Origin of the sequence: Actinomadura rifamycini DSM 43936, from assembly GCF_000425065.1 — a bacterium.
GTDB lineage: Bacteria > Actinomycetota > Actinomycetes > Streptosporangiales > Streptosporangiaceae > Spirillospora > Spirillospora rifamycini.
On the sequence record NZ_AULB01000027.1, the window covers coordinates 1 to 56,692 of the forward strand.

Annotated in this window: 52 protein-coding genes (1 of these 52 cut by a window edge); 31 read left to right on the forward strand and 21 right to left on the reverse strand. The window is 74.8% G+C overall.

The genetic code is table 11. The features are described 5' to 3' along the window. The first annotated feature begins 407 nt into the window (after positions 1–407). A complete protein-coding gene (locus H505_RS0124670) occupies positions 408–1,229 on the forward strand; it encodes an SAM-dependent methyltransferase (protein WP_245592623.1) in 822 nt (273 codons plus the stop codon). A gap of 4 nt (positions 1,230–1,233) precedes the next feature. On the opposite strand, the gene H505_RS0124675 is transcribed toward H505_RS0124670, so the two are convergent. Continuing rightward, the gene (locus tag H505_RS0124675; protein ID WP_026404118.1) at positions 1,234–2,409 is read right to left on the reverse strand and encodes a cytochrome P450; all 1,176 of its coding nucleotides are present in this window, start codon (positions 2,407–2,409) and stop codon (positions 1,234–1,236) included. A gap of 166 nt (positions 2,410–2,575) precedes the next feature. Here H505_RS0124675 and murA point away from each other — a divergent pair, with 166 nt between their 5' ends. Then, complete coding sequence (gene murA / locus H505_RS0124680; protein WP_026404119.1) at positions 2,576–3,883, forward strand: UDP-N-acetylglucosamine 1-carboxyvinyltransferase; 1,308 nt, start codon at positions 2,576–2,578, stop codon at positions 3,881–3,883. 1 nt (position 3,884) lies between these two features. Here the strand turns inward: murA and H505_RS44135 are convergent, their stop codons facing one another. Beyond that, positions 3,885–4,436 carry a hypothetical protein gene (locus H505_RS44135; protein ID WP_051301118.1) on the reverse strand — a complete coding sequence of 184 codons (552 nt, stop codon included), beginning with the start codon at positions 4,434–4,436 and terminating at the stop codon, positions 3,885–3,887. A 141-nt stretch (positions 4,437–4,577) separates the two neighbouring features. Between H505_RS44135 and H505_RS0124690 the strand changes: the two genes are divergently transcribed. The 3 genes from H505_RS0124690 (at position 4,578) to H505_RS0124700 (ending at position 9,032) form a co-directional block, all read left to right on the forward strand. Beyond that, entirely contained in the window at positions 4,578–5,468 is an 891-nt protein-coding gene (locus H505_RS0124690) for a hypothetical protein (RefSeq protein WP_026404120.1), read from the forward strand. A gap of 82 nt (positions 5,469–5,550) precedes the next feature. Then, the gene (locus tag H505_RS44140) at positions 5,551–7,092 is read left to right on the forward strand and encodes an FAD-dependent monooxygenase (RefSeq protein ID WP_051301119.1); all 1,542 of its coding nucleotides are present in this window, start codon (positions 5,551–5,553) and stop codon (positions 7,090–7,092) included. Between the two features lie 2 nt (positions 7,093–7,094). Next, positions 7,095–9,032, forward strand: coding sequence for an aconitate hydratase (locus tag H505_RS0124700; RefSeq protein ID WP_026404121.1), 1,938 nt, complete (start codon positions 7,095–7,097; stop codon positions 9,030–9,032). A gap of 45 nt (positions 9,033–9,077) precedes the next feature. Here the strand turns inward: H505_RS0124700 and H505_RS0124705 are convergent, their stop codons facing one another. Then, positions 9,078–9,482 carry a DUF2795 domain-containing protein gene (locus H505_RS0124705; RefSeq protein WP_026404122.1) on the reverse strand — a complete coding sequence of 135 codons (405 nt, stop codon included), beginning with the start codon at positions 9,480–9,482 and terminating at the stop codon, positions 9,078–9,080. A 146-nt stretch (positions 9,483–9,628) separates the two neighbouring features. Here H505_RS0124705 and H505_RS0124710 point away from each other — a divergent pair, with 146 nt between their 5' ends. Next, positions 9,629–11,077: an aminotransferase class I/II-fold pyridoxal phosphate-dependent enzyme gene (locus H505_RS0124710; protein WP_245592624.1), complete on the forward strand. Its 1,449-nt coding sequence runs from the start codon at positions 9,629–9,631 to the stop codon at positions 11,075–11,077. A gap of 18 nt (positions 11,078–11,095) precedes the next feature. Here H505_RS0124710 and H505_RS0124715 read toward each other — a convergent pair whose 3' ends face one another. Next, positions 11,096–12,526, reverse strand: a complete 1,431-nt coding sequence (locus tag H505_RS0124715) for a cytochrome P450 family protein (protein ID WP_125619087.1) — start codon at positions 12,524–12,526, stop codon at positions 11,096–11,098. Positions 12,527–12,624: 98 nt separating this feature from the next. Beyond that, entirely contained in the window at positions 12,625–13,314 is a 690-nt protein-coding gene (locus H505_RS0124720) for a pyridoxamine 5'-phosphate oxidase family protein (protein ID WP_084550759.1), read from the reverse strand. A 216-nt stretch (positions 13,315–13,530) separates the two neighbouring features. Here H505_RS0124720 and H505_RS44145 point away from each other — a divergent pair, with 216 nt between their 5' ends. Beyond that, positions 13,531–14,133 carry a TIGR03086 family metal-binding protein gene (locus tag H505_RS44145; RefSeq protein ID WP_051301120.1) on the forward strand — a complete coding sequence of 201 codons (603 nt, stop codon included), beginning with the start codon at positions 13,531–13,533 and terminating at the stop codon, positions 14,131–14,133. A 12-nt stretch (positions 14,134–14,145) separates the two neighbouring features. On the opposite strand, the gene H505_RS0124730 is transcribed toward H505_RS44145, so the two are convergent. The 3 genes from H505_RS0124730 to H505_RS0124740 form a co-directional block, all read right to left on the reverse strand. Then, positions 14,146–15,183 (reverse strand): MBL fold metallo-hydrolase, encoded by a 1,038-nt coding sequence (locus H505_RS0124730; protein WP_026404126.1) that lies wholly within the window; start codon positions 15,181–15,183, stop codon positions 14,146–14,148. An 81-nt stretch (positions 15,184–15,264) separates the two neighbouring features. After that, positions 15,265–16,203, reverse strand: coding sequence for a hypothetical protein (locus H505_RS0124735; RefSeq protein ID WP_026404127.1), 939 nt, complete (start codon positions 16,201–16,203; stop codon positions 15,265–15,267). A gap of 23 nt (positions 16,204–16,226) precedes the next feature. Continuing rightward, complete coding sequence (locus H505_RS0124740; RefSeq protein WP_157433114.1) at positions 16,227–17,543, reverse strand: M20/M25/M40 family metallo-hydrolase; 1,317 nt, start codon at positions 17,541–17,543, stop codon at positions 16,227–16,229. 185 nt (positions 17,544–17,728) lie between these two features. Between H505_RS0124740 and H505_RS44150 the strand changes: the two genes are divergently transcribed. The 7 genes from H505_RS44150 (at position 17,729) to H505_RS0124775 (ending at position 26,618) form a co-directional block, all read left to right on the forward strand. After that, on the forward strand, positions 17,729–19,336 hold the full coding sequence (locus H505_RS44150) for a peptide ABC transporter substrate-binding protein (protein ID WP_051301122.1): 1,608 nt from the start codon (positions 17,729–17,731) through the stop codon (positions 19,334–19,336). A gap of 4 nt (positions 19,337–19,340) precedes the next feature. After that, positions 19,341–20,267 carry an ABC transporter permease gene (locus H505_RS0124750; protein ID WP_026404129.1) on the forward strand — a complete coding sequence of 309 codons (927 nt, stop codon included), beginning with the start codon at positions 19,341–19,343 and terminating at the stop codon, positions 20,265–20,267. 19 nt (positions 20,268–20,286) lie between these two features. Continuing rightward, on the forward strand, positions 20,287–21,315 hold the full coding sequence (locus H505_RS44155) for an ABC transporter permease (protein WP_233617878.1): 1,029 nt from the start codon (positions 20,287–20,289) through the stop codon (positions 21,313–21,315). Between the two features lie 21 nt (positions 21,316–21,336). Further along, entirely contained in the window at positions 21,337–22,401 is a 1,065-nt protein-coding gene (locus H505_RS44160) for an ABC transporter ATP-binding protein (protein WP_084550765.1), read from the forward strand. Then, positions 22,373–23,491, forward strand: a complete 1,119-nt coding sequence (locus tag H505_RS44165) for an ABC transporter ATP-binding protein (protein WP_482146151.1) — start codon at positions 22,373–22,375, stop codon at positions 23,489–23,491. The genes H505_RS44160 and H505_RS44165 overlap by 29 nt, the downstream gene beginning before the upstream one ends. 49 nt (positions 23,492–23,540) lie before the next feature. Beyond that, positions 23,541–24,398: a spermidine synthase gene (locus H505_RS0124770; protein WP_026404130.1), complete on the forward strand. Its 858-nt coding sequence runs from the start codon at positions 23,541–23,543 to the stop codon at positions 24,396–24,398. Positions 24,399–24,569: 171 nt separating this feature from the next. Next, positions 24,570–26,618 (forward strand): SpoIIE family protein phosphatase, encoded by a 2,049-nt coding sequence (locus H505_RS0124775; RefSeq protein ID WP_026404131.1) that lies wholly within the window; start codon positions 24,570–24,572, stop codon positions 26,616–26,618. Between the two features lie 36 nt (positions 26,619–26,654). Here the strand turns inward: H505_RS0124775 and H505_RS0124780 are convergent, their stop codons facing one another. Both H505_RS0124780 and H505_RS0124785 read right to left on the reverse strand, forming a co-directional pair. Then, positions 26,655–27,803: a VldE C-terminal domain-containing protein gene (locus H505_RS0124780; protein WP_084550768.1), complete on the reverse strand. Its 1,149-nt coding sequence runs from the start codon at positions 27,801–27,803 to the stop codon at positions 26,655–26,657. Between the two features lie 142 nt (positions 27,804–27,945). Next, the gene (locus H505_RS0124785; protein WP_026404133.1) at positions 27,946–29,091 is read right to left on the reverse strand and encodes an acyl-CoA dehydrogenase family protein; all 1,146 of its coding nucleotides are present in this window, start codon (positions 29,089–29,091) and stop codon (positions 27,946–27,948) included. Between the two features lie 76 nt (positions 29,092–29,167). Between H505_RS0124785 and H505_RS0124790 the strand changes: the two genes are divergently transcribed. Further along, positions 29,168–29,779 carry a TetR/AcrR family transcriptional regulator gene (locus H505_RS0124790; RefSeq protein ID WP_026404134.1) on the forward strand — a complete coding sequence of 204 codons (612 nt, stop codon included), beginning with the start codon at positions 29,168–29,170 and terminating at the stop codon, positions 29,777–29,779. 7 nt (positions 29,780–29,786) lie between these two features. On the opposite strand, the gene H505_RS0124795 is transcribed toward H505_RS0124790, so the two are convergent. From H505_RS0124795 to H505_RS0124815, 5 genes are all read right to left on the reverse strand, one after another. Then, complete coding sequence (locus H505_RS0124795; protein ID WP_026404135.1) at positions 29,787–30,635, reverse strand: DUF4253 domain-containing protein; 849 nt, start codon at positions 30,633–30,635, stop codon at positions 29,787–29,789. Positions 30,636–30,762: 127 nt separating this feature from the next. After that, positions 30,763–30,936 carry a hypothetical protein gene (locus tag H505_RS50045; protein ID WP_157433115.1) on the reverse strand — a complete coding sequence of 58 codons (174 nt, stop codon included), beginning with the start codon at positions 30,934–30,936 and terminating at the stop codon, positions 30,763–30,765. A gap of 32 nt (positions 30,937–30,968) precedes the next feature. Beyond that, positions 30,969–31,142: a hypothetical protein gene (locus tag H505_RS50050; protein ID WP_157433116.1), complete on the reverse strand. Its 174-nt coding sequence runs from the start codon at positions 31,140–31,142 to the stop codon at positions 30,969–30,971. A gap of 57 nt (positions 31,143–31,199) precedes the next feature. Next, entirely contained in the window at positions 31,200–33,647 is a 2,448-nt protein-coding gene (locus H505_RS0124810; RefSeq protein ID WP_026404136.1) for an FtsX-like permease family protein, read from the reverse strand. Next, a complete protein-coding gene (locus H505_RS0124815) occupies positions 33,644–34,378 on the reverse strand; it encodes an ABC transporter ATP-binding protein (RefSeq protein ID WP_026404137.1) in 735 nt (244 codons plus the stop codon). The genes H505_RS0124810 and H505_RS0124815 overlap by 4 nt, the downstream gene beginning before the upstream one ends. A gap of 181 nt (positions 34,379–34,559) precedes the next feature. Between H505_RS0124815 and H505_RS0124820 the strand changes: the two genes are divergently transcribed. From H505_RS0124820 to H505_RS0124845, 6 genes are all read left to right on the forward strand, one after another. Then, complete coding sequence (locus H505_RS0124820) at positions 34,560–35,786, forward strand: sensor histidine kinase (protein ID WP_034519666.1); 1,227 nt, start codon at positions 34,560–34,562, stop codon at positions 35,784–35,786. Beyond that, a complete protein-coding gene (locus tag H505_RS0124825) occupies positions 35,774–36,412 on the forward strand; it encodes a LuxR C-terminal-related transcriptional regulator (RefSeq protein WP_026404139.1) in 639 nt (212 codons plus the stop codon). The genes H505_RS0124820 and H505_RS0124825 overlap by 13 nt, the downstream gene beginning before the upstream one ends. Positions 36,413–36,416: 4 nt before the next feature. Continuing rightward, on the forward strand, positions 36,417–36,896 hold the full coding sequence (locus H505_RS44170; protein WP_051301123.1) for an NUDIX domain-containing protein: 480 nt from the start codon (positions 36,417–36,419) through the stop codon (positions 36,894–36,896). A gap of 74 nt (positions 36,897–36,970) precedes the next feature. Continuing rightward, positions 36,971–39,307: a penicillin acylase family protein gene (locus H505_RS0124835; protein ID WP_026404140.1), complete on the forward strand. Its 2,337-nt coding sequence runs from the start codon at positions 36,971–36,973 to the stop codon at positions 39,305–39,307. Positions 39,308–39,571: 264 nt separating this feature from the next. Further along, positions 39,572–40,849: a CE1 family esterase gene (locus H505_RS48060; RefSeq protein ID WP_051301124.1), complete on the forward strand. Its 1,278-nt coding sequence runs from the start codon at positions 39,572–39,574 to the stop codon at positions 40,847–40,849. 112 nt (positions 40,850–40,961) lie between these two features. Next, positions 40,962–41,834 carry an alpha/beta hydrolase gene (locus tag H505_RS0124845; protein ID WP_233617846.1) on the forward strand — a complete coding sequence of 291 codons (873 nt, stop codon included), beginning with the start codon at positions 40,962–40,964 and terminating at the stop codon, positions 41,832–41,834. Here H505_RS0124845 and H505_RS0124850 read toward each other — a convergent pair. Continuing rightward, positions 41,824–42,750, reverse strand: a complete 927-nt coding sequence (locus H505_RS0124850; RefSeq protein ID WP_026404142.1) for a LysR substrate-binding domain-containing protein — start codon at positions 42,748–42,750, stop codon at positions 41,824–41,826. The two genes, H505_RS0124845 and H505_RS0124850, sit on opposite strands and share 11 nt — an antisense overlap. A 113-nt stretch (positions 42,751–42,863) precedes the next feature. Here H505_RS0124850 and H505_RS0124855 point away from each other — a divergent pair, with 113 nt between their 5' ends. The 7 genes from H505_RS0124855 to kynU are packed head-to-tail and all read left to right on the forward strand — an operon-like array spanning position 42,864 to position 49,199. Further along, a complete protein-coding gene (locus H505_RS0124855) occupies positions 42,864–44,300 on the forward strand; it encodes a 2-hydroxymuconic semialdehyde dehydrogenase (protein WP_026404143.1) in 1,437 nt (478 codons plus the stop codon). An 11-nt stretch (positions 44,301–44,311) separates the two neighbouring features. Then, a complete protein-coding gene (locus H505_RS0124860; RefSeq protein WP_026404144.1) occupies positions 44,312–45,100 on the forward strand; it encodes a 2-keto-4-pentenoate hydratase in 789 nt (262 codons plus the stop codon). Beyond that, complete coding sequence (locus H505_RS0124865) at positions 45,097–45,858, forward strand: 2-keto-4-pentenoate hydratase (RefSeq protein WP_034519669.1); 762 nt, start codon at positions 45,097–45,099, stop codon at positions 45,856–45,858. The genes H505_RS0124860 and H505_RS0124865 overlap by 4 nt, the downstream gene beginning before the upstream one ends. Continuing rightward, positions 45,858–46,304, forward strand: a complete 447-nt coding sequence (locus H505_RS0124870) for a RidA family protein (RefSeq protein WP_034519671.1) — start codon at positions 45,858–45,860, stop codon at positions 46,302–46,304. Before H505_RS0124865 ends, H505_RS0124870 begins: the two co-directional genes overlap by 1 nt. Beyond that, a complete protein-coding gene (locus H505_RS0124875) occupies positions 46,301–46,873 on the forward strand; it encodes a 3-hydroxyanthranilate 3,4-dioxygenase (protein WP_034519673.1) in 573 nt (190 codons plus the stop codon). Before H505_RS0124870 ends, H505_RS0124875 begins: the two co-directional genes overlap by 4 nt. Before the next feature lie 44 nt (positions 46,874–46,917). Beyond that, positions 46,918–47,946 (forward strand): amidohydrolase family protein, encoded by a 1,029-nt coding sequence (locus H505_RS0124880; RefSeq protein ID WP_026404148.1) that lies wholly within the window; start codon positions 46,918–46,920, stop codon positions 47,944–47,946. Continuing rightward, a complete protein-coding gene (gene kynU / locus H505_RS0124885; RefSeq protein ID WP_026404149.1) occupies positions 47,943–49,199 on the forward strand; it encodes a kynureninase in 1,257 nt (418 codons plus the stop codon). Before H505_RS0124880 ends, kynU begins: the two co-directional genes overlap by 4 nt. Here kynU and H505_RS44180 read toward each other — a convergent pair. After that, positions 49,196–50,386: an MFS transporter gene (locus H505_RS44180; protein WP_034519676.1), complete on the reverse strand. Its 1,191-nt coding sequence runs from the start codon at positions 50,384–50,386 to the stop codon at positions 49,196–49,198. The two genes, kynU and H505_RS44180, sit on opposite strands and share 4 nt — an antisense overlap. A gap of 74 nt (positions 50,387–50,460) precedes the next feature. Here H505_RS44180 and H505_RS44185 point away from each other — a divergent pair, with 74 nt between their 5' ends. Beyond that, complete coding sequence (locus H505_RS44185; protein WP_211238552.1) at positions 50,461–51,549, forward strand: ROK family transcriptional regulator; 1,089 nt, start codon at positions 50,461–50,463, stop codon at positions 51,547–51,549. Positions 51,550–51,570: 21 nt separating this feature from the next. On the opposite strand, the gene H505_RS0124900 is transcribed toward H505_RS44185, so the two are convergent. Together H505_RS0124900 and H505_RS0124905 are read right to left on the reverse strand one after the other, a co-directional pair. After that, positions 51,571–52,236, reverse strand: a complete 666-nt coding sequence (locus tag H505_RS0124900; protein ID WP_026404150.1) for a TetR/AcrR family transcriptional regulator — start codon at positions 52,234–52,236, stop codon at positions 51,571–51,573. 23 nt (positions 52,237–52,259) lie between these two features. Beyond that, positions 52,260–53,483, reverse strand: a complete 1,224-nt coding sequence (locus tag H505_RS0124905) for an acyl-CoA dehydrogenase family protein (RefSeq protein WP_026404151.1) — start codon at positions 53,481–53,483, stop codon at positions 52,260–52,262. Between the two features lie 46 nt (positions 53,484–53,529). Between H505_RS0124905 and H505_RS0124910 the strand changes: the two genes are divergently transcribed. Continuing rightward, positions 53,530–54,288 (forward strand): SDR family oxidoreductase, encoded by a 759-nt coding sequence (locus tag H505_RS0124910; protein ID WP_026404152.1) that lies wholly within the window; start codon positions 53,530–53,532, stop codon positions 54,286–54,288. Between the two features lie 34 nt (positions 54,289–54,322). Continuing rightward, entirely contained in the window at positions 54,323–55,279 is a 957-nt protein-coding gene (locus tag H505_RS0124915) for a quinone oxidoreductase family protein (RefSeq protein ID WP_026404153.1), read from the forward strand. A 10-nt stretch (positions 55,280–55,289) separates the two neighbouring features. On the opposite strand, the gene H505_RS0124920 is transcribed toward H505_RS0124915, so the two are convergent. Together H505_RS0124920 and H505_RS44190 are read right to left on the reverse strand one after the other, a co-directional pair. Then, on the reverse strand, positions 55,290–55,943 hold the full coding sequence (locus H505_RS0124920) for a LuxR C-terminal-related transcriptional regulator (protein WP_034519729.1): 654 nt from the start codon (positions 55,941–55,943) through the stop codon (positions 55,290–55,292). Positions 55,944–56,030: 87 nt separating this feature from the next. After that, a protein-coding gene (locus H505_RS44190) for a sensor histidine kinase (RefSeq protein ID WP_064743698.1) crosses the window boundary here: on the reverse strand, positions 56,031–56,692 show its 3' portion. 631 nt of this gene lie beyond the right edge of the window; the window shows 662 of its 1,293 coding nt (coding positions 632–1,293); its start codon lies beyond the right edge, outside the window — the gene reads right to left on this strand; the stop codon is at positions 56,031–56,033.

Sequence of the window (56,692 nt, forward strand, 5' to 3'; positions counted from 1 at the left end):
TCAGCGCCGATGGTACTGCATGGGAGACTGTGTGGGAGAGTAGGACGCCGCCGGACATTTTTTGTGGGGAGGCCCCGCCGTTTACGGCGGGGCCTTTCTCATTTGGGGGAGCGGCTCGGGGGGCGCGGCCGTGCCGTCACGGTGCCTGCCGGCGAGTTCCGGTTTTCCTTGAAAGCGGGATACGGTCATGCGGGGCGGGCCGGCACCTTTAGCTGCCGGTGATTCCCTCAAAAGTAATCGGACGCTTTTGGTGTGATGCTTTCGAGGGAAACGGGGGCTACCGGCTTCCTGAGGCTCGTATCGCTCGTCGCTGACCTGCGATAAGGGTGTTCTGTGCGGTGGGAGCGCTCCTCTCGCGAGGGTGCGGACAATGGAATCCGTGCAGGGTGATCTCCTAGGCTGCGGGTGTGACTGAGGAGATTCGGGAGCGCGAGGCGACGGGGACCGGCCCGGGCGGAATCGACACCACGGTGGCGACGCCGGCGCGTATTTACGACTACTTCCTCGGCGGCAAGGACAACTACGCCGTCGACCGGCAGGCCGCCGAGGAGATCATGAAGGCGGTACCGGAGGCGCCCGCGGCGGCTCTGGCGAACCGGGCGTTCCTGCGGCGCGCCGTCCGGTTCATGGCCGAGGCGGGTATCCGCCAGTTCCTCGATGTGGGTGCCGGGTTGCCGACACAGGGCAACGTGCACGAGGTGGCGCAGGAGATCCGGCCCGAATCGCGGATCGTCTACGTCGACAACGACCCGGTGGTGCTCGTGCACGGGCGGGCCCTGCTCGAGGCGAACTCGGACGTCGCCGTCGTGCGGGGAGACCTGCGGCGCCCCGAGGAGATCCTCGCCGAACCGCGCCTGAACGAGCTGATCGACCTGGACGAACCGGTCGGGGTCCTGCTCATCGCGATCCTGCACTTCATCGGGGACGAGGAGAACCCGTTCGACCTCGTGGCGCGGCTCATGGAGCGGCTGCCGCCGGGGAGCCACCTGGCGATCTCCCACGGGTACGAGGGAGGGATGGCGGACGGGACGTCCGAGCACGCGCAGGGCGTGTACCGGCGTTCGACCTCCGCGATCCACTCGCGGAACCCCCGGACGGTGGAGCGGTTCTTCACTGGGACCGACATCGTCGAGCCGGGTGTCGTGTGGGTACCCCAGTGGAGGACGGAGGAAGCCGCGGCGGAACCGGAGCGGACGCACTTCCTGGGCGCGGTGGGCCGGAAACGCTGACGGCTCAGCGGCGCACGACCGTGGTCGGCAGCGTCCGGAAACCGCGGACGTACGGGGACGGGATGCGCGCCGCGGCGTCCTCGTCGACGTCGTAGTCGGTGATGCGCGCGGTCAACTCCTCGAGGGCGATCCTGGCCTCGAGGCGGGCGAGGTGCGCGCCGATGCAGTGGTGCCGCCCCGAACCGAAGCTGATCTTCGTTCGGGTGTCGCGGTCGAGGTCGAACCGGTCCGGGTCGGCGAAGGCGCGGGGATCGCGGTTGGCGGCGCCGATCAGCAGCAGCAGCCGGGACCCGGCGGGCATGGTCGTCCCGTGCAGCTCGACGTCACGGACGACCGTGCGTGCGTCGCCCTGGGACGCCGGTTCGAAGCGGAGGGTCTCCTCGATCCAGTCGCCGACGCGGCCGAACGCGTCCGCGGGCTGGTCGAGGTGGGCGCGGGCGCAGTGCCAGGCGTTGGAGATGAGGTTCGTGGTCGTCTCGTTGCCCGCGGCGACCAGGATGAACAGGACGCCGAGGATCTCGGCGTCGGTGAGCCGGTCGTCGCCGTCGGCGGCCTCCACCAGGGCGGACGCCAGGTCGTCGCGGCGGTCGCGGCGCCGTTCGGCGACGAGGTCGCCGAAGTAGCCGCCCAGCGCGAAGATCGCGTCGACGCCGGCGGGGCTGAGGTCCCGGACGCCGTCCTCGTGCCGGACGATCTGGTCGGCGAAATGCCGCAGTCGGGAGCGGTCCGCCTCGGACACCCCGGCGAGTTCGGAGATGACGTCCATCGGCAGGAGCGCCGCGTAGTCGGCCACCAGGTCGAACGAGTCGTGCTGCAGAGCCCGGTCCAGGTGCCCGCGGGCGATCTCCCGGATGCGGGGCTCCAGTTCGGCGACGCGGCGCGGCGTGAACGCCCGCGACACGAGGCCCCGCATGCGGGTGTGGTCCGGCGGGTCCATCGCCAGGAAGGACGCGTGCCGGTGCGCGTCCGGGCCCCACACGGACGGCTCGAGCAGGATGCCGTTGGCGTTGGAGAACCGTTCGTGGTCCCGGAAGGCGGCGACGACGTCGGCGTGCCGGGACAGCGCCCAGAAGTCCTCCTCGTCGCTGCGGAAGACCGGCGCCTCCTCGCGCAGCCGCGCGTACACGGGGTACGGGTCGTGCCGGCTCCCGTGCTCGTACAGGCTGAACCGGACGCCCATGCGTCGCCTCCGCGGATCCGCTGCCATGGCCGTACCGAGCATGGCGCGCCGCGTCCCGCGGCCGCCACTCCGCGCGTCGGGGTGGCCTGTACCGGACGTCACCGGACGGCGAGGGCACCGTCGCGGACGAGGCGCGGGCGCGTGCGTCCGGCCGTAGGCTGCTGTGGTGACTGAGAAGCTGTGGGAGATCGAGCCGTCGGGGCCGCTGCGCGGCGACGTGACGGTACGGGGTGCGAAGAACGCCGTCAGCAAGCACATGGTGGCGGCGATGCTGGGCGACGGGCCGAGCACGATCGGCAACGCGCCGGACGTCGGCGAGGTCGGGATCACGGCCGGGATGCTGGAGCACGTCGGGATGGCGGTGGAGCGGTCCGGTGACGAGGTCACGGTCGCGCCGGGCGCCGTGGCCGACCCGAGCGTGGGCAAGGCGTTCACGGGGTTGAACCGCATTCCGATCCTGATGCTGGGGCCGCTGCTGCATCTGGCGGGCGAGGCGTTCGTCCCGCTGGTCGGCGGGGACCCGATCGGGCGCCGACCCGTCGACTTCCACGTGGAGGCCCTGCGCGCGTTCGGTGCGGAGGTGACGCACGCGGCGGACGGGATCCACGCGCGGGCGTCGCGGCTCGTCGGGACGCGGGTGGACCTGCCGTACCCGAGCGTCGGCGCGACCGAGACCGTGCTGCTGGCGGCGGTGCGGGCCGAGGGCAAGACGGTGATCCGCAACGCGGCGACGGAACCGGAGATCATCGAGCTGGCGCTGTTCCTGCAGCGGATGGGCGCGCGGATCTCGTTCGCGCCCGACCGGCGGATCGTGGTGGAGGGCGTCGATCGGCTGGGCGGCGCGCAGACCCGCCTGGGCGGGGACCGCATCGAGGCGTTCTCCTACCTGGTGGCGGGGCTGGTCACCCGGGGCGAGGTGCGGGTGCACGGGTGCCCGCAGGACCGGCTCGTCACCGCGATCACCACGCTGACGCGGATGGGCGCGAAGTTCGACATCACCGACGAGTGGATCATGGCGTCGGCGCCGGACGGGCTGCGCCCGGCGGCGGTGCAGACGGACACGCACCCGGGGTTCGCCACCGACTGGCAGACGCCGCTGATGGTGCTGTTCACGCAGGCGGACGGCATGTCGGTGCTGCACGAGACCGTGTACGAGAACCGGCTCGCGTACGTTCCGGCGCTGCAGAGCATGGGGGCGGAGATCGAGGTGTACGACACCTGCCTGGGCGGCCCGGCGTGCCGGTACCACGACACGGCGGCGCAGCACTCGGCGGTCGTGCGGGGCGTGACGAAGCTGCGCGGCGGCGACGTGACGATGCCCGACATCCGCGCCGGGTTCTCGGCGGTGCTGGCGGCGGCGGTGGCGGAGGGACCCTCGACGCTGCGGGGCGTGCACCACATCGAGCGCGGGTACCACCGGCCGGTCGAGCAGTTCCGCGACCTGGGCCTCGCGCTCCGGTCCGTGACGGTCTGACCTAGCGGCGGACGGACGCGCCCGCGTCGACGGACGGGCGCGTGCCCGGCCACGTGTAGGTGACGGAGCCGCCGACGGGGAGGCCGTGCCAGAGCCGCGCGGCCTCGTCGAGGCGGCCGAGGATCCGGTCGACGGCGGCGGTGCGCTCGGCCGGGATCGCCACGTGTTCCGCCCATGCGGGCCGCTCGGCGCCGGCGCGCCGCCACCAGGCGAGCGCGGTCAGCCCGGCGAGCTCCTCGGAGAGCGCCATGTCGCCGGTGTCGGCCCGCCCGAGGGACGCCTCGCGCTTCTTCAGCCTGCGCTGCGCCCGGGCCCGGGCGCGCCGGTCGCCGGGCCTGTCCACGGTCTCGATGAAGCCCCCGCCGCCCGCGGCCGCGCGCCCGAACACGCCGTTCGCCAAGCCCAGCTCGGCCTCGGCGAGGTAGTGGACGAGGTCGTGGGGGATGTGGTCGTCGTATCCGGGGGCCGGGTCCATCCGGCGGGGCGGCCGCCCGGGCACGGCGACGATCGTCGCGTAGCGGCGCCGGCCCGTCCGCTGGAAGGTGACGTCCATGACGGTCAGGCTAGGCGGCGGGCGGTATGGACGGCACCAGGTTTTCCGGCGCGGGCGCCGGGCACGGGGCGAACGGTTCCTTACCCGGCGATGACCGGAACGTACAAGACCGCCGGGGCCCGCCGAGGCGAGGCTGGTGCCATGGACATCGATATAGACGGCATCGACCTCGGCCGCGCGTCCGACTTCATGGCCATGCACGCCCGCCCGCTGGACCGGCGCCGGTTCGAGCTGCTGACCGGCGGCGGCGACCGGGAGGCGCTGTTGGCGGCGCTCAACGCGTACCGGAACCCCGACGGCGGCTACGGGCGGGGCCTGGAGCCGGACCTGCGGTCCCGGACGAGCCAGCCCGGGGCCGCCCTGCACGCCTTCGAGGTGTTCGAGGCGCTGGCGCCCGAGACCGCGCCGGAGGCGGTCGCGCTGTGCGACTGGCTGGAGTCGGTGACGCTGCCGGCCGGCGGCCTGCCGTTCGCGCTGCCCGTGCCCGACCCGGCGGGCTGCGCGCCGTTCTGGGCGTCCGCCGACCCGGACGTCCCGTCGCTGCAGATCACCGCGATCGTGGCGGCGACGGCGCTGCGCGTCGCCGCGCACGACCCGGAGGTCGCGGCGCACCCGTGGCTGGACCGTGCCGTCCGTTTCTGCCGGGACGCCGCCCTCGCCGTCGCCGAGCCGCACGCGCTGGAACTGGCGTTCGCGCTGGCGCTGGCCGACGCCGCGGAGGACGCGGAGCTGCTGGAGATCCTGGGGAGGCACGTCCCGGCGTCCGGCATGGTCCATGTGCAGGGCGGGCTGGAGGACGAGATGATGCGGCCGCTCGACTTCGCGCCGTACCCGGACCGTCCCGTCCGCGCCCTGTTCGCCCCGGAGGTTATCGACGCGGAGCTGCGCAGGCTCGCCGGGGGACAGCGGGACGACGGCGGCTGGCGGGTGGACTTCGCGAGCTACTCGCCCGCCGCCGAACTGGAGTGGCGCGGCTACGCGACCGTCGGGGCCGTCTCGATCCTGCTCCGCAACGCCCGATCCGCCGGTTAGGGGCCGCCGCCGCGTGAGGGCCGGGCGATCCGGGGAAGGGTCCGTTGGATGAGGTCTCCGCCGTCGAGCGAGAGGAGACGCGATGCCGCCCATCGGACCGCCGACCGGAACCGTGATCGTCGTGGGGGCGGGGCCGACCGGGCTCCTGCTGGCGGGGGATCTGGCCGCCGCCGGGATCGGCTGCACCGTGCTGGAACGGCGCCGGGAGGAGGAGGACCACCTCACCCGCGCGTTCGCCGTGCACGCCCGCACCCTCGAGCAGCTGGACGCGCGCGGCGTCGCCGCCGAGCTGGCCGCGACCGGGGCGCGCGTGCGGGAGCTGCGGCTGCCGGGCGGTGCGCGGCTCGACCTCGGGCGGCTGCCCGGCCGGTTCCCGTACGTGCTGGTCACGCCGCAGTACGAGACCGAGCGGGTGCTGCGGGAGCGGGCGCTGGCCGCCGGCGCGGACATCGTCCGCGGCGCGGAGGTGACCGGCCTGCGCCAGGACGGGACGGGCGTGGACGTCCGGGTCCGCCGGGCGGACGGGGACGGCGACGGGGCCGTGGAGACGCGCCGCGCGGCGTACGTCGTCGGGGCCGACGGGGTCGGCAGCACGGTCCGGGAGGCGCTCGGGCTGCCGTTCCCGGGCCGGTCCGCGGTGCGGTCGGTCATGCTCGCCGACGTCCGGCTCGACGACCCGCCGCGGGACGTGCTGACCGTCGGCGGGACGGGCGACGCGTTCGCGTTCCTGGCGCCGTTCGGCGACGGCTGGTACCGGGTGATCGGGTGGAACCGGGCGCGCCGGGCCGCCGACTCCGAGCCGGTCGACTTCGACGAGCTGCGGGACGTGGCGCGCCGCGCCCTCGGCACCGACCACGGCATGCGGGACCCGCGGTGGACGTCCCGGTTCCACAGCGACGAGCGGCAGGTGCCGCGGTACCGGGTGGGGCGGGTGTTCCTCGCGGGCGACGCCGCGCACGTCCACTCGCCGGCGGGCGGGCAGGGCATGAACACCGGGCTCCAGGACGCGGCGAACCTGTCCTGGCGGCTCGCCGCGGACCTGCGCGGCTGGGCGCCGCCGTGGCTGCTGGACGGCTACCACGCCGAGCGGCACCCGGTGGGGCGGCGGGTCCTGGCGGGCAGCGGCGGGTTGCTGCGCGCGGCCCTCGCCGAGAAGCGGTGGCAGCGGCGGCTGCGGAACGCCGGGTTGCGGGCCGCGACGGCGGTCCGGCCGATCGCGCGGCGGGCCGCGGGGGCGGTGTCGGGCATCGGCATCGCCTACCCCGCGCCGCGCGGCGCGCACCGGCTGACCGGGCGCCGCGCCCCCGACGTCCGGCTGTCCGGCGGCGGGCGGCTGCACGACCTGCTCGGTGACGGACGGTTCGTCCTGGTGGCGGCGGTGAACGACCCGGCGGTCGGCTACCTGTCGCGGCGGTGGGACGGGCGGGTGCGGCACGCCGTCGCGGGCGGGCCGACCCGCAGCACCGTGCTGGTCCGCCCGGACGGGTACATCGCGTGGGCGTCCGACGAGACGGCGCCGGACCGGCGGGCGGACGCGATCCGCGCGGCGCTCGCGCACTGGTGCGGGCCGCCCGCCGAGCACGCGGCCGAGCGGGTCGCGGCGACCGAGGAGAGGAGGCGCTGAGCATGCGGGACGGGGTGGCGCGCAAGCTGATCGCCGCGCACCTGGTGAGCGGGGAGGCGGTGCCGGGCGCCGAGATCGGGCTGCGGGTCGACCAGACCCTCACCCAGGACGCGACCGGCACGATGGTGATGCTCGAACTGGAGGCGCTCGCTCTGGACCGGGTCCGGACGGACGTGTCGGTGCAGTACGTCGACCACAACCTGCTGCAGGCCGACGAGCGGAACATGGCCGACCACCTGTTCCTGCGGTCGGCGTGCCGGCGGTTCGGCCTCTGGTATTCGGGGGCGGGCAACGGCGTGTCGCATCCGACGCACATGCAGCGGTTCGGGGTTCCGGGCGCGACGCTGGCGGGTTCGGACTCGCACACCTGCGCCGCCGGGTCGCTCGGGATGCTCGCGGTCGGCACCGGCGGGCTGGAGACGGCGATGGCGATGGCGGGGGAGCCGCTGTACGTCACGATGCCGGAGATCTGGGGCGTCCGGCTGACCGGGGAGACGCCGCCGTGGGTGAGCGCGAAGGACGTGATCCTGGAGATGCTGCGGCGGCACGGCGTGCGCGGCGGCGTCGGCCGGATCATCGAGTACCACGGGCCGGGCCTGGCGTCGCTGACCGCGATGGACCGGCACGTCATCGCGAACATGGGCGCCGAGCTGGGCGCGACGACGACGGTGTTCCCGGCGGACGGGCGGGTGCGGGAGTTCCTGCGCGCGCAGGGCCGCGAGGGCGACTTCACCGAGATCGTCGCCGACGCGGGCGCCGCGTACGACGTCGCGGACGAGATCGACCTGGCGGCGCTGGAGCCGCTGATCGCGCGGCCGGGCTCGCCGGGGGACGTGGTGCCGGTGCGGGAGGTCGCGGGGGAGGACGTGCACCAGGTCGTCGTCGGCTCGTCGGCGAACCCGGGCCCGCGGGACTTCGCGGCCGTCGCGGCGATCGTTCGGGGCCGGCGGGTGCACGCGGGCGTGTCGCTCGACGTGAACCCGACGTCCCGGCAGCTCCTGCTCGACCTCACCCGGACGGGCGCCGTCGCCGACCTGCTGCGGGCGGGCGCGCGGATCCACCAGGCCGGGTGCCTCGGCTGCATCGGCATGGGGCAGGCCCCCGCGGTCGGCCGCAACAGCCTGCGGACGTTCCCGCGGAACTTCCCCGGCCGGTCCGGGACGGAGGACGACCGGGTGTGGCTGTGCTCGCCCGAGACGGCCGCGGCCGCCGCGCTCACCGGGCGGATCACCGATCCCCGCGACCTGCCGATGGACCCGCCGCGGGTGCGGCTCCCCGCGGTCGCGGCGTCCGTCCGGGACGAGTTCGAGGCGCCGCTCCCGCCCCGGCGGGCCCGCGCCGTCCCGCTCGACAAGGCCCCCAGCATCGGGGCGCTGCCCGACCTCGACCCGCTCCCGGACGACCTGGAGGTCCCCGTCGTGATCACCGTCGGGGACGACGTGTCGACCGACGAGATCCTCCAGGCGGGCGCGCGGGCGCTGCCGTTCCGCAGCGACATCGCGCGGCTCGCCGACTTCGCGTTCGTCCGGCTCGACGAGGGTTACCCCGGACGGGCGCGGCGGGCCGGGGCGCACGCCGTCGTCGCGGGCCGCAACTACGGGCAGGGGTCGTCCCGCGAGCACGCCGCGATCGCGCCGCGCCACCTGGGGCTGCGGCTGGTCCTGGCCTGCGGGTACGCGCGGATCCACTGGCAGAACCTGGTCAACTTCGGGATCCTGCCGCTGGAGTTCGCCGACGAGGCCGACCGCGGGCGGATCGGGCAGGGCGACGTGCTGCGGATCGGGGGCGTCCGGGAGGCGCTGCGCGGGGGCGGGGACGTGGAGGTCCGCAACGTCACGAAGGGCGAGACGTACCGGGCGCGGCACCGGCTGTCGGCCCGGCAGCGCGAGCTGGTCGCGGCCGGCGGGCAGATCCCGCTGCTGCGCGAGCGCGCCCGCTGACCCGGACGCCGGGCCGGCGGGCGCGATCTGCCGGGGCTCACGGGGTCAGTAGCGGCGCTCCTCCCGCCCGTAGCCGAGTTCCTCGGCGACGTCCGCCAGGTTCTCGTACTCCCGGTCGGGCAGCGTCTCCAGCGCGCCGACGGCGTCGTCGCCGCCCGCGTCGGACACGTGCGCGATCAGGTCGTTCGGCCGCGCCGGGTAGCGGACCCCGGTGAGCAGCCGCGCCAGCGCGCTGCGGTCCTCGACGTCGGACGCGCTCATTCCGGGCGGGGAGCCCTCGCGGGCGTCGCCGCCCCGCTCGGCCGGCTCCCACGTGTCCTGGTCGGAGGTCGGCTCGGTCTCCTTGAACTCCTCCGCGTGCGTGGAATGGCCGCCGCGCACCATGCCTTGGGTCTCCCGGCCGATCTCGTCGTCGAGCTTCGCGCCGTGCTTGTCGCTCTTGTCGGGCATGTTGACGGCCCTCTCTTTCGTCCTCCCTGCGCGCTTACCGATCACATCGTTCCCGGGCGGACGTGCCCAAACATGCGGCTACCGGCCCTTACGCGCCCATAGGATGCGAGCGCGGTCGCGATGGCCGGATCAGGGGAGGTTTCAGGGTGGCAGGGCACATGACGCCGGAGGAGTTCCGCCGGTACGGCAGGCAGGTGGTCGACTGGATCGCCGACTACCAGGAGCGGATCGAGTCCTACCCGGTGCTGTCGCGGGCGCTGCCCGGCGAGGTCCTGGCGGGGCTGCCCGAGCACCCGCCGGAGGAGGGCGAAGGGTTCGACGCCGTCCTCGCCGACCTGGACCGCGTCGTGATGCCCGGGATCACCCACTGGCAGCACCCGAACTTCTACGCCTACTTCCCGGCCAACGCCAGCGGCCCCGCCATGCTCGGCGAGCTGCTGTCGGCCGGCCTCGGCGTCCAGGGCATGCTGTGGGCGACGAGCCCCGCCTGCACCGAGCTGGAGACCCGGGTCCTGGACTGGCTCGCCGAACTGCTCGACCTGCCCGACCGGTTCCGCTCGGACGGCCCCGGCGGCGGCGTCATCCAGGACTCGGCGTCCGGCGCCGCCCTCGTCGCCGTCCTCGCCGCGATGCACCGCGCCGACGGCGGCGCGTCCGGCCGCGACGGCATCGCCGGCCGCCGCACCGTCTACGTCAGCTCGCAGACGCACTCGTCCCTGGAGAAGGCCGCCCGGATGGCGGGGATCGGCGCGGCGAACGTCCGCGTCGTCGACGTCGACCCCGGCACCCTCGCCATGGAGCCCGCCCACCTGGACGCGCTGCTCGCCGAGGACGCCGCGGCCGGGGCCCTCCCCGTGCTGGTCTGCGCCACCGTCGGGACGACCTCCACCACGGCGGTCGACCCGGTGCGCGCCATCGGCGAGGTGTGCCGCCGGCACGGCGTCTGGCTGCACGTCGACGCCGCCTACGCGGGCGTCGCGGCGGTCTGCCCCGAGTTCCGGTGGATCAACGACGGGCTCGCCGAGTACGCCGACTCCTACTCCACCAACCCGCACAAGTGGCTGCTCACCAACTTCGACTGCAACACCATGTGGATCGCCGACCGCGAACCCCTCCTCGGCGCCCTGTCGATCCTCCCCGAGTACCTGCGGAACCGGGCCAGCGCGTCCGGCGACGTCGTCGACTACCGGGACTGGCAGGTGCCGCTCGGCCGCCGGTTCCGCGCCCTCAAGCTGTGGTCGGTGATCCGCTGGTACGGCGCGGAGGGGCTGCGCGAGCACGTCCGCACCGGGGTGCGGCTCGCGCAGGACCTCGCCGCCGCGATCGCCGGCGACCCCGCGTTCGAGCTGCTGGAGCCGCACCCGTTCGGGCTGGTCTGCTTCCGGCCGCGCTGGGACGGCCTCGACGGCGACGCGGCGGACGCCGAGACGATGGCGCTGATGGAGCGGCTGAACGCGTCCGGCGACCTGTACCTCACGCACACCAAGGTCGGCGGGCGGGTGCTGCTGCGCATGGCGATCGGCGCCCCCGCCACCGCCGACGCGCACGTCCGGGCCGCCTGGAAGCGCATCCGCGAGGAGGCCGGCGTCGGCTGACCCGGCCGGGCGGCCGGGTCAGGAGCGGCGCATCAGCCGCATGATGCGCCGCACCAGCGACGTCGCCCCGGGCTCGTCGGAGCCCGCGGCGGCCTCCTCCCCGGCCGGCTGCTCCGCGGCCTCCGGGCGCGTCCCGAAGTCCCCGGCGAGCGTGTAGTTCACCGGCAGCGACCGCAGGCCCCGGATGAGCGGGGACGAGCGCCACGGGAGCTGGTCGGGCGGCAGCGCCAGGTCCAGCGACGCGAACCGGTGGAACGCCCGCTCCACCGCGATCATCGTGATCGTGGTGGCCAGGTCGCGGCCGAGGCAGGCGTGCGGGCCCGCGCTCCAGGCCAGGTGCGCGCGGGAGCTGTAGACCGAGTCCTGGGAGCCGCCGCCGGTGAACGCGGGGTCGAGGTGCGCGGCGGCGGGGGACACCATGACCGGGTCCCCGGCCGCGATCCGGAACCGGCCGAGCCGCACGTCCGACCGGGGCCACCGGAACGCCAGGTTCGCCATGGGCGGGTGCGCGATCGACGCCCGGTTGATCGCCTCCTTGATCATCCCGGCGGAGAGGCTGTCGCGGGCGCCGGTCTCCCCAATGAGCACCTCCGTGATGGTGTTGCAGATCAGGTTCGCGGTGATGTCGCCCGACAGCCCGGTGAGCATCGCCATCTCCCGGGCGAGCTCCTCGGCCGTCAGGTCCGGCGCGGCGGCGAGCATGTAGGACGGCAGGTCCTCGCGCGGCTCGCGCACCCGCGCCTCGCACACCTCGGCGACCCGCGCCATCAGCCGGTCGGACGCCTCCTGCGCGTCCGGGCCCGCGTCCAGCACCCGCCACAAATCCATGATCATCTCGTCGGCGCCGGAGTCGGTGGGGAAGCCGATCAGCCGTCCGGTGACCATCAGCGGCAGCGGGCGGGCGTACTGCGCGGACAGGTCGGCCCAGCCCGACCGGCCGCCGCTCTCCGCGATGACGGTGATCAGCTCGTCGGCGTAGGCGTGCACGGCCCGCTCCAGCTCCCGTGCCTGGGGGCGCCCGCGTTCCTGGAACGGCCGCAGCCCCTCGCTCCACGCGCCGCGCAGCCGGGTCGACTCGGCGCCGTCGCGGAACCCGGAGCTGTCGGACTCCATCACCGGCAGCATCGGCCAGTCCGCGGGCACCTGCCCCTCCCGGTACGCGCGCCAGGAGTCGACCCGCCGGCTCCACACGCCGCGGGCGTCCCGCAGGACGTCCAGCACCTGCGAGTAGCCGATGACCAGCCACACGGGCACGCCCAGCACGTCCACCGGCGCGACCGGCCCGTACTCGGCGCGCAGCCGCTCGTAGAACGCGGCGGGCCGCGACTCGTAGTCGCGGTTCAGCAGCGGCACCTTCGCCAGTGCCTCCAGGGGCGGATGCGTGCCGGACGCCTCCGCGGACGGGAAGTCGGCTTGCGGTGACTGTGCTCGGGGGATCTGCGGCTCCACGACGCCTCACCTTAAGAGAGATCACTGGAATTGGGGAGCTTGTGGCGAAATCTCCGCCGAAGTTCGTTCGTTCGCGTGCGCCGCGGGCCGGCGCCTTATTACTTGTAGAGCTTCTGCTCGTACTGCTCCGGGGTGTAGTGGCGCTCCAGCTCCTCCAGCGACTTCTCGGTGTACTGGACGTCCTTGACGATCCGGGCGTGCGAGGGCAGCGCGTCCGGCTCCCAGGTGTCGGGACGCCACAGCTTCGACCGCATCAGCGCCTTCGCGCAGTGGAAGAAGATCTGCTCGATCTCCACGAGCAGCGCGAGGGCCGGGCGATGGCCCCGCACGACCATGTCGTCGAAGAACGGCGCGTCCCGCAGCAGCCGCGCCCGGCCGTTGATCCGCAGGGTCTCGCCCCGGCCCGGCACCAGGTAGATCAGGCCGATGTGCGGGTTCTCCAGGACGTTGAGGAACCCGTCGGCGCGCCGGTTCCCGGGGCGGTCCGGGATCGCGATCGTGGTGTCGTCCAGCACGCGGGTGAACCCGGGCGGGTCGCCCTTGGGGGAGACGTCGCAGTTCCCGGCGGCGTCGCTGGTGGAGATCAGGCAGAACGGCGACCGCGCCAGCCACGCGCGGTCCCACGCGTGCAGAGCGGTGCGCTCCTTGTCGATCGCACGGCGCATCGGGGCGCCCAGCATCTCGCGCAGCTCCTCCGCGGAACCGACCTCGACGTACCCGGAGGCACCGGCGGGCCCGGACGGGCCGGTCTCCGGCGGCGTGCCGGTGGTATCGGGGGTGAGCGTCATCGCCGCTGCTCCTTCGGCGCCGGGGTAGGGAGGATCAGCGTAATCGGCCGCCGCCTGCGGCGGGCCGCCGGGCCGCCCCCGTGGGCCCGGCGGCCGGGCGCCACCGCCCGTACGGACCGGGCGCGCGGCCGGAACTCATCGCCGCCGCGACGGTGAATTCCCGGGCCCCGCGCGGTCGGAACGGTCGGACGGACGGCGCTGCGGCGGGAGGCACGGGTGGACACGGCGGTTCTGCTGGAAGAGGCGATCGCGTTCGCGCTGGACGCGGTCGCGCCCGTGACCGCCGCGGCGCTGGGCCGCCCGACGCCGTGCGCCGGGTGGAACCTGGACATGCTGCTGCGGCATGCCGCCGACTCGCTGGACGCGCTGGCGGAGGCCGCCGCGACCGGCGCCGTGCGGCTGCTCCCCGAAGCGGGCCCGGACGGCGGCGCGCCCCCGCCGGACGATCCCGTCGCGGCGTTCCGGGACGGCGCCGCCCGGCTCGCGGACGTTTGGGCGGACGTCTGGGTGGACGCCGCCGTCGCGGACCGCGCGGTGGCGGTCGGCGGGTGCCCGCTGCACGCCGGCGTCGTCGCGGGCACGGGCGCCATCGAGATCGCGGTCCACGGCTGGGACGCGGCGTGGGCCGCCGGACGGCCCCGCCCGATCCCGCCGGATCTCGCGGCGCGCCTGCTGCACCTGGCGTCCGGGCTGGTCACCGCCGACACCCGGGCCGGGCTGTTCGCGCCGCCGGTGCCCGTTCCGCCGGGCGCCGGACCGCACGAGCGGCTGCTGGCGCACCTCGGCCGCGACCCGGCCCGCCAGCCGCGGGCGGCGTGATCGGCGCGCGGGTCAGCCGCGGGCGGCGTAGCGGCGGACGCCGCCCTCCTCGTGGACGTCCAGGACGCCCCGGTCGACGAGGACGTCCAGGTGCGCGTCGATCTCCAGGACGGCGAGCATCCGGCTGAAGGCGTCCAGGTCGCCCAGGGCCTTGCGGCGGCGCGTCCACGGGATGGCGCTCGCCACCTCGAACGCCGTTCCGTGCCCGGCGCGGACCTGCTCGGCCGCCGCGTCGAGCCGCTGCGCGTGGTGCTCCAGCAGCTCATCGATGCGGGCGTGGGTGCTGGGCGTGACCGCGCCGTGCGCGGGCAGCAGCACCGTGTCGGGCATGTCGCGGACGATTCGCAGCGACTCGAGGTAGCTGCGCAGCGGCTTGGGCTCCGGCTCCCCCTCCAGCCCGATCGACGGGGAGATGTGCGGCAGGATGTGGTCGCCGGCGAACAGCAGCCCGGCGGCGGCGTCGCGCAGCACGATGTGGCCGCGGGTGTGGCCGGGCGTGGCGAACACGTCGAGGCCGCGGCCGGTCAGCCCGATCCGCTCCCCGTCGTCCAGCCAGGAGTCCGGCACGACGGACGGGAAGTCCGGGTCGCGCGGGGGCCGTTCCTGCCCGGCGATCTCGTCGGCGAGGGCGTCCGCGCCGCACCGGCGCAGCAGCCCGACCTGCCGGAAGTGCGGGCCGTTCTCCCGGCCGAACGCCTCGATGGACGGACGCTCGCCGCGGCCGATCCGCACGCGCGTCCCGAACTCCTTGCGGAGCACGAGCGCCTGCGAGTAGTGGTCCCAGTGGGCGTGCGTGACGAGGAACTGCGCCACGTCGTCCAGGCCGTGCCCGAGGCTCCGCAGCGCGTCCTTCAGCCGCGTCGCCGTGTCGGGGAGCGCGAAGCCGGAGTCGACGACGACGAGGCCGTCCGGGTCCTCGATGACGTAGACGTTGACGGAGTGCAGCGACGGGATGGGAAGGGCGAGCGGGATCCGGTGCACCCCGGGCGCCACGGGATGGACGCCCGGTTCCGTCCAGTCCGTCGGCTGCTCCACTACCGATGCCGTCACCGCGCGCCCCCTGTTTCTCGAATCTCGTTCGGGGGCACGCTACTTCATCCCGAATATCCGATTCTCATCGGGGTTGACACTTCACCGTCCGCGCGCGTCCCCTCCGGCGTCGGCCGCCTTCCGCCGCGCCCGGCGGGCCGCGTCGTCCGCGCGGTCCCGGGCCTGCCCGGCGCGCTCGGCCTTCCGGACGGCGGCGTCCCGCGCGGCGGCGGCCCGGTCGAGCTCGTGCCGGAGCCGTCCGACCTCGGCGGACGCGCGGTCGGCCGCGTCCCGCGCGGAGGCCGCCTCCGCCTCCCGCTCGGCCAGCGCGCGCTCCGCCTCGGCGGCGCGCTCGCGCAGCGCCGCCGCCCGCCGCGCCCGCGCCGCCCTGTCCCGCTCCGCCCCGTCCCGCTCCGCCGCCCGCCCGGACGGACGGCCGGACTCCGCCCGGCGGCGCGGCTTCCCGGCCTCCCCCGGCTTCTCCTTCGCCCCGGCCTTCCCGCCCTTCTCCTCCCTCTCCTTCTTCGGCCGGGTGCGCGGCTCCCCGCCCTCGGGCGCCACGGGGAAGCCCGCGGGGACGAAACCGGTGTGGCTGCGCGGGCGGGCGAGCGTCCCCGCGCGGACCTCCGCGGCGACCTCGGCGTCCACCGTCGCCGCCTGCAGGGTGTCCTCGACCTCCCGCAGCGCCTGGTCGCGCAGCGGATGCCCGGCCCCGGCCGCCAGCGACTCCGCCTCCCGCAGCAGCCCGTCGACCGACCGCGCCCGGCGCCCCTCGAGCTCGCCGAGCCCGCCGCCGCCCGCGCCCCACGCCGCGCGCAGCTCGTCCCCGACGTCCAGCAGGCGCCCGAGGTCGCCGGCGGCCGCGCGGGCGAGCAGGTTGACCGCCCACGCGCTCACGGTGGGGCGCCGCAGGCCGCCGATCCTCTTGGCGAGCGCCGCGTCCCCCGCTTTCTTCGCCTCCCGGACGAGCCGCGTCCGCGTCTCGACGAACTCGTCGGGATCGACCCCGTACAGCTCCCGGGCCGCGTTCGAGAAGTCCACGCCCGGTTCCTACCCCCGGATCCCTAACGTGTGTCGAGGAAGCGGTCCAGGACCCGGGTGCCGAACGCCAGGCCGTCGATCGGGACGCGCTCGTCCACGCCGTGGAACATGCCGAGGTAGTCGAGGTCCGGGCTGAGGCGCAGCGGCGCGAACCCGTAGCTGGTGATGCCGATGCGGTGGAAGGACTTGGCGTCCGTGCCGCCCTCCATCACGTAGGGGACCGGGCGGGCGCCGGGGTCCTCGGCGCGCAGCGCCCCGGCCAGCGCGGCGAACGTCGGGCCCGCCGGGTCCGCGGCCGGGGCCTCCTCGAAGTTGACGAACTCGCGCGCGACCGCCGGGCCCAGCAGCCGGTCGATCGTGGCGAGGAACTCGTCCCCGGTGCCCGGGAGGTAGCGGCCGTCCACGTGCGCGGTCGCGGTGCCGGGCACCACGTTGACCTTGTAGCCGGCGTCGAGGCGGGTCGGGTTCGCCGAGTTGCGGATCGTCCCGGCGAACAGCCGCCCGACGTCGCCGAGGCGCGCGGCCTCCGCGTCGAGCCGGTCGTGGTCGATCGTCGTGCCGAGCGCGTCCGCGAGGCCGTCCAGCAGCGCCCGGACGCCCGGGGTGAGGCGGACCGGCCAGCGGTGCGCGGCGATCCGGGACACCGCGTGCGCGATCTCGGCGACCGCGTTGGCGGGCGCGGGCTTGGAGCCGTGCCCGGCCTTCCCGCGCGCGGTGAGCCGCATCCACGCGGTGCCGCGCTCGCCGGTCGCGATCGGGTACACGCGGGCGCCGCCCGCCTCGACGCTGTACCCGCCGGACTCGCTGATCGCCTCCGTGCAGCCGGCGAAGAACTCGCGGTGCTCGCGGGCCACGAACCGGGAGCCGTACTCGCCGGTGCACTCCTCGTCGGCGAGGAAGGCCAGGAGGAGGTCGCCGCGGGTGCGGCGCCCCTCCTGGAGCCGCCGCGCGACGACCGCGAGGGTCATCGCCAGGGTGCCCTTCATGTCGATGGTGCCGCGCCCCCAGACGCAGCCGTCGCGGACCTCGCCGGCGAACGGCGGGACCGTCCATTCGGCGGCGTCGGCGGGGACGACGTCCAGGTGCCCGTGGATCAGGAACGGCGGCGCGGACGGGTCGGTGCCGGGGACGCGGGCGAGGACGCTCGCGCGGCCGGGCGCCGACTCGACGACCACCGGGTCGGCGCCCGCGCCGTCCAGCAGCCCGGCGACGTGCTCGGCGGCGGGCCGTTCCGGGCGGGCGTCGCCCTCGCCGCGGTTCGTCGTGTCGATGCGGACAAGATCGGCGCAGATCCGCGCGGCGGCGCCGCCGGCGTCGTCCCCGTCGTCCCCCGTAGCCACAGCCACCTCATTCCGTAACAAACCTTTATTTTCGTCGCTCCTTGACCTGTGTCAACGGCCGCCCCGAACGTCTCGATCAGGTTGCGACTCCGTCAGCCCCGTAGGCACGCCGTTACCTGGGGTGGAACCTGCGAGCAATCTGCGCGTGCGGTGCGGTGCCGCGGCGGCGCGGGGCGAGGAGGGACATGATCGGTCAGAGGGGTGCGAACGGGCGAGCGGGCGCGGGGCTCGCCGCGGTGCTGCTTGCGGCCTCGCTGGGCCTGGCGGCCTGCGGCGGCGCGGAGGCGTCGGGCGACGGCACGTTCGTCGTCGGCCATTCCGAGCCGGACCACCTGGTGCCGGCGAACACGACCAGCAGCTACTCCTTCGACGTGCTCAGCGAGTTGTTCGACAACCTGATGACGCTGACCCCGGAGGGGAAGCCGGTGCCGCTCGCCGCCGAGTCGGTCGAGTCCGCGGACCAGCGGACCTGGACGATCAAGGTGCGGCCGGGGCTGACGTTCCACAACGGCGAGCCGGTCACCGCGCAGAGCTTCGCCGACGCCTGGAACAACGGCGCGTACGGGCCGAACGCGTACGGGGCGAACAGCTACTTCTCCTACATCGAGGGCTACGAGGAGCTGAACCCCGAGGACGAGAACGCGACGCCGGAGGAGAAGACGCTGTCCGGCCTGGAGGTCGTGGACGCCGCGACGCTCAAGGTCACGCTGAACCAGCCGTTCCGCCAGTTCCCGCACCTGCTGACCTACCCGGCGTACGCGCCGATGCCCAAGGCGGGGCTGGCCGACCTGAAGGCGTTCGAGGAGCACCCCATCGGCAACGGCCCGTACATGATGAGCGGGAACTGGGAGCGCAACCGGCAGATCGCGCTCGTGCCGTTCCCCAAGTACACCGGGCCGCGCAAGCCGAAGAACAAGGGCGTGACCTGGAAGAGCTACTCCAGCGCCGACACCGCCTACACCGACCTGCGGGCCGGGCGGCTCGACGTGCTGCAGACGATCCCGGCGGCGAAGGTGCCCGAGGCGAAGCGGGTGCTCGGCGACCGGTTCCTGCCGCGCGAGATGGGCACGATCGACTACCTCGGCTTCCCGCTGTTCGACGAGCGGTTCGCCGACCCCAAGCTGCGGCGGGCGTTCTCGATGGTCATCGACCGCGAGGGGATCAACAAGGCCGTCTACAACGGGGCCTACACGCCCGCCGACTCGCTGCTTCCGCCGATCATCCCGGGGTACCGCGAGGGCGCGTGCGGCGAGCCGTGCACCTACGACCCGGCCAAGGCGAAGAAGCTGTTCGACGAGGCGGGCGGGTTCAGCGGGACGCTCGAACTGTACTTCTCCAACGCGCAGCCGACCTACGAGCAGTGGATGCGGATCGTCGCCAATTCCATTCGTGACAATCTCGGCATTCAGGACATCCAGTTCCGGGAGGTGCCGGCCTCCGAGTACTTCTCGATGCTGAACGCGCGCGAGGAAAAGGGCCCGTACCGGCAGAACTGGGAGGCCGACTACCCCGACCCCCAGAACTACCTCGAGAACATGTGGGGCTCGGCGGGCAACAAGATGGGCTGGAAGAACGAGGAGTTCGACGAGCTGATCGCGAAGGGCAACCGCGCCGCCGACGAGCAGGAGGCCCTGCGCCACTACCATGCCGCCGAGGAGATCGCGATCCGCGAGATGCCGATGATCCCGCTGTGGACCTGGACGGGCCAGGGCGGCCGCTCCGAACGCGTCGGGAACGTCACCGTCACCGCCTTCTCCACCGGCCTGCTCGCCGACCAGGTGACGGTCGAGTAACCGGATGTGGCGGTACACGCTCCGGCGGATCCTCCAGGCCGTCCCGGTCTTCTTCGGCACGACGCTGCTCATCTACGCGATGGTGTTCGCGCTGCCCGGCGACCCGATCCAGGCCCTGGCGGGCGACAAGCCCGTCCCCGAGAACGTCCTGCACACCCTGCGCGAGCGCTACAACCTCAACGACCCGCTGCTCGTCCAGTACGGCAAGTACATGTGGGGGCTCCTGCAGGGCGACCTGGGCGAGAACTACACCGGGCAGAGCGTGTCGGAGATGCTCGCCGGGCGCTGGCCGGTGACCGCGCGGCTCGCCCTCACCGCGTGGATCTTCGAGCTGGTCGTCGGGATCGCGCTGGGCGTGTGGGCCGGGCTGCGCCGCGGCCGCCTCGCCGACACGCTCGTCCTCGGCGGGACGACGCTGGTCATCGCCGTCCCGGTGTTCGTGCTCGGCTACACCGCGCAGATCGTGTTCGGGCTGCACTGGCAGATCTTCCCGACGGCCGGCATCGACGACGGCTGGCCGATGAGCTACCTGCTGCCCGGCATCATCCTCGGCTCGTTCGGCCTGTCGTACGTCGCGCGGCTGACCCGGACGAGCCTCGCCGAGAACCTGCGCGCCGACTACGTGCGGACGGCCGGCGCCAAGGGGCTCACGCGGGCGCGGGTGATCGGCCGGCACACCCTGCGCAACTCGCTGATCCCCGTGGTGACCTACCTCGGCGTCGACTTCGGGGCGCTGATGGGCGGCGCGATCGTCACCGAGGGGATCTTCAACCTGCCCGGCATCGGCCAGCAGGTGTTCCAGTCGATCCAGCTCAAGGAGGGGCCGGTCGTGGTCGGCGCGGTCACCCTCCTCGTGCTGATCTTCCTGGCGGTCAACCTGCTCGTGGACCTGCTCTACGGGCTCCTGGACCCGAGGATCCGGTACGAGTGAGCGCGCGAGAGGAGGGGCCGTGACGACCGGCGAACGGGACGTCGGCACGAAGGGTGCCGGCGCGCAGGGGATCGGCGCGCAGGGGATCGGTGCGCAGGGGATCGGTGCGCAGGGCGTCGGGACGGGAGGAGTCGGCACGGGGGGAACCGCGGCGGCCGTCGCCGCCGGGGCGGGCGGCGGCCCGCCGGGCGGCGACGCCGGCCGGGCCTCCCTGTGGGACGACGCGTGGCGGGACCTGCGGCGCCGCTGGGTGTTCTGGGGTTCGGCGGCGATCCTCGCCGTCGTCGCGGTGATGGCCGCGTTCCCCGGGCTGTTCACCGGGCACGAGGCGAACCGGGGCTGCGACCCGAACGCCGCCCGGCTCGGCCCGTCCGCGGAGCACTGGTTCGGCACCGACGGCGCGGGCTGCGACTACTACGCGCACGTCGTGCACGGCGCCCGCCCGACCCTGCTGATCGGTGTCGCGGTCACGCTGTTCGCGTTCGCGATCGCGCTGGTGTTCGGGATGGCCGCCGGCTACTACGGCGGCCTGCTGGACGCCGTCATCGCCCGGATCACCGACGTGTTCTTCGGGCTGCCGTTCGTGCTCGGCGCCACCGTGATCCTGGTGGCGTTCCCCGGGCACGGCGTCGGCGCGATGACGCTCGTGCTCGTGCTGCTCGGCTGGACGACGATGATCCGCATCATGCGGGCGCAGGTCATCGCCGTCCGGGACGCCGACTACGTGCAGGCGGCGCGGCTGCTCGGCGCGTCCGATCTCCGGATCATGGCGCGGCACGTGCTGCCGAACGCGATCGCGCCCGTGATCGTCGTCGCCACCCTCAACGTCGGCAACGTGATCGCCGGGGAGGCGACGCTGGACTTCCTCGGCGTCGGCCTGCAGTACCCGGAGGTGTCGTGGGGGCTCCAGCTCAACCAGGCGCAGGACTCCTTCATCGCCCATCCGCACCTGCTGCTCTTCCCCGCCGTGTTCCTGTCGGCCACCGTGCTGGCCTTCCTGATGCTCGGCGACGCCGCGCGCGACGCCCTCGACCCGAAACTGCGGTGAGGCCATGACGGGGGAACGACCATGACCACGGAACCGACCGCGGGACCGACCGAGAAACCCGCCGAGGACCCGGCCGACGCGCCGGCGCCGCGGCTCCTCGAGGTCGAGGACCTGCACGTGACCTTCCGCGTCCGGGGCCGCGAGGTGCGCGCGGTCAACGGGCTGTCGTACGGGCTCGGCGAGGGGGAGACGGTCGCGATCCTCGGCGAGTCCGGGTCGGGCAAGAGCGTCGCGGCGCAGGCCGTCATGGGCATCCTGGACGGCCCGCACGCCCGCGTCGCCCGCGGCTCGGTCCGGCTGCGCGGCGAGGAGCTGATCGGGATGCCCGAGCGGCGCCGCCGCCGCTACCGCGGCGACCGCATCTCGATGATCTTCCAGGACGCGCTGACCGCGCTGAACCCGGTCTTCACCGTCGGCGACCAGATCGGCGAGATGTACCAGGTGCACCGCGGGATGCGGCGCCGGGAGGCGCGGGCCAAGGCCGTCGAGCTGATGGAGCGGGTGCGGATCCCGTCCGCCGCCGCGCGGCTCGGCGACCACCCGCACCAGTTCTCCGGCGGCATGCGCCAGCGCATCATGATCGCGATGGCGCTGGCGCTGGAACCGGACGTGCTGATCGCCGACGAGCCCACGACCGCGCTCGACGTGACCGTCCAGGCGCAGATCATGCGGCTGCTCGCCGGGCTCCGCGACGAGCTGCGCATGGGCATGGTGCTGATCACGCACGACCTCGGGGTCGTCGCGGGCGTCGCCGACCGGATCGTCGTCATGTACGCCGGGTCGGTCGCGGAGGAGGCGCCCGCCCGGGAGCTGTACGCCCGGCCCGCCCACCCCTACACGCGCGGGCTGCTGGCCTCGGTGCCCCGCCTGGACCGGCGCGGCGGGCCGCTCACCCCGATCGGCGGGGCGCCGCCGAACCCGGCCGCGCTCCCGCCCGGCTGCCCGTTCCACCCCCGCTGCCCGCGCGCCGAGGCGCGCTGCGCCGTGGACCGGCCGCCGCCGGTCGCGGTCGCGCCCGGGCACACCGCCGCCTGCCACTTCGCCGAGGAGGTCCACGGTGCCGCACCTGCCGGCCGGCCCCATTGACGAACCGGGCCCCGAACCGGCCCGCCGGCCGGCGGACGGCCCGGGCCGCGGCCCGGCCGCGGAGCCGATCCTGCGGGTCGAGGGCCTCGTCAAGCACTACCCGGTGACCCGCGGCGTGCTGTTCAAGCGGACGGTCGGCCGCGTCAAGGCCGTGGACGGCGTCGACCTGGAGCTGCGGCCCGGCGAGACCCTCGGCGTCGTCGGCGAGTCCGGCTGCGGGAAGTCGACCCTCGCGCGGCTGCTGCTGGCCGCCGAGCGCCCCACCGCGGGCACCGTCCGGTTCGCCGGACGGGACGTCTTCACGCTGTCCCGCGCGGAACTGCGGGCCCTCCGGCGCCGCATCCAGATGGTGCTCCAGGACCCGTACTCCTCCCTCAACCCGCGGATGACGGTCGGGGACATCGTCGGCGAGCCGTTCGCGATCCACCCCGACGCGGCCCCCAAGGGGGAGCGGCGCGCCCGCGTCGGCGAGCTGCTGGAACTGGTCGGGCTCGACCCCGACCACGCCGACCGCTACCCGCACCAGTTCTCCGGCGGCCAGCGGCAGCGCGTCGGGATCGCCCGGGCCCTCGCGCTGCGCCCCGACGTCATCGTCTGCGACGAGCCGGTGTCGGCGCTCGACGTGTCCGTGCAGGCCCAGGTGATGAACCTGCTCGCGGAGCTGCAGCGCGAGCTGGGGCTGGCGTACGTGTTCATCGCGCACGACCTCGCGGCCGTCCGCCACATCTCCGACCGCATTGCCGTGATGTACCTGGGGAAGGTCGTCGAGACGGGCGACCAGGAGCGGATCTACGAGCACGCGACGCACCCCTACACGCAGGCGCTGCTGTCCGCCGTCCCCGTGCCCGACCCGGACGCCCCCGGCTGGGCGGACCAGATCGAGCTGGAGGGGGAGCCGCCGTCGCCGCTGGACCCGCCGTCCGGGTGCCGGTTCCGGACGCGCTGCCCGAAGGCGGCGGACGTCTGCGCGGAGCGGGAGCCCGCGCTGGAGGCGCGCGACGGGTCCGCGCACCCGAGCGCGTGCCACTTCGCCGCCGAAGCCGCCCCGGGGAGCGGCCCGTTCGCGGACCCGCTCGCGAAGGGGCACTGAGCCGCGCGATCGCGGACGCGGCGCGTCCCCGGGTCCGTAGGGTGGGGGCATGGCGCGCAAGGGGAGGGGTCCGCGGCCGGAGACCCACACGATCGCCGGCGGCGAGGCGGAACTGCTGCGGGACGCCGACCGCGACGGCGGCTGGGTGCTGCTCGTGGGCGGCGTCCCGCAGTCCTACGTGGACCTGTCCGACCCGACCTACCTCGACTTCGAGTACATGCAGCTCATGGGGGCCGTCGTCGACGCGATCGCGCCGGCCGGGGAGCCGCTCGACGCCGTCCACGTCGGCGGCGCCGGCTGCACGCTCCCGCGCTACGTCGCCGCGACGCGCCCCCGCTCGCGGCAGGTCGTGCTGGAACCGGACGGCGAGCTGGTGCGGCTCGTCCGGGAGCGGCTCCCGGTCAAGAACGTCCCCGGGCTGCGGATCCGGATCACCGACGGGCGGTCCGGGATCGCCGCGCTGCCCGACGCGGCGGACGACCTGGTGGTGATGGACGCGTTCGCGGAGGCGTCGATGCCGCCCGACCTCGCCACCCGCGAGTTCGTGCTGGACGCCGCGCGGGTGCTGCGGCCCGGCGGCGTCTACCTCGCCAACGTCGCCGACGGGTTCCGGCTGCCGTTCGCCCGCCGGGCCGCCGCGACGATCGCGTCGGTGTTCGGCCACACGCTGCTGATGGGCGACCCCGGGGTGCTGCGCGGCCGCCGGTTCGGCAACCTCATCGTGGCGGGGTCCCGGGAGCCGCTGCCGGTCGCCGAGCTGACCCGCCGGGCCGCCGGGGGCATCACCCGGGCGCGGCTGCTGGCGGGCGGCGACCTGGCCGCGTTCTGCTCCGGCGCCGCGCCGCTGCGCGACGGCGAGGACGTCGCCGTCCCGGTCCCGCCGCCGCAGGTCTTCGGGAAATCCTGACGGGATTCTCACGGTGCCGAAAAAGTGACACGGCACGGCTCGCCGCGCTGAATTCCCTTCCCCAGGTCAGAACGGTAGGGGTGCCCGAAGGCCGTGCGCGGACGGGGATTTCGGGCCGTCCGGGTCGCGGTATCGGCCGCATCCGGCCGCCCGATGTTCCATAATCGACCGATGGAGTCGTCCACCCGGATTCTGATTCTCGGCCTGGATTGGTCGGGGAGAATACTCCAGTACGACCGGAACGCCGCCGCAGTTCTGTCCGCCGATCCGGACGGCCTGCTCGGCGCCGGGCTGGACGAGGTGATCCCCGGCGCGCGGGAGCCGCTGCTGGAGGCCGCCAGGGCCGGACGGGAGCGCACCGCGATGCTCGCCGTCGAGACGCCCGAGGGCGCCGTGCTCGACGCGGTCGTCACCGTGCACCCGATGAGCGGCGGCGCGCCCGACCTCGCCGCGCTCGCGGTCGTCAAGGTGCCGGTGCCGCTCGCCGACCGGTTCGTCGACCCGGCGGTGATCCGCCGGGCGCTGCTCGACGACGGGCTGCCCCGCGTCGGCTCCACCCTCGACCTCGAACTGCTCGCGCGCGGCCTGATGGACGTGCTCGTCCCGCACTTCTGCAACTCCGCGGCCCTGATGCTGCTGGAGAGCCACCTGGACGAGGAGGAGCCGCCCGCCGGGCCGGGCGGCCCGCCGCTGCGCCGGATGGCGATCGGGTTCGACGACGGCGACCCGTCGTGGGACGCCGCGTTCCCGACCGGCGAGACGCTCGCCTACCCGTCCGGCACCCCCTACGCGCAGTGCGTCGAGTCGGGGAAGCCCGTCTTCGCGACCTTCGACGACGAGTCCGCCCACGCCGCCGCCGACTGGCGCCGCGCGCCGGTCGGCGACCTGCTCAAAGGCGCGTCCATGCTGCTGCTGCCGATCACCTCCCCGGCCGGGGTGCTCGGCTTCTTCGTCTGCACCCGCAACGCCGCGCACCGCCCGTTCGACCCCTACGACGGCGAGATCGGCCACGCGTTCGCCGCCCGCGCGTCCACCTTCGTGGAGAACGCCCGCCGCTACTCGCGGGAGCGCGCCACCGCCCTCACGCTGCAGCGCAGCCTGCTGCCCACCGGCCTGTCGGCGCCGTCCACGGTGGAGGTCCAGCACCGGTACCTGCCGGGCAGCCGGATGATCGAGGTCGGCGGCGACTGGTACGAGTCGATCGCGCTGCCCGGCGCCCGCGTCGCGCTCGTCGTCGGCGACGTCGCCGGGCACGGCGTCAAGGCCGCCGTCACCATGGGGCGGCTGCGCACCGCCATCCACACCCTCGCGGGCCTGGAACTGCCGCCCGCCGAGGCGCTGGAACGGCTCGACGCGCTGATGAGCACCCTCGGCGAGCGCGAACCCCACTTCGCGACCTGCGCCTACGCCGTCTACGACGCGGTCAGCGGCCGCTGCGAGGTCGCCAGCGCCGGGCACCTGCCGCCGCTGCTCGTCCCGCCCGGCGGCGCCTCCACCTACCTGGACGTCCCGCCCGCCCCGCCCCTCGGCGTCGGCGGCGGGCCGATCGTCAGCCGCGAGTTCACCGTCGAGGACGGCACGCTGCTGTTCCTCTACACCGACGGCCTCGTCGAGAACCGCGCCCGCGACATCGACGACGGGCTCGCCGGGCTGCGCCGCATCCTCGGCCCCGGCGCCGCCGCCCGCCCGCTGGACGAGCTGTGCCAGGACGCGCTCGACGGCGTCTACGACGACCAGCACCGCGACGACATCGCGATCCTCGTCGCGCGGCTGGCGCGCATCCCCGAGGACGACCACGCCTCCTGGGAGCTGCCCGCCGACCCGGCCGCCGTGCGGCGCGCGCGGGGGCTCGTCCGCGACCGGCTCGCCCGCTGGGACCTGGAGGAGCTGGCCGACTCGACCGTCCTGATGGCGTCCGAACTGGTCACCAACGCGATCCGGCACACCTCCGGACGGCTCGAGCTGCGGCTCGTCCGCGAGGGCGGCCTGGTCTGCGAGGTGTTCGACCGGTCCGACGGGCGCCCGCGGGTCCGCCACCACGGCGAGCCCCCGGGCGGGGACCCGGGGGACGGCACGGGCGGCGCCGGCGCGGGCGAGGAGGTCGGCGAGGTGGCCGACACCGGCCGCGGCCTGCACGTCGTCGGGCGGCTGGCGAGCCGCTGGGGCGTCCGCCGCACCCACGGCGGCAAAGCGGTCTGGTGCGAGCAGGAGCTGCCGTAGGCGGACCCCGGGCCGGGGGCGGGCCTGGGCGGGCCGTCAGCGCAGCACGGAGATGTGCACGTGGTCGTAGTGGTTCTGCGTGATGCTCCCGCGGTCCTCCATCGGCCGCCACCCCTCCCCGGCGCGGGCGATGTTCCAGATGCGCTGCCGCCAGATCACGTAGGACACGCCGAGCCGCTCGGCGTTCGCGACCGCGTACGCCGCGACCTGGTCGCCGTGCCGCTGCGCGGACGCGCTCGGCGGCCGGCCGCCGGTGGTCTGCATGAAGTCGCAGGCGCGGCCGTCCGCGTGGTCCTGCGCGTCGGCCCCGAAGCGGAAGCAGCCGATGGTGGGGAACGGGCCGAACACCGAGTTGACCTCCAGCAGCAGCGTCCGCATCGTGGGCGTCATGCGGTTGCCGGTGATCGGCGTGCTGTCGCCGCTCGCGCCGTCGGGACGTCCCGTCACCCGCGGCCGGTCGCGCCCGCCCGCGCCGTCCGGGGCCCGCTCGGCGGCCCGCAGCCGCGCGACCTTCACGCCCTTCGGCAGGACCTTCTTCAGCCGTCCGGCGAGCTTCTCCAGATCGGCCTTCGGGGCGCTCACCACGAGCCCGTTCCCGCTGGGCAGCCCGAGGGCCCGCGCCTGCTCCCGGGAGACGACGGCGTCGACGTCCTCGATCCCGAGCGACGCGTACGCGCCGACCCGCACCCGGCCGGCCGCCGCGCTGCGGCCCGCCGGGACGACCGTGCCCAGCGGGAACGCGCGGTCGCCGCTCAGCTCGAACGACACCGCCATGCCGCCGGACGCGACCGTCCGCCACAGCTGGTCGGACTCGGCCGTCCGGCGCGGGGTGAACGCCCGGAACGCCGACGGGTCGACGCCGAGCAGGCCGAGCCGCCGCCCGCCGACCTCGGCGTTCGCGGCGTCCACGACGGTGACGCCGGTGACGCCCTTCAGGTCGCGGGTCCGCTCGACGGCGGCGCCCGGCAGCGCCCCCCGACCGGCGATCAGCAGGTCGGCGGTGCGGCTCTCGGTGAACGGCGCGACGACCGGCGGCGGGGGCGCCGCGCCCTGCGCGACCGACACCAGGTTGCCGGGCGCGGCCGGGGTCGCGGGCCGCGCCGGCTCCTCCAGATGCCCCGACAGCAGGAGCGCGACGTCGATCACGAGCGTGGCGCCGACGGCGGCCGCGACGATCCCCGGCAACGCCCTGCCCCCACGCCGCATCGAGGCCCCCGTCCCGTCGAGCATCCCGGGCGAATCGTCCGTCCCGCCCCTCCCTCCGCCGCATCGTAGGGGAGCGGGCGCCCGGACGGAACCGCCCTCCGGAACGGCGTTCCACGGTGTGCTAGAGGCCGGCGTCGCGGCCGATGATCTCCTTCATGATCTCGTTGGAGCCCGCCCAGATGCGGGTGACCCGGGCGTCCATCCAGGCGCGCGCGACGCGGTACTCGCGCATGTAGCCGTAGCCGCCGAACAGCTGCACGCAGCCGTCGATGATCTGGTTCTGCACGTCCGACGACCAGTACTTGGCCTTGGACGCGTCCACGGCGCCCAGCTCGCCGGCGACGTGCGCCGCCAGGCACTGGTCGACGAACGCCTGCGCGACGTCCAGCTTGGTGATCAGCTCGGCGACCAGGAACTTGTTGTGCTGGAACGCGCCGATCGCCTGCCCGAACGCCTTGCGCTCCTTGACGTACTCGATCGTCTCCTCGAGGACGCCGCGCGCGTGCGCCACGTTCGCGATCGCGCAGGACAGGCGCTCCTGCGAGAGGCGCTCCATCATGTGGATGAAGCCCCGGTTCAGCTCGCCGATCACGTGCGAGTCGGGGACGCGGACGTTCTCGAAGAACAGCTCGGACGTGTCGGCCTCGGGCTGCCCGACCTTGTCGAGCTTGGTGCCGCGGGCGAACCCGGGCGTGCCCGCCTCCACGCCGAACAGCGTGATGCCCTTGGCGCCGCGCTCGGGCTCGGTCTTCGCCGCGACGATCACCAGGTCGGCGTGGCCGCCGTTGGTGATGAACGTCTTCGACCCGTTGATCACCCACGAGTCGCCGTCGCGCACGGCCGTCGTCTTCAGTGCGGCCAGGTCCGACCCGCCGGACGGCTCGGTCATCCCGATCGCGGTGATCGTCTCGCCGCTGCAGAAGCCCGGCAGCCACTTCTTCTTCGCCTCGTCGGTCGCCAGCTCCAGCAGGTACGGGGCGCAGATGTCGATGTGGATGCTGAAGATCGAGTTGTAGGCGACCGCGACCCGGGCCAGCTCCTCGCCGATCACCGCGTTGAAGCGGAAGTCGCCCGCGTCCTGCCCGCCGAACTCCGCCGGCACCTGCATGCCGAGGAAGCCCTGCTGGCCGGCCTCCAGCCACACCTCGCGCCTGAGCATCCGCTCATCGCGGATGTCCTCGTCGAGCGGGAGGAGCGTCCGCTCGACGAACTCCCTCACGGACTCCCTGAACAGCTCGTGGTCGGTCTCGAAGACGGTGCGCCGCATGCGGATCCTCCTGGAATCGGCCGAGAAGGGCGGAAAGGTGCGGTCAGTCTACTGAGCGGTCGCTTAGGATCGGCGCATGGGCTCCGACATGTGGGACGCGGTCGCGCCGGACGCGTCCCGGCGGCTGCTGCGCGCGGCCGTCGACTCCTTCGGCGAGCTCGGGTACCACGGCACGTCCACCCGGCACATCGCCGCCGGCGCGGGCATGAGCGCGGGCGCCCTGTACGTGCACTACCGCACGAAGGCCGACCTGCTCTTCCAGATCGCGCTGACGGTGCACGAGTCCGTCCTGGCGGAGCTGGAGGGCGCCGTGGACGGCGTCGAGGGGCCGCCCGCGCGGGTCCGGGCCCTGATGTACGCGTTCGCGCGCTGGCACGCCCGCCACCACCGCGCCGCCCGCGTCATCCAGAACGAGCTGGGCGCCCTCGAGGCGCCGCACGCCGCCCGGATCGCGGAGCTGCGCCGCCGCGTCCGCGCGCTCGTCCGGGACGAGGTGCGGGCCGGCGCGGCGGCGGGGGAGTTCGACGTCGCCGACGTCGAGGGCACCGCCCGCGCCATGGCGTCGCTCGCCGTCGACGTGTGCCGGTGGTACCGGCCCGAGGGCGCGCGCACCCCCGAGGACATCGGCGCCCTGACGGCCCACCTGTGCCTGCGGATGCTGGGCGCCCGCCCCGGCGGCCCGCCCTAGCGGGGCGTCAGTCCCACCAGAACGACCACCAGGTCTTGCCGCGGATCTCCTCGGCGTACCCGGCGAGGGTGCCGGGCCCCTGGAACAGGATGTCCGGGCAGAACGCCCAGTGCTCGGCCGCCACGTGCACGGCGTGCCGCGTCGTGACGGGCGGCGCCGCCACGCTCAGCTCGAGCGTGTTGAACCCGAGGCCGATGACGCGGGCGCCGAAGCGCTCCTCCCACGAGCGCAGGACGGCGGCGAGCGGCGCGGTCCACTCGTTGTGGTTCAGGGCGCCCTGCCAGCCCACGGCGGCGATGGCGTCGGCGCCCCGCTCGACGGCCGCCAGCCCCAGAGACGGCGCGCGCGCGGCGATCGTCCGGGCGTGCCGGTCGGCGATCACGTCGGGATCGTCCAGCAGGGTGCCGGGCGGGGCGGGCCCGGGGCAGTGCCGGCCGAACGGCGCGAGGTCGTCGTGGTCGTCCCCGGGGGCCTGGTCGACGAAGTCGGTCCAGACCTCGTACATGAAGGCGTGGGGGACGTAGTTGCCGATCTCGGAGACCGGTTCCGGGGCGATCTGCCCCGCGGCCCACGGCTGGTCGGACTCGTCCAGCAGCAGCGGCCACAGTCCGGACCGCTCGTGCTCGGCCCGCAGCCGGGCCCACAGCACGCCGTCGACGGGATCGTCGCTCAGCCAGAACGCGGGCCGCATGAGGTGCTGCCGCTGCGGGTAGCCGGGGTCGGGCCACACCACGTCCCCTTCGGGCAGCGGCACCGCCAGCGTCCGCTCGGCCCCGCCGTCCGCCTGGCCGTCGGCCTCGTCGGCGAACAGCTGCGGCAGGTTGCCCGGCAGGTGCCGGACCTCGACATCATCCATTTCACGCCGTTCCGGTACAGAGCATGCCAACGGGATCTTGGCACTCCGTGATGGTAACGGCGTCCGGGGCCGTTCGTGGGGCGAGCCGCCGGGTTCGCCGCCCGGCGGCCCGCCCCGCCCGCGCGTCTCAGCCGTCCTTCCCGCTCCGGCTGCGCTCGAAGGCGGCGGCGCCGGCGGCGAACGCCGCCACGGCGAGGCAGACGCCGGCGATGTTCGCCCACATGCCGTCGAGCGTCAGGCGGGTGAGGACGAAGGCCGCGGCCAGCAGCGTCGTGACGATCCAGGTCGTCGGGGTGTTCACGCGGGGGGAGTCCTTTCGGGGAGCGGTGGGGGTCAGCGAGCGCGGCGGCGGCCCCGGACGAGGAAGTCGATCACGAGGGCTATCGCCGCGACGCCGGTGATCACGCCGATGACGATCTCATACCAGGTGTCCTGCAGCGTGATGCTCGTGCCGGCGTTCACGGCGACCAGCAGCGCGACGAGCGTCCAGCGAACGGTGTTTCCCATGGTGGGTGTCCTTTCGGGTGGTGGTAGGGACGGACGATCCGGACTCGGGCCCGCGGGTCAGGAGCCCGCGGGAGAGGCGCGGCGGCGCAGCATCGCGCGCGCCGGGAGCATGACGGCGGCGGCGCCGGACCCGGCGACGCCGAGCAGGACGGCGGCGACCGCGGGCGGCACGGTGGGCAGCGGCCGGCCGACGACGCCGAGCGCGAACGCGAACAGCGTCACCGCCGCGACGAGCGTCCCGACCAGCACGCCGGTGCCGAGGACGATCAGCGCCTCCAGCCGCACCGCCCGCAGCACCTGGCGCCGCGTCGCCCCCACCAGGCGCAGCAGGGCGAACTCGCGGCGCCGCGCGGCCGTCGCCAGCGCCAGGGTGGTGACGAGGCCGATGACGATGAACCCGCCGATCGCCGCGACGACGATGAGGCTGACGAACCCCTGCAGGCGCACCTCCTGCGACGCGCGCGCGCCGAACGCGGCCGCGTCGATCGCGCGGACGCCGGTGTGGGCGGCGGTGACGCCCCGCAGGTCGGCGCCGTCCTCCGCGCGGACGAGGACGTGGTCGTCCAGCGGGGTGGCGGTGTGCCCGGCGACGAGGTCGCGGGGGAGCAGGACGTCCCCGAAGCCGGGGCCGCGCTCGTAGACCGCGACGACCCGGGGCTCGACGCGCGTGCCGTCCCCGAGCCACAGCTCCGCCTTCGACCCGACCTCCAGGCCGCCCGCGACGTCCTCGCTGAGCGCGACGGCCGTGCCGCGCAGGTCGCGGAGGCTCCCCTCGGACACGTCCGGGTCGATCGTCGCGGCGACGTCCCCGCCGAGGGCGCGGGCGCCGAGCGGCCGGAACGTCTCCTCGCCCAGCTCCCGCACCGGCATGAGGACGGTCGTGCGCTTCACGGCCGCCGCGGCGGTGACGCCCGGTGCGCGGCGGGCCGCGGCGGCGACGTCGCGCGGCAGCCCCGGGCCGTCCGCCACCAGGACGCGGCCGGTGCGGGTGCCCCCCGCCCCCTGCCGGTGCGCCGCGTGGACGACCGTGGCGGGCGCCGACAGCTGCGTGGCGGAGAACGCGACGGCCAGGGCGACCGGCGTCATGACCGCCCCGGCGCGCAGCGCGGCGGCGCCGCTCGCGTGCCGCGCCAGCCGCCCGGCGACGGGCGAGACCCGCTCCGCGGCGCCGCCGAGGGCGCGGGCGCCGGCGCGGGCCAGCAGGGGGGCGAGGAAGGCCATCGCGACGATCAGCGCGAGGACCAGCCCGCCGACGGACGTCGCGGCCGCCGCCCCGGTCGCCGTGAAGGAGAACCCGAGAGCGTTCAGGCCCACGAACAGGAAGAAGAGACCCAGGGCCAGGCGCCAGCGGGGCAGTCCGGCCGGTTCGGCGGCGGCGGCGCCGAGTGCCTCCACCGGGTGGATCCGCGTCGCCCGCAGCGACGCCAGCAGCGCGGTGAGGACCGCGGCCGACACCGTCACCGTGAACGCCGCCAGCACCGGCAGCGGGCTGAGCGCCGTCCCGGCCTCCTCCGGCAGGACGCCGCGGCCCCGCATGGCGGCGAGGATCGCGGCGCCGAGCCCGAGGGACAGCACCCCGCCGATCAGCGCGGCCGGGACCGCGGCCCGCGCCGTCTCGCGCAGCAGGTCCGCGCGGACCTGGCCGGGCGTCGCGCCGACCGCGCGCAGCAGCGCCAGCTCGCGGGACCGCTCCCGCACCGACAGCGCGACCAGCCCGCCGACGATCACCAGCGCCGTCATGATCGCGACGCTGCCGATCGCCATGCCCAGGTCGAACAGGTCGGGACGGGCGGCGGCCACCGCCGGGTCCTCGGCGTCGCCGCGCGCGTCGCCGGTCGCGACGTCCAGCCCGGGGACGGCGGCGCGGAGCGCGTCCGCGTCGAGGTCCCCGTCGGCGAGCACCGCGAGGGCGTCGGCCCTGCCGGGGTGCCCGTACAGGGCGGCGGCCGCCGCGGGCGCGAAGTACGCCGCGCCGGTGCCGGACGGCGCGAGCCCCACCACGCGGTACGGGCGCGGCGCCGCGCCGATCTGCAGCCGCACGGTCCCGCCGACGCCGGTCCCGGCGTCGCGGCCCAGCACGACCTCGTCCGCCGCGCGCGGCGCCCGTCCGTCCCGCGGCTCGACGGCGCCGAGGACCGCCGACTCCCACCCGTGCCCGGTGAGCGCGCGGCCGTCCGGGAGGACCACCGGGAACGACACGTCGGCGACCACGTCGCGGACGCCCGGGACCGCGCGCAGCCGCGCGGCGGCCGACAGCGGGACCCGGGGCCGCTCCGGCACCGGCAGGCTCGCCTCCGAGGGCGCCTCCCCGAGGCGCTCCAGGTGCGTCGCGACGGTGCGCGGCCCGGTCACGACCGCCTCGGCGGCCGCGTACCGCTGGACCGGGGCGTGGGCGCGCAGCGCCGACTCCACCAGCACCCCGCAGGCGCCGATGAGCGCGGCGGCGAACAGCAGCGCCGCGAACACCCCGGCGAACGCCCCCTTGCCCGTCCTCGTGAGGCTCACAGCGACTCCCAGCGGGACATGACGGCGGAGACGGTCGGGGACGCCAGCTCGTCCACGATCCGGCCGCGGCTGAGGAACACGACCGAGTCGGCCCACGAGGCGGCCATCGGGTCGTGGGTGACCAGCACGACGGTCTGGCCCGTCGCGTCGGCCGCCTCCCGCAGCAGCCGCAGCACGTCGCGCGCGGTCCGCGGGTCCAGCGCGGCGGTGGGCTCGTCGGCGAACACCACCTCCGGGCGGGTGATCAGCGCGCGGGCGATGGCGGCGCGCTGCTGCTGGCCGCCGGACAGCTCCGCCGGGCGGTGCCGCAGCCGGTCCGCCAGCCCGACCCGCTCGACGACCTCCGCCAGCCGCGCCGGGTCGGCGTCGCGGCCGCCGAGCAGCAGCGGCAGCGCGATGTTCTGCTCGACGTCCATCGACGGGACCAGGTTGAACGACTGGAACACGAACCCGATCCGCTCCCGCCGCAGCCGCGTCCGCTTCGCCTCCCCGAGCCGGCCGAGGTCGACGCCGCCGATCCGGACGGTGCCGGACGTGGGGCGGTCGAGCCCGGACGCGCAGTGCAGGAACGTGCTCTTGCCCGACCCGGACGGCCCCATCACGGCCGTGAACCCGCCCCGGGCGAGCGTCCACGTCACGTCGTCCAGGGCCCGGACGTCGCCGTAGGTCTTGCCGACCGCCTCCAAGCTCACCGCCGCCGCGGTCGTCTCGGCAGCCGTCCCGGCCGTCATCGCCGTCATGATCCCCCTCTGCGGGAAGCTCCGTCTCACCTGGTCGAAGCTAGGTTCCGGAGGGGGCCCGCCACATCGGCGCCCGCTACACACCCGATGGTGTAGCCCGCTACACCATCGGACGGGGGCACGCCCCGGTGCGCCGCGCCGCACGGTCGCTTACCGTGAGGCCAGAGGTGACATGAACGCGATCTTGAGAAGCGGCGCGATCGGGAGCAAGCGGCTCGTCGGCGCCATGCGGACGGCGCTGCCCGCGCTGCTCGGGCTGCCGCTGCTGGCGTTCGTCCTGGTGCTGCTGCCGCTCCTCCTGCCGTGGCTGCCGCAGGCCGTCCGCCCGCTGCGCGCGCTCGCGAACGCCGAACGGCGCCGGGCCGGGGCGCTGCTGGGCCGCGAGATCCCCGAGCCGTACAGGCCGCCGCGGGGCACGTCCCTCGAACAGGGCGTCCTCCTGCTGAGATCCCCGGACACCTGGCGGGACGTCGGCTGGATGGCGGCGCACGGGTTCACCGGAGTGCTCCTGGGCGTGCTCGCGATCGGCCTGTGGCCGGCGACCCCGGTGTCGTTCTCGCTGCCGCTGTGGTGGTGGGCGGCGCCGGAGGGCTCCCAGGCGGCCTTCATCACGCTCGACTCGTGGCCGAAGGCCCTCACGATGCCGTTCGTCCAGGGCGCCTCCTACGCGTTCCTGCTGCTGTGGCTCCTCCCGCGGGCGGCGCTCCGGCAGGCGCGGCTCGCCGAGGCGCTGCTGCGGCCCACCCGCCGCACGTCCCTCAGCGAGCGGGTCGAGGAGCTGACCGAGACGCGGGCGGGCGCGCTGGAGGCCCACGGCGCCGAGCTGCGCCGGATCGAGCGGGACCTGCACGACGGGACGCAGGCCCAGCTCGTCGCCGCCGCGCTGCGCCTCGGCCTCGCCGACCGCCGCTTCGACGCCGACCCCGACGCGGCCCGCGCGCTGTTCCTGGAGGCGCGGGAGGGCGTCGAGGAGGCGCTCACGCAGCTCCGCTCGGTCGTCCGCGGCATCTACCCGCCCATCCTGTCGGACCGGGGCCTCGGCGGCGCGCTGCGGGCCCTCGCCGGCGGCCACCCCGTCCCCGTCGAGCTGGACGTCGCGGACGCCGGCGTCCGCGCCCCCGCGGCCGTCGAGGCCGCCGCCTACTTCGTCGTCGCCGAGGCCCTCACCAACGTCGCCAAGCACAGCGGCGCCCGGCGCGCCGCCGTCACCGTCCGCCGGGACGGGGACCGGCTGCGGCTCACCGTGCGCGATGATGGGAAGGGCGGCGCCGACCCCGCGCGCGGCACCGGCCTGGCGGGCATCCGCCGCCGGGTCGCCGCGCTCGACGGCGCCGTCCGCGTCCACAGCCCCGACGGAGAAGGGACGACCCTCGACGTGGACCTGCCGTGCGGATCGTGATCGCGGAGGACAACGTCCTGCTGCGGGAGGGCCTGGTCCTGCTGCTGACGTCCGACGGCCACGAGGTCGTCGCCGTCGCCGACAACGGCCCCGACGTGCTGCCCGCCCTGCTCGAGCACCGGCCCGACGCGGCCGTCCTGGACGTCCGGCTGCCGCCCGGCTTCAAGGACGAGGGCCTGCGGGCCGCCGTCGAGGCCCGCCGCAAGCTGCCCGGGCTGCCGCTGCTCGTCCTGTCGCAGTACGTGGAGGAGACCTACGCGGCCGAGCTGCTCGCCGGGGGAGCCGAGGGCGTCGGCTACCTCCTCAAGGACCGGGTGAGCCGCGTCGACGAGTTCCTGGACGCCCTGTCCCGCGTCGCCGCGGGCGGCACCGCCCTCGACCCCGAGGTCGTCTCCCAGCTGATGACCTCCCGGCGGGACCCCCTGTCGGCGCTCACCCCCCGCGAGCGCGAGGTCCTCGGGCTGATGGCGCAGGGCCTCGACAACGCGACCATCGCCGCGAACCTGGTGATCACCGAGCGGTCGGTCAGCAAGCACATCGGCGCCGTGTTCGCCAAGCTCGGCCTGCCCCCCACCGACAGCGGGCACCGGCGGGTCCTCGCCGTCCTCGCGTACCTGAACGCGTGACGGCATGAGCGGGGGCACGGGCGGGGGCACGGGCGACGGGATCCGCGTGCGCCGCGCCGTCCGGGCACTGTTGCTGGACGGCGACGCGCTCGTCCTGCTGCGCCGGACCCGCCCGGACCGCCCCGTCTACTGGACGACGCCGGGCGGCAAGATCGAGCCGACCGACGCCGACCGCGAGGCGGCGCTGCGCCGCGAACTCGACGAGGAGCTCGGCGCGGTCGCCGGGCCGCTCCGCGAGGTGTTCGCCTGCGACGAGCTCGAGCCGGAACTGCGCCGCGTGCAGACCTTCTACGTGTGCCGCCTGCGGACGATGGACCTGTCCCGCCGCCACGGCCCCGAGTTCGCCGACCCGGCGAACGGCCGCTACGACGTCGACCGCGTCCCGTGCACCCCCGCCGCGCTGGCGTCCATCGCGCTGATCCCCGCGCCGCTCGTCGCCTACCTCGCCGAGCACGCCGCGGAACTCCCCGCGCTCGCCCTCTGACCGCTACCGGGCCTTGTCATAGATCACTGGCATATGTCACGTTTGCGTGGCCTCAGTGATCAAGGAGCCCCCCGATGCCGCGTCCAGGACCCCGCGCCGCGGCCGCCGCGCTGCTCGCGGCCGCCGCCCTCGCGCCCGTCCCCGCCTCCGCCGCCGCCCCCGACGGGCTGTCGGCCACGATCCGCTACACCGAGTACGGCATCCCGCACGTCGTCGCCGACGACTACGCGGGCCTCGGCTACGGGACCGGCTACGCGGCGGCGAAGGACAACGTCTGCCTGCTCGCCCAGGGCGTCGTCACCCTGAGCGGCGAACGCTCCAGGTACTTCGGCCCCGACGCGGCGCCCGACGGCTCCCTGTCGTCGGCGTCCACGAACCTCGCCAGCGACGTGTTCTTCACCGGCATCAACCAGAGCGGCGTCGTCGAGCGACTGGCCGCGCTGCCCGCACCGCGGGGGCCGTCCGCCGAGATCCGCGCGCTCGGCCGCGGCTGGGCCGCCGGGTACAACCGCTACCTGCGCGAAGGAAAGATCACCGACCCCGCCTGCAAGGGCGCCGCCTGGCTGCGGCCGATCACCGAGAAGGACGTCTACCGGCGCGCCTACGCCCTCGCGATGCTCGGCGGCTCCGGCATGGTCACCGACGCGATCGTGAACGCCGCGCCGCCCGGCGGGAACGCCCCGAAGGCCGCGAAGCCGAGCGGCGCGGAGGTCGAGACGGCCCTCCGGAACCTCATGGCCGGAACCGGGATGGGCAGCAACGCGATCGCCGCGGGCTCCGGCGCCACCGCCACCGGGCGCGGCCTCCTCCTCGGCAACCCGCACTACCCGTGGCAGGGCGGCCGCCGCTTCTGGCAGGTGCAGCAGACCATCCCCGGCGAGCTGAACGTCAGCGGCGCCGGGCTGCTCGGCTCCACCACGGTCAACATCGGATACAACGCCACCTTCGCGTGGAGCCACACCGTCGCGACCGGGATCCCGTTCACGCTCACCGAACTCCGGCTCGTCCCCGGCGACCCCACCTCCTACTTCGTCGACGGCCGCATCGAGAAGATGACGAAGCGCCAGGTGACCGTCCAGGCCAGGCAGGCGGACGGCTCGCTGAAGCCCGTCACCCGCACGCAGTGGAGCACCCGCTACGGGCCGGTCGTCACGTCCGTGTCGTCCCTCGACCTGCCCTGGACCGGCTGGAACGCCTACGCGATCACCGACCCGAACGCGCAGAACGTCCGGCTGCTGAACACCTCGCTCGCCCTCGGCAAGGCCCGCACGACGGACGAGGCGGTCGAGGCCCTCAAGAGCACCCAGGGGCTCCCGTGGGTGAACACCATCGCCGCCGACTCCCGCGGCGAGGCCCTCTTCGCGCAGCTCCAGGTGCTGCCCAACGTCACCGACGACTTCGCGGACCGGTGCAACACGGTCCTCGGCCACCTGATGTACCGCATGGGCGGGGTCGCCGTCCTGGACGGCACCCGGTCCGGCTGCGCGCCCGGCGCGGCCGCCGGGACCCTCCAGCCCGGCATCCTCGACCCCGGCCTGTACCCCGTCCTCACCCGCACCGACTACGTCACGAACTCCAACGACAGCCACTGGCTGTCGAACCCGGAGCGGCCCCTCACCGGTTACCCGCGGATCATCGGCGACGAGGAGAGCGAGCGCAGCCTCCGCACCCGCAGCGGCCTCGTCGCCGTCGAGGAGCGGCTGGACGAGGGCCGGTTCACGCGCGCCGGCATGCAGGACCTCGTCTTCGCGAACCGGAACCACGCGGGCGAACTGGCCGTCGACGGCACCGTGGAGATGTGCCGCGACATGCGGCTCGGCGAACCCTGCGACGTCCTCGCCGCATGGGACGGGACGGCCGACACCGGCAGCCGCGGCGCGCTGCTCTTCGACCGCTACTGGCGCAAGGCGACCGCCGCGTGGGACCTGTGGAAGACCCCGTTCGACGTCTCCGACCCGGTCCGCACGCCCCGCGGCTTCAACACCGGCTCGTGGGCCGCCCGCAAGGCGCTGGTCGACGCGGTGAACGAGCTCAAGTCGTCCGGCATCCCCCTGGACGCGCCGCTCGGCGAGCACCAGTACGTCACCCGCGACGGCGAGCGGATCCCGATCGGCGGCGGCACGGAGGCCCTCGGCCTGTTCAACAAGATCGAGGCCGTCTGGACGCCCGGCGAGGGCTACACCGAGGTCCGGCACGGATCGAGCTACGTGCAGGTCGTCTCGTTCGACGGCGACCGCTGCCCCGACGCCCGCACCCTCCTCACCTACTCGCAGTCGGCGAACCCGGAGTCCCCGCACTTCGCCGACCAGACGAAGCTGTTCTCCGAGAAGAAGTGGGTGACCGGACGGTTCTGCGACGGCGAGATCGAGAAGGCCCCGAACCTGGAGGTCATCGAGCTGACCCGGGAATGACGGGCGTGACCGCGAGACCGGCCCGGCCGCCCGGTACGGCGGACGGAGGCCCGCACCGGCCGGGACGGTAAGAACGTTCTCCTTCCTGAGAGCGGAAACCCGTTCACCGGAGGCGTGCTACCTCGGCATATTCGCCGACATTGTCCGGAACAGCTAAAAAGTCGTTGCAAGAGCGTGCGTCCAGTGCGTGGGCCGCGAATGCCGGTACGGCTTACCATTTCGCGGATTCCCGCCTCCGCGGCCTACGGCCGGGAAGGAGAAACCGTGAGCCCGCACGCCCCTCGGTTCCGCCGCGCACTCGCCGCCGCGCTCCTCCCGCGCCCGGTCCGCCGCGCCGTCCCGCGCCAGCCGCCCCCGGCCGCTCCGCCCGTCCGGGACCGCATCGTCGTCACCGCGGACGGTTCCCCGGCGTACACGCTGGCCGGTGACCTGTCGTCCGGCTCCATCGCCGTCCTCGACAACGTCGTGACCTACGAGCCCGACAGGATCGAAGGAACGGGCACCCTTCCGGGCTCCGCGGGGGGCACCGCGAGCGTCTCGTTCGACATCGCGGACCGGGACTTCTCCCTCAAGGGCCGGTTCACCCTCAAGGACCCGGGCGCGGGCGTGGAGATCACCGCCGACATCGACGGCGGCGTCACGGTCCCCGGCACGGCGCAGGTGCGGTGGGAGGGGAAGGGCACGGTCCGGCGCGCGGGCGGCTCCGCCGACCGGCGGGTCGCGTTCACGATCGAGGACCGGCGCCCGGACCCCGGCGACCACGCCGTCCGCTTCACCCACGCGGGGCAGCAGCGGAACGCCATCCTCCGCCTGCCCGACGACTACGACGGCACCCCGCGTCCCGCGCTGTTCCACTTCCCCGGCCTCCTGGAGAGCCCGGCCGTCGCCGAGTGGTTCGGCCGCATGGCCGACTTCGCCCAGACCCGCGGCTTCATCATGGTCACCCCCGAGCACCACGGCGTCGGCTGGCAGGGCGTCCTGGGCGGCACGCCGGGCCCCGACCTCGACGACCCGGGGTTCGTGCGCCGGCTCCAGGACGTCCTCGTCGACCGGTTCGACGCCGACCCCCGCCGCCTGTACGCGTCCGGCATGAGCAACGGCGGCTTCTTCACCAGCAAGACGGCCTGCGAGAACGACCGCTTCGCCGCCTTCGCCCCCGTCGCGGGCCAGCTCAACGACCCCGGCGCCTGCGCCCCCGGGCGGCACGTCCCGATCGTCCTCATCCACGGCGACGGCGACTTCGTCGTCCCCTACGCCACGGTGCGTCCCGCGCTCGACTTCTGGAAGCGCAACAACGGCTGCGGCTCGCGGACCATGGCCACGGAACTGCCCGACATCGCGCCCGACGACAACACCACCGTCGTCCGCCACGACCACCCCGACTGCCCGGCCGACGGCCCCGTCACCCTCTACGAGATCAAGGGCGGCGGGCACAACTGGCCCGGCGGCACGCCCTTCCTCGGCCCGTTCCTCGGCGGCACCACCTACGACATCGACGCCAACGCCGTGATCTGGGACTTCGTCTCCCGCCACCGCCTCTGAGACTGATCTCCCACGCCCTCATCGACTTCTTCGCGGCGCAATAGCCGAACCGTCATACCGGCGTGGGCGAACGGTATTTGATCGGCATGCCCCGGCGGGGCAGGGTGGGGGCGTGGACGATCTCAACGACTGGCCGGGCCGGGAACTGGACGACGAGGCGCTGGACGTCGCGTACAACGTGCGGCGCAAGGCGGGGCCGGAGCTGTTCGAGCGGCACATGGCCCGGTACCTGGCGATGTCGGACGACGCGGTCGCGGGGCTGCCGGGGCATCCGGGGATCGTCTACGACGAGGCGAGCGGCGAGCGGCTGGACGTGTGGGGCGTCGCGGACGGGACGCCGCGTCCCGCGTTCGTCTTCCTGCACGGCGGCTACTGGATGGCGCTGTCGCGGCGCGAGTCGGCGTTCATGGCGCGGATGCTGCACGAGCACGGCGTCGCGACCGTGGTGCCCGACTACACGCTGGCGCCCGAGGCGACCCTGGAGGAGATCGTCCGGCAGGTGCGGGCGGCCGTCGCGTGGGTGCACCGGCACGGACGCGAGCACGGGCTCGACCCCGAGCGGATCGTCGTCGGCGGCAGTTCGGCGGGCGGCCACCTGACGGGGATGACGATGGTGGACGGCTGGCAGGAGGAGTTCGGGCTGCCGCGCGACGTCGTGAAGGCGGCGATGCCGTTCAGCGGGCTGTTCGACATCCGGCCGATCACCCGCGTCTACGTGAACGAGGTCGTGAAGCTGGACGTGGCGCGGGCGGCGGCGCTCAGCCCGGCGCTGCTGCCGCGGGGCGGGTGCCCCGCGGTGGTCGCGGTCGCCGAGCACGACGGCGGCGGGTTCGTGGAGCAGACGCGCCGGTTCGCGCGGCACTGGGGCGTCGAGCCGCTGATCGTCCCGGGGCGCGACCACTTCGACGTCGTGCTCGACCTGGCCGACGCAGGCACCGAGGCGAGCCGCCGGCTGCTGGGGCTGATCGCGTCCGTCACGCGGTGATCGCGGCGGCCTCGCGGCGCAGGTGGTCGAGCATCAGCCGGGCCGACGGGGTCGGGGCGCGGTGCGCGGGGAGGGTGACGCCGACCTGGCGGCGCACGGTCTCCAGCGGGACGGGCAGCGGCGCGAGCTCGGCGTCGGTGCGGGCCACCAGCTCGGGCAGCGCGGCGATCATGTCGGTGTCGCGGACGAGCGTGCGCACGGTGAGCACCGACGTGCATTCGACGAGGTTCGCGGGCGGTTCGAGCCCCTCGGCGCGGAAGACCTGCTCGAGCTCGCGGCGGAGGGCCGTCTGCTCCAGGGGCAGCACCCACGGGTAGCCGAGCAGGTCGGCGAGGGACAGGCCGGGGCGCTCGCGGGCCGGGTGGTCGCGGCGCGCGACGAGCCGGACGGGCTCGCCGTACAGGGTGATCTGGCGGAGGGCCGGCTGCTCCTCGATGGGGTTGAGGCGGCCGAGGATCAGGTCGATTTCGCCGTCGAGCAGCCGCGGGACCTGCGCGTCGAACGTGGCCTCCTGGACGATCACGGTGATGCCGGGGCGGGACGCCTTGAGCGCGGCGATGGCCCGGGGCAGCAGGACGTTCGAGCCCGCCAGCAGGGTGCCGATCGTGACGGTGCCGACCTCGCCGTCGGCGAGGCCGCTGATCCGCTCGCCGGCCCGGCGCAGTTCGGCGAGGACGGCGCGGGCGTGCTCGACGAACGCGTCCCCGAACAGGGTCGGCGTGACGCCGCGGGGGCCGCGGGTGAACAGGTCGACGCCGAGGATGTTCTCGACCTCGCGCAGGCTGCGGGTCACCGCGGGCTGCGCGAGGTGCAGGTGCTCGGCGGCGCGCAGGACGCTGCCGTGCTCGGCGATGGCGACCACGAGCACCAGGTGCCGCAGCTTGAGACGTCCGTTGAGCAGGTCGATGGCGCGCATGCCCCACTTAGTATCACAAGTCCGCTATGCCTTCGCGGACGATTGGTATTTGCACGGCATAGCTGGATGGGCGCAGGATCGGGATGTCCGGGTGATCGCATGGGAGGAAGCGGATGAAGGCTGAGCACTATGTCGGCGGGGTGTTCCGTTCGGACGGCCCGGCCTTCCCCTTGATCGCCCCCGCGGACGGGTCCGAGCTGGGGTCGGTGCCCGAGGCGCCGCGGGAGGTCGTGGACGAGGCCGTCGCGGCGGCCCGCGCGGCGCTGCGGGGCCCGTGGGGGACGGCCGCCGCCGAGGACCGCGCGGCCGCGCTCCGGCGGATCGCCGACGGGATCCAGGCGCGGTTCGACGAGTTCGTCGACGCCGAGGCCGCCGACACCGGGAAGCCTCGCGAACTGGCCGCGACCGTCGACATCCCGAGGGCCGTCGGCAACTTCCGCGCGTACGCCGACCTGCTGTACGGGCGCCCCGAGCGGGCGTACACGACGCAGATCCCCGGCTGGAGCACCGGGACGGGCCAGGCGCTCAACTACACGGTCCGCCGCCCACTCGGCGTCGTGGCGATCATCTCGCCGTGGAACCTGCCGCTGCTCCTGCTGACGTGGAAGGTCGCCCCCGCCCTCGCGGCCGGGAACGCCGTCGTGGTCAAGCCGTCCGAGGAGACCCCGTCCACCGCCACGCTGCTCGCCCGGGTGATCGACGACGCCGGGCTGCCGGCGGGCGCGTTCAACCTCGTGCACGGGCACGGCGCGGACGCGGCGGGCGCGTTCCTCACCGGCCACCCGGACGTGGACGCCATCGCGTTCACCGGCGAGTCCGCGACGGGCTCGGCGATCATGCGCAACGCGGCCGACCACGTGACGCCGGTGTCGTTCGAGCTGGGCGGCAAGAACCCCGCGCTCGTCTTCGCCGACGCCGACCTCGACGCCGCCGTGGACGGCACCGTCCGCTCGTCCTTCACGCACTCCGGGCAGATCTGCCTGTGCACCGAGCGGGTCTACGTGGAGCGCCCCGTGTTCGACGCGTTCGTCGAACGGCTCGGCGAGCGGGCGCGGGCGCTCGACGGCTACGGCCCGATGATCTCCGCGGAGCACCGCGACAAGGTGCTGGGCTACTACCGGCTGGCCCGCGAGGAGGGCGCGACGGTCGTCGCCGGGGGAGGGGCGCCGGCCTTCGGGGACGAGCGCGACGGCGGCTTCTACGTCGAGCCGACCGTGCTCACCGGCCTGCCCGAGACCGCCCGGACCGTGCGCGAGGAGATCTTCGGGCCCGTCTGCCACGTCGCCCCGTTCGACACCGAGGACGAGGCGGTGCGGCTCGCCAACGACAGCCCGTACGGCCTGGCCTCGACGGTCTGGACGCGCGACCTGTCGCGGGCGCACCGGGTCGCGCCGCGCATCGAGACGGGCATCGTCTGGGTGAACTGCTGGAACCTGCGCGACCTCCGGACGCCGTTCGGCGGCGTGAAGGCGTCCGGGATCGGGCGCGAGGGGGGAGAGTACTCCCTGGACTTCTTCTCCGAGCCCGTCAACGTGTGCATCCAGATCTGAGAGCGAGACCAGTGACACAGAACATCGACGCCGCCGCCGAGCGGCTCGCGGAGGCCCGCGCGACCGGGACCCCGTGCGCGCCCGTCCGCGACCTCATCGGGACGGTCGAGGACGCCTACGCCGTGCAGGAGCGCCTCACCGAGCGGCTCCTCGCCGGCGGGCACCGCCTCGCCGGCCGCAAGATCGGCCTGACGTCCCGCGCCGTGCAGGAGCAGTTCGGCGTCGGCACCCCCGACTTCGGCATGCTGTTCGCCGACATGGCCGTCCCGGACGGCGAGGAGATCCCGGCGGGCGCGGTGCTGCAGCCGCGCGCGGAGGCCGAGGTCGCGCTCGTCCTGGACGACGACCTGGTGCACGAGCGGCACACGGTCGCCGACGTGATCCGCGCGACCGCGTTCGCGCTGCCCGCGATCGAGGTCGTGGGCAGCCGCGTCCGCGACTGGGACATCACGCTGCCCGACACCGTCGCCGACAACGCGTCGGCCGGCATGTACGTGCTGGGCAACCGGCCGGTGCGGCTCGGCGACGTCGACCTGCGGCTGTGCGGGATGGTGCTGGAGCGGCGCGGCGAGCAGGCGTCCACCGGGACGGGCGCCGCCTGCCTCGGCCATCCGCTGAACGCCGCGCTGTGGCTCGCCGACACGATGGTCCGCGTCGGCCGTCCGCTGCGCGCGGGCGACACCGTGCTGACCGGCGCGCTCGGGCCGGTGGTGCCCGCCGCGCCCGGCGACGTGTTCGAGGCGCGCGTCGAGGGGCTCGGCGACGTGCGCGTCGCCTTCGGGAAGGAGGACGGCCGATGAGCGCGGACGTGCGGAAGGCCGACGTGCAGGCACTCGCGACGACGCTGGAGGACGCCGTGCGCGAGCGCCGGGCGGTCCCGAAGCTGACCGACGGCGCCGACCTGGACGTCGCCGCCGCGTACGCCGTGCAGCGCGAGGTGATCGAGCGCCGCACCCGGCGCGGGGAGCGGCTCGCGGGCGTGAAGATGGGCTTCACCAGCCGGGCGAAGATGGTCCAGATGGGCGTGGACGACGTCATCTGGGGCCTGCTGACCGACGCGATGCACGCCGAGTCGTCCGTGGACGTCTCCGGGCTGATCCACCCGCGCGTCGAGCCGGAGATCGTGTACCTCATCGGCCGCGAGGTGCGGTCGGTCGCCGAGGTCGAGTCGTGCGTCGCGGGCGTGGCCGTCGGCTACGAGATCCTCGACTCCCGGTACCGGGACTTCAAGTTCACCCTGCCGGACGTCATCGCCGACAACGCTTCCGCGGCCCGGTTCGGGTTCGGGGCGTGGCATCCGCCCCGCGACCTGTCGAACGCCGGGCTGCTGCTGGAGATCGACGGGCGCCCGGTGCAGACCGGCTCGTCCGCCGCGATCCTCGGCGACCCCGTGCGGTCGCTGCGGGCCGCGGCCCGGCTCGCGCTCGGCGCGGGCATCCGGCTGGAACCGGGGTGGGTGGTGCTCGCGGGCGCCGCGACGGCCGCCGTCCCGCTGCCCGCGGGCGCGCACGTCCGCGTCACCGGGAGCGGGCTCGGCGGCGTGGAGGTGACGACCTGATGGCCGCGCCGGACGGCGACGCGATCCTGGTCGAGGGCAAGGCGAAGCCCCGCGGCCGGTTCCCGCACGTGAAGCGGGCCGGCGACCTGGTGTTCGTGTCCGGGACGAGCTCGCGGCGGCCCGACGGGACGTTCGCGGGCGCGTCCGCCGACGCCATGGGCGTCACCGACCTCGACGTCCGCGCGCAGACCCGCGCGGTGATCGAGAACATCCGGGACCTGCTGGAGGCCGCCGGGGGCGGGCTCGCCGACGTCGTCAACGTGACGACGTACCTGGTGAACATGAACGACTTCGGCGGCTACAACGAGGTCTACGGCGAGTACTTCGACGAGACCGGCCCCGCCCGCACCACCGTCGCCGTCCACCAGCTCCCGCACCCGCACCTGCTCATCGAGATCTCGTGCGTCGCGCACATCCCCACGACCGGCGAGGAGGCCGGAGCATGACCCTTCCGCAGCTGACCTTCGGGCACCCGTTCAACTTCGAGAAGTGGATCGACGAGCACCGCGACCTGCTGAAGCCGCCGGTCGGCAACGTGCAGGTCTTCGACGACGCGGGGCTGATCGTCATGGTCGTGGGCGGCCCCAACCAGCGGACCGACTTCCACGACGACCCCACCGAGGAGTTCTTCTACCAGCTCAAGGGCAACATGGTGCTGCGCGTCATGGAGGAGGAGGGGCGCCCGCCCGTCGACGTGCAGATCAACGAGGGCGACGTGTTCCTCCTGCCGCCGCACGTCCGGCACTCCCCGCAGCGCCCCGAGCCCGGCTCGATCGGCCTCGTCGTGGAGGTCCCGCGCCCGGAGGGCGTGCAGGAGGCGTTCGAGTGGTACTGCACCGAGTGCCACCGCCTGGTGCACCGCGTCGAGCTGCAGGTCCGCTCGATCGTCGACGACCTGCCGCCCGCGTTCGACCGCTTCCTCGGCGGCGACCGGACGTGCCCGCACTGCGGCGCCGTCCACCCGGGCAAGGTGTGGCCCGAGTCCATGATCCCGACCACGGCGCCCCGCGCCTGAGGCGCTCCCGCAGCGCCCGCCCGACAGTTCCCGACGGAGGCTCCGTGACAGTCATCGACGTCCACGCGCACGTCTTCCCCCGCCTCGGCCGCGCGGACGGCCGCGTCCTCGCCGACGAGGGCGAGCCGTGGCTGCGCGTCCACGGCGACGGCACCGGCATGATGATGAGCGGCGACAGCGAGTACCGGCCCGTCGAGGAGGGCCTGTGGGACCCGGCGCGCCGGCTCGCCGACATGGACGCCGCCGGCGTCGACGTCCAGGCCGTGTCGTCCACCCCGCTGATGTTCGGGTACGGGGCCGACCCGGCCCGCGCCGCGGACTGGTGCGACCTGGTCAACGACCGCATCCTGGAGTACTGCGCCGCGGACCCGGCCCGGCTGCTCCCGCTCTGCCAGGTCCCCCTGCAGGACGCGGAGCTGGCCCGCCGGGTCGCGGCGCGGGCGGCGGCGGCCGGGCACCGCGGCGTCCACATCGGCAACCACGTCGGCGACCGCAACATGGACGACCCCGGCATCGTCGAGTTCCTCGCGCACTGCGCGGACCTCGGCCTGCCGGTCCTCGCCCACCCGTGGGACATGCTGGGCGCCGACCGGATGCGCGGCCACATGCTGCCGTGGCTGTCGGGCATGCCCGCCGAGACGCAGCTCAGCATCCTCGGGCTGATGCTGTCCGGCGCGTTCGAGCGGATCCCCGAGACGCTGCGGCTCTGCTTCTGCCACGGCGGCGGCAGCTTCGCGTTCCTGCTGGGCCGCGCCGACAACGCGTGGCGGCGCCGCGACATCGTCCGCGCCGACTCGCCGCGGCCCCCGTCGGAGTACACCGACCGCTTCCACGTCGACTCCGCCGTGTTCGACCCGCGCGCGCTGCGGCTCCTGGTGGACGTCATGGGGACCGACCGCGTCATGCTCGGCACCGACTACCCGTTCCCGCTCGGCGAGCAGGACCCGGGCGCGACGATCCGGGCCTGCCCCGGCCTGGACGACGCCGACCGCGCCCGGCTGCTCGGCGGCAACGCGGCGGACTTCTTCGCCCCCGCCGCCGCGGCGGCCCTCGCCGAGGAGGGCGCCGCGTGAGCGCCGCCGAGACCGAGGCCCTGCGGCTGGACGGCACCGACCCGGTGCCCGCGCTGCGCGACGAGTTCCTCGTCCCGCCCGCCCCCGGCGGCCGGTACGCGGAGGCCGCGTACTTCGCGGGCAACTCCCTCGGCCTGCAGCCGAAGGCGGTCGCCGGGCGGCTCCGCGAGGAACTGGACGACTGGGCGCGGCTCGCCGTCGAGGGGCACACGCGCGCCCGCCGCCCGTGGGTCGACTACCACGAACTGCTCCGCGAGCCCGCGGCGCGGCTCGTCGGCGCGCTCCCGCACGAGGTCGTCGCGATGAACTCGCTGACGGTGAACCTGCACCTGATGATGGCGAGCTTCTACCGGCCGTCCGGGCGCCGGACCCGCATCGTCATCGAGGACGCCGCGTTCCCGTCCGACTCCTACGCCGTCGCGAGCCAGGCCGTCCACCACGGGCTCGACCCGGCGGCGGCGGTCGTCCGGCTGCGGCCCCGCGACGGCGAGGAGCACCTGCGCACCGAGGACGTCCTCGCGTTCCTCGAGCGCGAGGGGGACACGGTCGCGCTCGTCATGCTCGGCGGGGTGAACTACCTGACCGGGCAGCTCATGGACATGCCCGCGATCACCAAGGCGGGCCGGGCGGCGGGCGCGGTCGTCGGCTGGGACCTCGCGCACGCCGCCGGGAACGTCCCGCTGCGGCTGCACGACTGGGACGTCGACTTCGCCGCCTGGTGCACCTACAAGTACCTGAACTCCGGCCCGGGCGCGGTCGCGGGCTGCTTCGTCCACGAGCGGCACGTGCGGGACGCGTCGGTGCCGAAGCTGTCGGGATGGTGGGGCACCGAACCGTCCGTCCGGTTCCGGATGGACCCCGACATCGCCCCGCCCGCGTCCGCCGACGCGTGGCAGCTGTCGAACCCGCCGATCCTCGCGCTCGCGCCCGTCCTGGCGTCCCTGGAGATCTTCGACCGCGTCGGGATGGACGCGCTGCGCGCCCGCAGCGAGCGGCTGACCGGCTACCTCGCGGCGCGCCTCGCGCCCGTCGGCGGCGTCCGGATCATCACCCCGGCCGACCCGGCGGCGCGCGGCAGCCAGCTGTCGCTGCGGGTCGCGGACGCGGGCGGGCTCGTGCGGCGGCTCGCCGAGTCCCACGGCGTCGTGGCGGACGCGCGCGAACCGGACGTCGTCCGGCTCGCGCCCGTCCCGCTGTACTGCACCTTCCACGACTGCCACCGCGCCGCCGAGGCCCTCGCCGACCTCGCCTAGCGGGGCGCGGGCCCGCCGGCCGCGGCGGGTTCGGGCGCGGCCCCCGCTCCGGACCCGCCGCCGTCCCGGCCGGCCGCCAGGCGCCCGGCGGACAGGGCCATCACCGCGACCACGCACGTGATCGCGCCGAAGGCGGCCGGGTACGACAGGCCCTCGGCGAGCCAGCCCGTGGCGGCCGGGGCGGTCAGGACCGACAGGTAGGTGATGGTGGCGACGCCCGCGACGCCCTCGCCGGGCGTCCGGCCCCGGTCGCCCGCCGCGGCGAACACCAGCGGCAGGACGGTCGCGACGCCGATGCCGATCAGGGCGAAGCCCGCGATGCCCGGCACCGGGGTCCGGGCCGTCACGACCAGGACGCCGCCCAGCACCGCGGTCGCGCCGCCGCAGCGCACGACCCGGACCGGCCCGAACGCGCGGACGAGCCGGTCGCCGACCATGCGCGTCGCCGCCATGAACGCCATGAACCCGGTGAAGCTCGCGGCCGCGACGCCGGGCCCGGCCCCGGTGACCTCGGTGAGGTAGACCGCCGACCAGTCGGCGCTCGCCCCCTCGGCGAACGTCGCGCAGAAGCCGACGAGGCCGATGCCGAGGATGGCGCGGTTCGGCAGCGTGTAGCGGCGCGGTGCCGGGGCGTCCGCCGCCGCCCGGTGCGCGAGCAGGCCCCGCCCCGCGAGGAGGCCCGCCGCGAGCAGGGCGGCCGCCATCAGCCCGAAGTGGATCCGGGCGTCGACCCGCCCGTGCGCCGCCACGACGCCGATGCCGCCCGCCAGCATGCTGCCGACGCACCACAGCCCGTGCAGCCCCGACATGATCGGGCGCCCGAGGTGCCGCTCGACGTTGACGGCGTGGCCGTTCATGACGACGTCCGACATGCCGGCGGCCGCGCCGTACAGGAGCATCGCCGCGAACAGCCAGCCGGGCGCGGGCGACAGCGCGGGCGGCAGCAGGACCGCGCACCACAACCCGATCAGGATCCGGACGGCGGGACGCTCGCCGATGCGGTGCGCGAGCCGGCTCGCGGTCGGCATGGCGAGGAACGCGCCGATGGACGGGCACAGCAGGGCGAGGCCGAGGACGCCGGGGCCGAGGTCGAGGCGGTGCTCGATCCACGGGATGCGGGTCGCGAGGGTCCCCGCCACGGCCCCGTGGACGGCGAAGACGGCGGCTATCGCGCGGTGGTGGCTCATGGCCCGGCAAACTAACAGGAAGGCTTCCTGATGAAAAGTGCTTTCCGGCAGGGAGCCTGACTAATATGGGCGCCGTGAAGACCGCCGACCCGACGATGGCCAGGGCGATCAACGACCGGCTCGCCCTCGACCTGCTGCTCGAGCACGGCCCGCTGACCGCCACGCAGCTGCGCACGCTCACCGGGCTGTCCCGGCCGACCGTCGCGGACCTGATCGAGCGCCTCCGGGAGAGCGGCCTCGTCGAGCGGGCGGGGGAGACCGGCGCCGACCGGCGCGGCCCGAACGCCCGGCTCTACGGCCTCGTCGCCGGACGCGCGCACGTCGCGGGCGTCGACCTGCGCCGCGACGCCGTCCACGCGGTCGTCGCCGACATCGCCGGGACCGAGACCAGCACCGTGACGCGGCCCCTGCCGCCCGCCCCCGACCTGCCCGCCTTCATCGACGGGGTGATCGCCGAGGCCCTCGCCGAGGCCGGGCCCGGCCTCGGCGCCCACACGATCGTGCTCGGCACCCCCGGGCTCGTCCGGCCGCGCACCGGCCTCGTCACCGCCAGCGGCGTCCCCGGCGGGCGCGCCGACCTCGGCGACGCGCTGGCGGCGCGCACCGGCGCCCGGGTGATCCTGGAGAACGAGGTCAACCTCGCCACGATCGCCGAGCACCGCGCCGGCGCGGCGGCGGGCCGCGCCGACTTCGCGCTGCTCTGGCTGGACGACGGGATCGGCGCCGGGATCGTCCTCGACGGGCGGCTGCGGCGCGGCGCGTCCGGCGGCGCGGGCGAGGTCGGGCTGCTCAAGTTCGGCGCGACCGACTTCTGCGGCCTGCTGGAGACGCCCGCCGTCCGCGGCCTCCCGCCGGCCACCGTCGCGGACCGGATCGCCCAAGGGGTGTTCGCGCTCGTCGCCGTCCTCGACCCGGGACTCGTCGTGCTCGGCGGCGCCTTCGGCCGTGCGGGCGGCGACGCACTGGCCGCCCTGGTCGCGGAACGGCTCGGCGGGCTCTCCCCGGCCGCCACCGAAGTCCGGGCCGCGGTCGTCGAGGGCGACCCGATCCTGCGCGGCGCGGTGCTGACCGCCCTCGACGCCGCCCGCGACGCCGTCTTCGGCCGCGCGGCGCCGCCCGGTCAGGACCGGTGGGCCGCGGGGCCGACGCCGGCGGCCCGCTGACCCGCCCGCTCCCGGCCGCCGTCAGCCCTTGGGCAGCCGCTCGCCCGTGCGCAGCCGGTCCAGGCCGAGCCAGATGAACTCCACCGCCATCTGCTCGGCCCGCTCCCGGGGCGTGTCCGGATGCTCCAGCCACCACGACACCATCGACAGCATCGACCCGTACATCAGCGGGACGAGCAGCCGCGCCCGGTGCTCGTTCACCGCGAGGGCGGCGGGCGACAGCTTCGGGTCGGCGCGCCGCCGCCGCAGCAGCAGGTCCGCGAACGCGGTGCCGAGCCGGTCGCGCAGCTCCCGCAGCTCCGGCCCCACCTCGGGCTTGTCCAGGTGCCGGATGACCAGCGCCCACGCGTCCGGCTCCTCGGTGGCGTAGTCGAACAGCACCCGGATCATCGCCCGGATGCCCTCCCGCGAGTCGTGCTCGGCGAGCACCGCCGCGTTCAGCCGCCCGGTGAGCTCGGCGACGATCGCCTCGGTCACCTCGACGAACAGCTCCTCCTTGGACGCGAAGTGCTGGTACAGCAGCGCCTTGGACACCTGCGCCGCCGCCGCCACGTGCTCCATCTGCGTCAGGTGGTAGCCGCGGCGGCCGAACTCGGCCAGCGCCACCTGCAGCAGCTGCTCGCGCCGCCGGGCGTACGGCATCCGCCGCCGCACGCCCGGCGGCGCGTCCCCCGTCGATCCGCTCATCTACTCGCTCGTCCGCCGATCGTTCACTCGCCGAGGTACTTGCCCAGCTCGGCCCGCGCCACGGACCGGACGTGCACCTCGTCGGGCCCGTCGGCGAGGCGCAGCGTCCGCAGGCCCGCCCACATCGCGGCCAGCGGGGTGTCGTCGCTGACGCCCGCGCCGCCGTGCACCTGGATGGCGCGGTCCACGACCTCCAGCGCGACGCGCGGCGCGATCACCTTGATCGCCGCGACCTCCGACCGGGCGGCCTGCACCCCGTGCTCGTCGATCATCCAGGCCGTCTTCAGGGTGAGCAGGCGCGCCTGCTCGATCGCCATCCGCGACTCGGCGATCTGCTGCCGGACGACGCCCTGCTTGGCGAGCGGGCCGCCGAACGCCTCCCGCGACACCGCGCGCTCGCACATCAGCTCCAGCGCCCGCTCGGCCATCCCGATCGCGCGCATGCAGTGGTGGATGCGGCCGGGGCCGAGGCGCGCCTGCGCGATGGCGAAACCGCCGCCCTCCTCGCCGATCAGGTTCTCCACCGGGACCCGCACGTCGGTCAGCCGGATCTCGCAGTGGCCGTGCTGGTCCTGGTAGCCGAACACGGGCAGCGGCCGGACGATCTCAACGCCCGGGGCGTCGACCGGCACCAGCACCATCGACTGCTGCCGGTACGGGTGGCCGTCCGGGTCCGTCTTGCCCATCACGATCATGATCTTGCAGCGCGGGTCGGCGGAGCCGCTGATCCACCACTTGCGCCCGTTGATCACGTAGTGGTCGCCGTCCCGCTCGATCCGGGTCGAGATGTTGCGGGCGTCGGAGCTGGCGACGTCCGGCTCGGTCATCGCGAACGCGCTGCGGATCTCGCCGTTCAGCAGCGGCGCCAGCCACCGCTCCTTCTGCTCGGGCGTGCCGAACAGGTGCAGGACCTCCATGTTGCCGGTGTCGGGGGCCGCGCAGTTGGTGGCCTCCGGGGCGAGGTTGGGGGAGCGGCCCGTCACCTCGGCCAGCGACGCGTAGTCGGTGACGGACAGCCCGTGCGCCGGGTCGTCGGCGTCGGGCAGGAACAGGTTCCACAGGCCGCGCTTCCGCGCCTCGACCTTGAGGTCCTCGACGACCTGCGGCACGTGGTGCTCGCGGCCCGCGGCGCGCAGCTCGCGCCGCTGCTCGGCGTACACCGGCTCGGCCGGGTAGACGTGGGAGTCCATGAAGTCCTGGAGGCGCCCGAGGTGGTCCTGCGCCCGCTCGCTCAAACCGAAGTCCATTCCGCTAGAGTAACTGACGAGTCAGTTACTTTGGAGGGGAGTCCCCATGGGAGTCGACGGCAGCGGCTTCGACGGCACGGGCAAGGTCGCGCTGATCACCGGCGGCGCCAACGGCATCGGGGCCGCGGTCGCCCGCCGGCTCGCCGCCGGGGGCGCCCGGATCGTCGTCGCCGACGTGGACGAGCGGGGCGGCGCCGCCCTCGCCGACGAGATCGGCGGCGCGTTCGTCCGCTGCGACGTGCGCGAGCCCGCCGACAGCGAGGCCGCCGTCGCCGCCGCCGTCGACCGGTTCGGCGGGCTGGACGTCGCGTTCCTCAACGCGGGCGTCGCCGGGGGAGGCGGCGTCGGCGACGACTTCGACCCCGCGGCCTACCGCCGCGCCATGAGCATCAACCTCGACGGCGTCGTGTACGGCGCGCACGCCGCCCTGCCCGCGCTGCGCGCCCGCGGCGGCGGCGACATCGTCGCCACCGCCAGCATGGCCGGGCTCACCGCGACCCCGTTCGACCCGGTGTACGGCGCCAACAAGGCCGCCGTCGTCGGCCTCGTCCGCGCGCTCGGCCCGACCTACCTGCCCGAGGGCATCCGCGTGAACGCGCTGTGCCCGTCCTTCGCCGACACCGACATCCTCGAGGGCATCCGCGGGCATCTGAACGAGACCGGCTTCCCGATCCTGGAGGTCGCCGACGTCGTCGAGGCGTTCATGTCCATCCTCGCCGGGGACGGCGCGGGCGAGGCGTGGTACGTCGTCCCCGGACGGCCGTCCGAGCCGTTCCGCTTCCGCGGCGTCCCCGGCCCCCGCTGACCCGCCCGCCGAGCAGAAGGAGACACCGAGAACCATGCGCGCCGTCCAGATCACCGAGTTCGGCGGTCCCGAAGTGCTGACCGTCACCGAGCTTCCCGACCCGGTCGCCGGGCCCGGGCACCTGCTCATCGACGTCGCCCGCGCCGGGATCAACTACGCCGACACCCACCAGGCCGAGAACAGCTACCTCGCCGAGTCCGCCCTGCCGATGGTGCCCGGCGGCGAGGTCGTCGGCACCACCCCGGACGGGCGCCGCGTCGTCGCGCTCGTCGGCACCGGCGGCTACGCCGAGAAGGCCGTCGCGCCCGAGTCGCTCGCCTGGGACGTCCCCGACGCCGTCGACGACACCACCGCCCTCGGCATGATCGTGCAGGGCGCGTCCGCGTGGGTGCTGCTGCGCCGCAACGTCCACCTGGCGCCCGGCGAGTCCGTCGTCGTGCACGCCGCCGCGGGCGGTGTCGGCACCCTCGCCGTGCAGCTCGCCAAGGCGTGGGGCGCGGGCCGCGTCATCGCCACCGCCTCGTCGGAGGAGAAGCGCGCGCTCGCCCTCGAACTGGGCGCCGACGTCGCCGTCGACGCGAACGAGCCGAACATGAAGGACGCGCTCATCGAGGCCAACGGCGGCCGCCGCGTCGACACCGTCCTGGAGATGACCGGCGGCACCGTCACCGACGAGAGCATGAAGGCCCTCGCCCCGTTCGGCCGCCTCGCGTTCTACGGCATGGCGTCCCGCAAGGAGCCGAGCCCGGTGCGGCCCGCCGCGCTGATGTCGCACTCCACGACGATCTCCGGCATGTGGCTCGCGCACGTCTTCCGGCTGCCCGGCGACGTCATGCGCACCGCCCTCACCGAGCTGTTCGGCCTCGTCGCGGACGGCCGGCTCCGGGTGGTCGGCGGCGGCGAGTACGGCCTCACCGAGGTCCGCCGCGCCCACGAGGACCTGCGCGCCCGCCGCACCACCGGCAAGCTCGTCCTCGACCCGTCCCGCTGAGGACGCCCGGCTAGCCGCCGACCAGGCCGTTCTCGTACGCGTAGACGACGGCCTGCGTGCGGTCGCGGAGCCCCAGCTTCGTCAGGACGTGCCCGACGTGCGTCTTCACGGTCTGCTCGGCGAGCACCAGCTCCGCCGCGATCTCCGCGTTCGACAGCCCGCGGGCCATGAGCCGCAGCACGTCCCGCTCCCGGGGCGTCAGCCCGGCCGTGGCCTGCGGGCTCGGCCGCTGGTGTCGGCGCCGCCGCGCGAAGTCGCCGATCAGCCGCCGGGTGATGGACGGCGCCAGCAGCGCGTCGCCCGCCGCCACGACCCGCACCCCGTTCACGAGGTCGGCCGCCGACGCGTCCTTCAGCAGGAACCCGCTCGCGCCCGACCCGAGCGCCTCGTAGACGTACTCGTCCAGGTCGAAGGTGGTGAGGACGAGCACCTTCGGCCGCGCGCCCGCCGGGTCGGCGTCCCCGTTCGCGTCGCCGAGCGGCGTGCCGACGAGCTCCGCGGTGGCGGCCAGCCCGTCCATCTCCGGCATCCGGATGTCCATCACGATCACGTCGGGATCGAGTTCGCGGGCCATCTCCACGGCCTCCCGGCCGTTCCCCGCCTGCCCGACCACCTCGATGCCCGGATCGGAGGACAGCAGCGCCGCGAGCCCGTCGCGGATCATCACCTGGTCGTCGGCGATCAGCACCCGAATCGTCACGTCGCCACCTTACGGCGTCAAGGCACCCGGCCGTGGATCGATCATGGAAGATCAGTCGTTGTCCCCGTACGGAAGTTCCGCGGCGACCCGCCACCCCTCCGGGCCGTCCCCGCCCTCCGCGGCCCGCTCGCCGGCCTCCCCGCGCTCGAGCGGGCCCGCCTCCAGGCCGCCGCCCAGCATCATCGCCCGCTCGCGCATCCCGACCAGGCCGTGGCCGCCGCCGTGCGACTCCGCGGGCGTGCTGCGGGCGCCGTCGTCGGTCACCGTGACCCGCAGCGACTCCGGTCCGTACCGCACCTCGATGTGCACCCGCGAGCCCGGCGCGTACCGGGCGGCGTTGCTGAGCGACTCCTGGACGATCCGGTACGCCGACAGGTCCACGCCCGCGTTGAGCGGCCGCGGCATCCCGGTGACCACGGTGGCCACCGACAGCCCCGCCCGGCGCGCCGTGGAGACCAGGTCGTCCAGCAGCGCCAGCCCCGGCTGCGGGGCGCGCTCGGCGCCCTCGTCGTCGGAGCGCAGCAGCCCCACCACCCGCCGCGTCTCGGTCAGCGCCTCGCGCGCCGCGTCGCGCACGACGCCGAACGTCTGTCGCGCCGCGTCCGGCAGCTCGGGGATCTTGTACGGGGCCGCCTCCGCCTGCATCGCGATCACCGACATGTGGTGCGCCACCACGTCGTGCAGCTCCCGCGCGATCCGGGCCCGCTCCTCCA

Bases quoted from the DNA above. Each gene is read 5' to 3' on its own strand.
- H505_RS0124675 (WP_026404118.1), bottom strand. From the start codon at position 2,409: ATGGGCGTCCGGTTCAGCCTGTACGAGCACGGGAGCCGGCACGACCCG.
- H505_RS44135 (WP_051301118.1), bottom strand. From the start codon at position 4,436: ATGGACGTCACCTTCCAGCGGACGGGCCGGCGCCGCTACGCGACGATC.
- H505_RS0124690 (WP_026404120.1), top strand. From the start codon at position 4,578: ATGGACATCGATATAGACGGCATCGACCTCGGCCGCGCGTCCGACTTC.
- H505_RS44140 (WP_051301119.1), top strand. From the start codon at position 5,551: ATGCCGCCCATCGGACCGCCGACCGGAACCGTGATCGTCGTGGGGGCG.
- H505_RS0124700 (WP_026404121.1), top strand. From the start codon at position 7,095: ATGCGGGACGGGGTGGCGCGCAAGCTGATCGCCGCGCACCTGGTGAGC.
- H505_RS0124705 (WP_026404122.1), bottom strand. From the start codon at position 9,482: ATGCCCGACAAGAGCGACAAGCACGGCGCGAAGCTCGACGACGAGATC.
- H505_RS0124720 (WP_084550759.1), bottom strand. From the start codon at position 13,314: ATGACGCTCACCCCCGATACCACCGGCACGCCGCCGGAGACCGGCCCG.
- H505_RS44150 (WP_051301122.1), top strand. From the start codon at position 17,729: ATGATCGGTCAGAGGGGTGCGAACGGGCGAGCGGGCGCGGGGCTCGCC.
- H505_RS0124750 (WP_026404129.1), top strand. From the start codon at position 19,341: ATGTGGCGGTACACGCTCCGGCGGATCCTCCAGGCCGTCCCGGTCTTC.
- H505_RS44160 (WP_084550765.1), top strand. From the start codon at position 21,337: ATGACCACGGAACCGACCGCGGGACCGACCGAGAAACCCGCCGAGGAC.
- H505_RS0124770 (WP_026404130.1), top strand. From the start codon at position 23,541: ATGGCGCGCAAGGGGAGGGGTCCGCGGCCGGAGACCCACACGATCGCC.
- H505_RS0124775 (WP_026404131.1), top strand. From the start codon at position 24,570: ATGGAGTCGTCCACCCGGATTCTGATTCTCGGCCTGGATTGGTCGGGG.
- H505_RS0124785 (WP_026404133.1), bottom strand. From the start codon at position 29,091: ATGCGGCGCACCGTCTTCGAGACCGACCACGAGCTGTTCAGGGAGTCC.
- H505_RS0124790 (WP_026404134.1), top strand. From the start codon at position 29,168: ATGGGCTCCGACATGTGGGACGCGGTCGCGCCGGACGCGTCCCGGCGG.
- H505_RS0124795 (WP_026404135.1), bottom strand. From the start codon at position 30,635: ATGGATGATGTCGAGGTCCGGCACCTGCCGGGCAACCTGCCGCAGCTG.
- H505_RS50050 (WP_157433116.1), bottom strand. From the start codon at position 31,142: ATGGGAAACACCGTTCGCTGGACGCTCGTCGCGCTGCTGGTCGCCGTG.
- H505_RS0124815 (WP_026404137.1), bottom strand. From the start codon at position 34,378: ATGACGGCCGGGACGGCTGCCGAGACGACCGCGGCGGCGGTGAGCTTG.
- H505_RS0124820 (WP_034519666.1), top strand. From the start codon at position 34,560: ATGAACGCGATCTTGAGAAGCGGCGCGATCGGGAGCAAGCGGCTCGTC.
- H505_RS44170 (WP_051301123.1), top strand. From the start codon at position 36,417: ATGAGCGGGGGCACGGGCGGGGGCACGGGCGACGGGATCCGCGTGCGC.
- H505_RS0124835 (WP_026404140.1), top strand. From the start codon at position 36,971: ATGCCGCGTCCAGGACCCCGCGCCGCGGCCGCCGCGCTGCTCGCGGCC.
- H505_RS0124850 (WP_026404142.1), bottom strand. From the start codon at position 42,750: ATGCGCGCCATCGACCTGCTCAACGGACGTCTCAAGCTGCGGCACCTG.
- H505_RS0124855 (WP_026404143.1), top strand. From the start codon at position 42,864: ATGAAGGCTGAGCACTATGTCGGCGGGGTGTTCCGTTCGGACGGCCCG.
- H505_RS0124865 (WP_034519669.1), top strand. From the start codon at position 45,097: ATGAGCGCGGACGTGCGGAAGGCCGACGTGCAGGCACTCGCGACGACG.
- H505_RS0124870 (WP_034519671.1), top strand. From the start codon at position 45,858: ATGGCCGCGCCGGACGGCGACGCGATCCTGGTCGAGGGCAAGGCGAAG.
- H505_RS0124875 (WP_034519673.1), top strand. From the start codon at position 46,301: ATGACCCTTCCGCAGCTGACCTTCGGGCACCCGTTCAACTTCGAGAAG.
- H505_RS44180 (WP_034519676.1), bottom strand. From the start codon at position 50,386: ATGAGCCACCACCGCGCGATAGCCGCCGTCTTCGCCGTCCACGGGGCC.
- H505_RS0124900 (WP_026404150.1), bottom strand. From the start codon at position 52,236: ATGAGCGGATCGACGGGGGACGCGCCGCCGGGCGTGCGGCGGCGGATG.
- H505_RS0124905 (WP_026404151.1), bottom strand. From the start codon at position 53,483: ATGGACTTCGGTTTGAGCGAGCGGGCGCAGGACCACCTCGGGCGCCTC.
- H505_RS0124910 (WP_026404152.1), top strand. From the start codon at position 53,530: ATGGGAGTCGACGGCAGCGGCTTCGACGGCACGGGCAAGGTCGCGCTG.
- H505_RS0124915 (WP_026404153.1), top strand. From the start codon at position 54,323: ATGCGCGCCGTCCAGATCACCGAGTTCGGCGGTCCCGAAGTGCTGACC.
- H505_RS0124920 (WP_034519729.1), bottom strand. From the start codon at position 55,943: ATGATCCGCGACGGGCTCGCGGCGCTGCTGTCCTCCGATCCGGGCATC.